This is a genomic window from Paenibacillus mangrovi (assembly GCF_022898935.1).
GTDB classification, from domain to species: Bacteria; Bacillota; Bacilli; order Paenibacillales; family Paenibacillaceae; genus Paenibacillus_AQ; species Paenibacillus_AQ mangrovi.
This window is the reverse complement of the sequence record NZ_JALIRP010000008.1, coordinates 1-57,671: the sequence shown is the minus strand read 5'-3', so window position 1 is coordinate 57,671 and position 57,671 is coordinate 1. Positions and strand designations below refer to the sequence as shown.

Below are 57,671 nucleotides of genomic sequence, written 5' to 3'. Positions count from 1 at the left end.
ATCCAAGCTTTCCATGTCGTATTTCGACAAGGTACATCGCGGAAGCTTGGTAACGAATGTGTCCAGCGACACGGAGACCATCAGTCAATTTTTTACCCAGGTGTTTTTAAGCTTGATCCGTGACGGAATGACGCTTGTACTCATCATTTATTTTATGTTCCGTCTGGATACGACGCTCGCATGGTACTCTCTGACCATTTTGCCGGTGATCGGTCTGGTGGCTTTCATGTTCCGTCGCTATTTGCGCCAGGCTTACCAGGTAACCCGGAGCCGTCTGTCGCGTCTGATCGGTTTTATTGCGGAGAATCTTTCCGGCATGGGACTCATTCAAGCCTTCCGCCAGGAGGAAGAACAGACTCGTCGCTTCAACGAGCATAACCAGAGCTATTGGGAAGGGAATATGCGTGAGGTGCGGGCCAATGTATTGTTTAACCGGACCTTTGACATTTTGGGCAACCTAGCCCTGGTACTTGTTGTATGGCTTGGCGGGATGGCCGTATTCCATCATACGATGGAGGTAGGCGTTCTGTACGCTTTTACCAGCTACATCCGGCAGTTTTTCCAACCAATCAACCAGATCACGATGCAGTGGAACACATTTCAATCGACGACGGTCTCGATGGACCGGATTTGGAAAATACTCAGCACCGAACCGGATGTGAAAGACCCGCTGCCGGATCACCAAACTGTCCTGAAGGCAGACGAAGCCCACGGCAAAGTGGATTTCGATCATATTTCGTTCGGATATTCGCCGGCGAATCCGGTTATCCCGGATCTAGATCTTCATCTGGATGCCGGGGAAATGGTAGGGATCGTCGGTACGACGGGGGCTGGCAAAAGCACGCTGATCAGCCTGCTGAATCGTTTTTATGATGTGAACCGGGGAAGCATCCGGATTGACGATATCGACATTCGCGACATTCCGCAGCAGCAGCTCCACCGCTTGGTGGGTCTGATTCAGCAGGATCCTTTTCTATTTACAGGTAGCGTGCTGGACAATGTCAGACTTTTTCAAACCGACATTTCCCGGGAAAAGGTGACAGAGGCCTGTCGGTATGTCGGAGTGCACGACATGATCATACGGATGCCTCAGGGCTATGACTCTCTCCTGTCTGAAAGAGGCAGCGGATTGTCTGCAGGGGAACGCCAGTTGATCTCTTTTGCACGCATCATGGTGTTCGAGCCGCGTATTCTGATCCTCGACGAAGCCACGGCGCATCTGGATTCACAGACCGAGCAGCTTGTGCAAAATGCCCTGCAAACGGTCTCTAAGGGACGTACAACGCTTATCATCGCCCACCGTCTGTCCACGGTAATGCATGCCGATCGTATCCTTGTGATGAAGGAAGGAAGAGCGGTCGAGGAGGGGACACATGATGAGCTGATCGCGATGCACGGGTACTATGAGCAGTTGTATAATCACGCAAGGCAGGCGACGGAGGAGGAGTAAGAGGGAGGAAGCGCACTCCAGGCTGTGAATATTTTTGTGGGTAAACGCTGCGAGTACGAAACATTCCTCCGATCGCGTGTTGCCCCTGAAATTCCTCGATTATAAGTTAGAAAGGTAGAATTTCAGGAGCAAAGGCGACCGCTTCCGCTTCTCCGGAATTGTTTCGTCCTCTCCGCTGCTTCGAAGCTAATAATGTAAACGACCAGCCATCGCAAAGGCATAGTTCTCTCCGCATTGCGAAGAGGAGAGAATAGCATCAGCCACTATATAATTGGTGGCTGATGCTTGATTATTGGTTTAAGCCACTGACCTATCTGAAGAGAAACTTTTGATAAATCCCAAAGGTTACAGCCCTAACAGGCTGACTGCGAAACGAATCGAATGCTAACGAAGCGAATGCTCCGACGAACCCTAAAGGGTTCTCATCCCTCTGAGGAAAGCAAAAAGCCACTCCGAAGAGTGGCTTTTTATACGTCCCAGGAGGGATTCGAACCCCCGACCGACGGCTTAGAAGGCCGTTGCTCTATCCAGCTGAGCTACTGGGACATGGAAAATTTCAAGCAAGAAATATCATATCACATGAATTAGAAATTTACAACAATAATTTAATATAATTAAATAAAAATCGTACGAAGCCATAAAAAAGCAAAATACTGTTTCAAAAGATTCATTCATTATTAATGCTCTTTGTGCCGCTTTTTACCCGGGTGACATTATATCAATATTCATAAGAGACTTGTACATATGCAAGCCGTTTTTTTCAACTGCCAAGCGGGTATGCTATAATCAACAATTAATTGACCATATCCGGACAGAAAGGAGGAACCCCCTATTAAAGATTCCAATTCCCCAGCAAAAGACAACTTAGTCCTCTTTCCAAAGACACTCGACTTCTATCAGATTCAGCTGACAGTCATGCTGGAAAACGAACGGTACGGGGAGGCAATGGATCTTCTGCGTTTTTTGCTGCAGTGCCAAGGCCAGGATGAGCGGCATTATGACGAATGGCAGGCGCTGTTAGAATGGCTGGAAGCGGCGTTTCCGGAGCACAACCGCAGCGGTACAGATGGCGAGTACACCAGGGACACAGAAGAGGATGAGCCCAGCGAAGATGAAATGAAACGTCGGAATGTCCAGGCCAAGCTGGCCGAAGATCGTTTCTATGCGGACAAGCTGCTGCAGACGGCCATGCAGGAACCGTTTAGTGAACACAATATTCTCGCTCTTGAACAGCTTTCGTTTTTTGAAGGGGCTGCTATCGACGAGTCGCTCGTACAGTGGCTGCAAAGCCGTTCACTTCATCCGCTGCTGCAATTCCGGGTGCTTCAGACGCTGCGCAAACGCGGAATGCAGGGGAGCATCGAACTGATTCGGGGTCAAGAACGGGCCAGAGTCGATGTGGAGACGGTGCCGCTGAGCCCGGATGAATTTCCACCTCAGGTCGGATTGATTACTGAACGTGTGGCAGGGCAGACAGAAGTCCAGGAACCAACGCTTTTTTACTTTGCACAGGAGCTCTGGACGCAGTTTATCATGGCCATTTACGGTACTGAGGATTATTATTCCATTATTGATGAAAACGATGAGACGATCGACATTTGGGCCGCTTCGCTGCACCAGATTGTTTCCGAGAGTCTGACGGGCAGCAGGAATGAGGAAGAAATCAGACACATGTACGGTGTGACAGACACGATGCGCTTTTGCTTTGAGCAGGCTTACCGCACCATGAAACAGTTTGTTACCGCAGGTACGAATGTTTAGAAAGAACAGGGAGTTCTTCTTGAACACTTGCTTAAGGTATGCCCTTGAAAAAGGGACTGATCTTGTTTATACTATAGTGGTTATTCTGTGCGTGTTAAACTCATGACCATGTGAAATATTTTTGGAGGGGAAAGCATAAAATGAAAGCAACCTGGGAAAAAATAGAGAAGAACCTTGGCGTTCTTGAAGTTGAAGTAGAGGCGGATCGTGTAACTGATGCGCTCGACAAGGCCTTTAATAAAGTAGTTAAAAAAGCGAGTGTACCTGGATTCCGTAAAGGTAAAGTACCTCGGCCGATCTTTGAGGCTCGTTACGGAGTAGAAGCTCTGTACCAAGACGCCATTGATATTTTGCTTCCAGAAGTATATACAGAAGCTGTTAACGAAACAGACATCTTTCCTGTAGACCGTCCTGAAGTTGAAATCGATCAATTTGCAAAAGGACAAGCCTTTAAATTCAAAGCAAAAGTAACTGTTAAACCAGAAGTTACTCTTGGCGAATACAAAGGCGTTGAAGTGACTGCACAGAAGGTAGAAGTATCTGAAGAAGAAGTAAACGAAGAACTGAATCGTCTGCAAGAGCGTCATGCTGAACTCGTTGTGATCGAAGAAGGCGCAGCTCAAGACGGCGACATCGCTGTGATTGACTTTGACGGCTCTGTAGACGGCGTACCTTTCGAAGGCGGAAAAGCAGAGCGTTATTCTCTGGAACTTGGAAGCGGCACATTCATTCCTGGATTCGAAGAGCAGGTTGTAGGCCTTGCTACAGGCGACTTCAAGGATGTTGAAGTGACATTCCCTGAAACATACCATGCTGAAGAACTGGCTGGCAAACAAGCTGTCTTCAAAGTGAAAGTTCACGAAATCAAACGCAAACAGCTGCCTGAGCTGGATGACGAATTCGCAAAAGACGTAAGTGAATTTGAAACGCTGGCCGAGTACAAAGAAGATCTGAAAAAAGAACTTCTGGCTCGCAAGGAACAAGAAGCAAAAGGCAAAAAAGAAGCCGCAGTCGTAGACAAGGTTTCCGAAAATGCTGAAGTGGAAATTCCGCAAGCTATGATCGACAGCGAAATTCAAAACATGATGCGTGATTTTGACAACCGTCTGCGCGGCCAAGGCATGAACCTTGAAATGTTCCTGAGCTTCTCCGGACAAACAACAGCTGATCTGCAAGAGCAAATGAAAGACGATGCTGAAAAGCGCGTTCGTAACAACCTTGTTCTTGAGCAAATCGCTAAAGAAGCAAACATCGAGGTTACCGAAGAAGACATCAACAAGGAACTCGAAACTATGGCTGAAGCATACAAACGTTCCGCTGACGAAATCCGCAACATTTTGACAGCTAACGGATCGCTTGCAAGCCTGCGTGACGAAATTTCCCTTCGCAAAACCGTGGAACTCCTCGTTGAAAACAGCAAGGAAGTTGAAGGTAGCGAAGAAGCTGCTGAAGAAACAGCAGAATAATAACCGGAAGATTTTTGAGAATTCAAATCCAGGTGTGACGAAAGTGATGCCTGTCATATGAATCTATAGAGAGATAAGGCACGTATATTCCATTGCGTGCCTTATTTTTAACTGGGATTATCCATTTTATTCCTAATTAAAGTATGAAATGGATAAAATTATCTCTCCCATACATAAGAAAACGTTTATCGACTTAAACTTTCTGATATCTTAAGAAAAACGTCTATCGACGTACCGGATTCATACACTTTATTGCGGGGTATGAAGTGAAAAATGACATCATGCTTTGAACATGTTAGAATAATGCTGTAAGCCTGATGGATACACGCATTACATCTTTAATTGGAAAAGAGGTTGGACACATGAGTCTGATACCTATGGTTGTAGAGCAAACAAGTCGGGGTGAAAGATCATACGATATTTACTCCAGATTGCTGAAAGATCGCATTATTTTTCTCAGCAGTGCGATCGACGATGATGTCGCCAATCTCGTCATAGCACAGTTATTGTTCCTTGCAGCGGAAGATCCAGAGAAAGATATCCATTTATATATCAATTCTCCGGGTGGTTCTGTTACCGCAGGGATGGGTATATATGATACAATGCAATTCATTAAACCGGATGTATCTACGATCTGTGTAGGCATGGCAGCAAGCATGGGCTCACTCCTGCTCACAGCCGGCGCTCCGGGTAAACGATTTGCGCTATCCAATAGTGAAGTGATGATTCATCAACCGCTGGGCGGAGTTCAGGGGCAGGCAGCCGACATCCAGATCCATGCGAGCTGGATCTTGAAGACACGAGAAAAGCTCAATCAAATATATGTGGAACGCACAGGTCAGCCCCTTGAAAAAATTGAACGCGACACGGATCGTGACTTTTTCATGAGCGCGGAAGAAGCGAAGGCATACGGCATTATCGACCAAGTTCTCACTTCACCGATTAAATCTTAAAGGGGTGTTTACATGTTTAAATTCAACGATGAAAAAGGGCAGCTGAAATGCTCTTTTTGCGGGAAATCCCAGGAACAAGTGCGTAAGCTTGTTGCTGGTCCCGGAGTTTATATATGCGACGAATGCATTGAACTCTGCACGGAGATTGTAGAGGAAGAGCTCGGTCACGATGAAGAGCTGGATCTCAAGGATATTCCGAAGCCAAAGGAAATCTGCGATATTCTGGATCAATACGTGATCGGTCAGGAGCAGGCAAAGAAATCGCTGTCCGTTGCCGTCTATAACCACTACAAACGGATTAACACCGGCAGCAAAATTGAAGATGTAGAGCTGCAGAAGAGTAATATTCTCCTGCTTGGTCCTACCGGTTCCGGTAAGACATTGCTCGCTCAAACCATGGCTAAAATTCTGAACGTGCCATTTGCGATTGCGGATGCGACTTCTTTGACGGAAGCCGGCTATGTCGGTGAAGACGTAGAGAATATTTTGCTGAAGCTGATCCAGGCCGCAGATTATGACGTGGAAAAAGCCGAACGCGGCATTATTTATATTGATGAGATTGATAAAGTAGCACGTAAATCCGAGAATCCGTCGATTACACGCGATGTTTCCGGTGAAGGTGTGCAGCAGGCCCTCCTCAAAATTCTTGAAGGAACGGTTGCTTCGGTTCCACCGCAAGGCGGACGCAAACATCCTCATCAGGAATTCATCCAAATCGATACGACGAATATTTTGTTCATTTGCGGTGGTGCCTTTGACGGACTGGAGCAAATGATCAAGCGCCGGATTGGTAAAAAGGTTATCGGATTTAACGCCATTGGTGAAAACCAAAAGGATCTTAAACCAGGCGAATACCTTGGTTTGGTGCTTCCGGAAGACCTGCTCAAGTTTGGTCTGATTCCGGAATTCGTGGGACGTCTTCCTGTCATCTCTACACTGGAGCCACTCGATGAGAAGACGCTTGTACGTATCCTTTCTGAACCGAAAAATGCGCTGACGAAGCAGTATCAAAAGCTGTTGGAAATGGATAACGTCACGCTTAAATTCGAGCCGGGAGCCCTTGAAGCCATCGCAAGAGAAGCAATTAAGCGCAATACCGGCGCCCGCGGTCTCAGAGCGATCATCGAAGGCATCATGCTTGATGTGATGTACGAAGTTCCTTCCCGCGATGATATCAAAGACTGCGTCATTACCGAGCAAGTCGTGAAGGAAAAGATCGTGCCTGAACTGATCAGCAAGAAAGAGAATAAACAGGAAGAAAGTGCCTAATCCTTCCCTGGAAGGTAAGGCTGCTTTCGGAAATTCATTGCCTTTTCTCCACTTCCTTCTCTCTGGCTTTATGCCTTCTTAGAGAGCAGGGGTGGAGTCTTGGCGTTATGGGAGAGAAAAAAATCATGTTTTTGAGAAAAGACACAAGACCTGTTAAAGTCGGTAATTTGACGATCGGCGGAAGCAATGAAGTCATCATTCAAAGCATGTGTACGACGAAAACCGCAGATGTGGAGGCAACTGTTGCTGAGATCCACCGCTTGGAGGAGGCCGGTTGTCAGCTGGTCCGCGTAACCGTCAACAACAAGGAAGCTGCCGAGGCGATTAAAGAGATCAAGAAACGCATTCATATCCCTCTGGTTGCGGATATTCATTTTAACTATCAGCTCGCTCTCAAGGCGATTGAAAATGGCATCGATAAAGTCCGTATCAATCCGGGAAACATCGGCAGCCGTGATAAAGTTGAAGCCGTTGTTAAAGCATGTAAAGAGCGGGGCATTCCGATCCGTATTGGTGTTAACGCGGGCTCTCTGGAAAACCACCTGCTAGAGAAATACGGTTATCCAACACCGGAGGCGATGGTGGAAAGCGCGCTGTTCCATATTAATATCCTGGAGGAGCTTGATTTCCACGATATTATCGTTTCACTCAAAGCATCCGATGTGCCTATGGCGATCGAAGCTTATCGTCAAGCGGCTGAAGTTATCCCTTATCCGCTTCACCTCGGGATTACTGAATCCGGAACGTTGTTCTCGGGAACGATCAAAAGCTCGGCAGGCATCGGTGCGCTGCTGTCTATGGGGATCGGCAGTACACTTCGGATTTCACTGAGTGCGGATCCGGTGGAAGAGATTAAAGTAGCGCGTGAGCTGCTGAAGACCTTCGGTCTCATCTCGAATGCAGCGACGCTGGTATCCTGTCCAACATGTGGACGTCTGGATATCGATCTGTTCTCGATTGCCAATGAGGTTGAGGAGTATATTTCGAAGCTGAAAGTGCCGATTAAAGTGTCGGTGCTGGGCTGTGCGGTAAACGGTCCGGGTGAAGCCCGTGAGGCGGATATCGGCATTGCCGGCGGTCGCGGTGAAGGTTTGCTGTTCCGCTACGGGGAGATGATCCGTAAAGTGCCGGAAGCAGAGATGGTGAATGAGCTCAAAAAAGAAATTGATTCGATCGTCAAAGTTTATGAAGAGACCGGTACGATTCCGGGACGCAAGCATTAATCAAGCGAAAAAATCAAGCTGTATTGCCTTTCAAATTGAAAGGTATGCAGCTTTTTTTGTTAGATTTCGAAAAACCTGCCCATAAATCCTGCTTAAGGCGTTTACCTGTGTGTTAAACGGCTATACTACCATGTATTAGGCCAACCTCTGGTCACTCAAGAGAAACGGGAGGGTTTTGAAATGAATTTAAGCATGGTTATGATGTTGGTTCAATTTTTCTTTGCCGTCATCATCGGCGTTTATTTTTGGAATTTGCTTCGCGGACAAAAAACAAATCGAACCGCCGTGGACCGGGAGTCCCGCAAAGAAATGGATAAGCTGCGGAAATTGCGTTCCATTTCGTTAACAAAGCCGCTGGCGGAGAAAACGAGGCCGCAGTCTATTCAGGACATTGTCGGCCAAAAGGACGGCCTGCGAGCGTTAAAGGCTGCGCTGTGCAGCGGCAACCCGCAGCATGTCATTATTTATGGACCGCCGGGAGTCGGAAAAACCGCTGCTGCACGCGTCGTTATGGAAGAAGCGAAACGAAATCCTGCATCTCCTTTTAAAGCCGATGCCAAGTTCACGGAAATTGATGCCACAACAGCGCGTTTTGACGAGCGCGGCATCGCCGATCCGCTGATCGGCTCCGTACATGATCCGATTTACCAAGGCGCTGGCTCCATGGGGGTTGCGGGTATTCCGCAGCCTAAACCAGGAGCGGTCACGAAAGCGCATGGCGGAATATTGTTTGTCGATGAAATCGGGGAATTGCATCCAATTCAGATGAATAAGTTGTTAAAAGTATTGGAAGACCGTAAAGTTCTGCTCGAAAGTGCATACTACAATTCAGAGGACAGCAATACGCCTGCGTATGTCCATGATATTTTCCAAAATGGTTTGCCGGCGGATTTCCGTCTCGTCGGTGCGACTACACGCTCGCCGCAGGAATTGCCGCCAGCGCTGCGCTCCCGCTGCATGGAGATCTATTTCCGGCCGCTTCTGCCGGATGAGATCGGACGAATTGCCGAGGACGCGATTCAGAAAATCGGGCTTAAGCCATGCCCTGAGGCCGTCGAGGTCGTAAAGCAGTATGCAACTAATGGACGTGAAGCTGTCAACATCATTCAGCTGGCAGCCGGACTTGCTCTCACCGAGAAAAGAGATTCTTTGGCCGCATCCGACGTCGAGTGGGTGGCGAGCAGCAGCCAGCTCCAGCCGCGTCCGGACCGGAAGATCCCAGATCGACCGCAGGTAGGGCTTGTGAATGGATTGGCTGTATATGGCCCGAACATGGGAACTCTACTGGAAATCGAAGTTACAGCGGTGCCTGTTGGTGACGGTCAAGGTAAATACAATATTACAGGCGTAGTAGAGGAAGAGGAAATTGGTGGAAGCTCCAGGACGCTGCGGCGTAAAAGTATGGCTAAAGGGTCGGTGGAAAACGTATTGACCGTACTCCGTTCCCTGGGGTTAAAACCTGGAGATTATGATCTACACATCAACTTCCCTGGTGGAACGCCAATCGACGGACCATCGGCAGGAATTGCCATGGCTACTGCGATCATGTCGGCAATCCGGGGCTTACAGGTAGACAACCAAATTGCCATGACCGGAGAAATTAGCATCCATGGCCGGGTGAAGCCAATTGGCGGCGTTATTGCCAAGGTTGAAGCGGCTTTCCAGGCTGGTGCGACCACAGTGATCATTCCGAAGGAGAACTGGCAGACGCTGTTTGAGAATCTGGATGGCCTTCGTGTAATTCCGGTAGACAACATACAGGAGGTTTTCGTTCATGTCTTCGGCATCGAACTGAAGCCGATGGTGGATGTGCAGGTACCGGAAGAAGTAAACGATGCTGTGGAGAAAAGCGCTGCACCGGAGATCTTCCCGCAAGCCCCTGCGGCTTCATTCCTGCAGGCAAAACCAGGCCGTTCCGGGCAAATTACCGATGCGGGAACATGTTAAAGTCGCTTAATAATTGGTGTTTTCTGTGAACATTTGCTAAAATAAAACCGGATGTTTATAACTTGAGAACGGCTGGAGGTACAAAAGCGATGGGGCTAAGTAAAGCGAAAGGCCGCCGTTTTCCGTTATTGCCTTTGCGAGGCCTTCTAGTCTACCCGAGCATGGTACTGCATCTCGATGTAGGCCGGGAGAAATCGGTCAAGGCTCTGGAAAAAGCGATGGTGGAAGATAATCTGATTCTCCTTTGTTCTCAATCTGAGGTGAACATAGAGGAACCAACCCAAGAAGATATTTTCCGTATTGGCACAGTAGCCAATGTAAGGCAAATGCTTAAGCTTCCAAACGGCACCATCCGTGTTCTGGTGGAAGGGATGGAACGCGCCGAAATTATACAGTATACGGACAACGAGGAGTACTACGAAGTCCTCGCCCGGGAGCTGCATGAAGAGGAAAGCGACAATCCCGAAGTGGATGCGCTGATGCGTACTGTGCTGAGTCAGTTTGAGCATTATATTAATTTATCGAAAAAGGTGACTCCGGAGACGCTTGCCGCGGTATCCGATATTGAGGAGCCAGGCCGTCTTGCAGATGTCATTACCAGTCATCTATCGCTCAAGATCAAGGATAAGCAGGAAATTCTGGAGACCATCGATGTTGGCAAACGTCTGGAGAAGCTGCTGGATATCCTCAACAACGAACGCGAAGTGCTGGAGCTGGAGCGAAAGATTAACCAGCGCGTCAAGAAGCAGATGGAGAAGACCCAAAAGGAATATTATCTGCGTGAGCAGATGAAGGCGATCCAGAAAGAGCTGGGCGAGAAAGAGGGTCGCGCGGGAGAAGTGGAAGAACTGCGCGATCTGATGGCGAATCAGGAACTTCCTGAGAAAGTGAAGGAAAAGGTCGAGAAGGAAATTGACCGCCTGGAGAAAATGCCTGCAAGCTCCGCGGAAGGCGGCGTAATCCGCAACTATCTCGACTGGCTGCTTGCTCTTCCTTGGAGCAATAAGACCGAGGATGACCTGGATATCCACAAAGCCGAACAAGTGCTGAACGAGGATCATTACAGTCTGGATAAACCAAAAGAGCGGGTTCTGGAATATTTGGCTGTGCAGAAGCTCGTCAAAAAGATGAAGGGTCCTATTCTTTGCCTAGTTGGACCTCCGGGTGTGGGTAAAACCTCGCTTGCTCGTTCTATTGCCAGATCGCTGAATCGCAAGTTCGTCCGCATCTCGCTTGGAGGCGTCCGTGATGAAGCCGAAATCCGCGGTCACCGCCGTACCTATGTTGGGGCCATGCCAGGACGGATTATCCAGGGGATGAAAAATGCAGGGGCGCTCAATCCTGTATTTTTGCTGGATGAGATTGATAAAATGGCTTCGGATTTTCGGGGTGACCCCTCTTCCGCATTGCTGGAAGTGCTGGATCCTGAACAAAACAACACATTCAGCGATCATTTTATTGAGATTCCATTTGATCTATCTCAGGTCATGTTTATCACAACGGCCAACACCATTCACAATATACCGCGGCCTTTGCTGGACCGTATGGAAGTGCTCAATATTCCAGGATACACTGAGCTCGAGAAGCTGCAGATTGCGATGCGCTACCTTCTGCCGAAGCAGAAAAGGGAACATGGCCTGCAGGAAGAGCAGCTTCATATTGGAGAAGAAGCGCTGCTTAAAGTGGTTCGTGAATATACGCGTGAATCCGGCGTCCGTAATTTGGAGCAGCAGGTAGCGGCGCTCTGCCGTAAAGCTACGAAGAAAATTGTTTCAGGCGAAGCGGAGTCCATCACGATTGAACCGGATGATATCAAGGAATATTTGGGCGCTGCCAAATTTCGTCATGGCGTGGCTGATCTCGAAGACCAGATTGGAGCTGTTACAGGTCTTGCCTGGACTGAGGTAGGCGGCGAAACGCTAATGATCGAGGTGACGGTTGTGCCGGGTACCGGCAAGCTGACGCTCACAGGTAAACTCGGCGATGTGATGAAGGAATCGGCGCAGGCTGCATTCAGTTATACGCGGAGCAAGGCGGCAGATCTCGGCATCGACACCGATTTCCATGAAAAAAACGATATTCACATCCACATTCCTGAGGGCGCTATTCCGAAAGACGGTCCATCGGCCGGTATTACGATCGCAACAGCTCTTATATCGGCTCTTACTAAAAAGCATGTTTCCAAGCATGTGGCAATGACCGGGGAAATTACGCTGCGCGGACGGGTGCTCCCGATTGGCGGCCTGAAGGAAAAATCACTGGCAGCGCACCGTGCTGGCTACAAAAAAATACTGCTCCCCAAAGACAATGAACGGGATCTACGCGACATTCCCGACAGTGTCAAAGATGAAGTGGAGTTTGTTCCGGTGTCCCATATGGATCAAGTGCTGAAACATGCGCTTGTGGAGCAGGCGGGAGTGCATTAGAGAGGAATCATTGACATGAAAGTAACCCAAGCGGAATTTGTAATCAGTGCCGTAGGCCCTGACCAATATCCTGAGGACGCCTTGCCGGAGATTGGTCTGGCAGGGCGTTCCAATGTAGGCAAGTCGTCACTCATCAATCGAATGATCAACCGCAAAAATCTGGCCAGAACCAGTTCTACGCCAGGCAAAACCCAACATCTCAACTATTACCGGATTAATGAGGAACTGTATTTCGTCGATTTTCCGGGATATGGCTATGCGAAGGTCTCCAAGACTCAGCGGCAGGTGTGGGGCAAAATGATCGAGAAATACCTGCTTGAGAGGGAACCGCTCAAACTGGTGCTGCTGATCGTGGATCTTCGTCATCCCCCAACCAAAGATGATGAGATGATGTACGACTGGCTTAAGCATTATGACATTCCAATCTGCGTGGTAGCTACCAAGGCGGACAAAATTCCGAAGAGCCGCTGGCAGAAGCACGTAAAGCAAATGAAAGAATGTTTGGCTTTGCGCAAAACGGATGCCTTCGTCATGTATTCATCCGAAACCGGATTGGGTAAAGAAGAATTATGGGCGCATATCGAATCCATTGCCGGACTTCAGCAAGCTGATACGATTCAGCCTGATTCTGAGCAAACCGCTGAATAATTGAGAAAAGCCGAGCTCTATCATTTGATGTTTTCGGCGTATTGCGTAGGGATTCAGACTTTAACCAGCAGGAAAGTGAGCATCTCGTAAAAAGTTTACTCAAAAATCCGGTTTAATCCGTTTTTTTATGAAATATGAAGAAAATTCATGGTTTCGTCCGCAAGCATTCGTTTTGAGTTGTGCTGTATAATAATACTAAGGATCGTTAAGAAATCCGCCCTTAGCGGAAATTTTTCTTACAGATTATAGAATGATTCAGCTCCGCTGAAAACATTTGCATTCTATAGTCATTACAAAGAATTGAGGAGATTTTTATGGCTCAGCGGTTAGCCACAGAGTATGTTAAAGCCACTTTACAAATGACGGAGCTTCAATTGAACCAGTTTATGCATTCGGCTGAATGCTGTCACATGCACGTAATCGTTAAGGTGCTGGATAGCGGAGGACAAGAGATTGTGCTGGAAGACGAAAGCGGTGAGGAGGTTCATTTCCCTCTGGAACGTAAGAATGGCCTGTACTTCTGTGAGTTGTCATGCCGCTTGGTGAACCCTCGTTTGACGAATTTGGTGCGCAAGCTGTTTGCGGCCTGCAAGGGCGAAGGCGTTGTTAACCGGATTTATCAAGGCTTCACAATGATGTATTATTATGAGAATGGCTCAGTTCGAAAAATTGCGGAAGTTACCCCATCTCACAGCAAGCTGGTGTATGAATACAAGCATACCGTAGGCGAGCTGCAGAGGATTTATCAGCTCGATGATGTGGAACAGGAGATTTCGCGGCTTTACCAGGACATCAACTACTGGCTTGATGAACGAAATAAAGCAACAACCCGTGAACAAATCGCCCTTATCGACGATAAGCTGCGGCAGGGTACCGCGAAATGGTTTGCATTAGAGGCATGATCATATACATGAATAAAAGGGAACTTCTCCGCTGTGGAGGGGTTCTTTTTTTCTGAAAAGATGAAAATGGAAGGCGCTATGTAAAAATGTATATAACATAAATGTAGCCACATTTTGGCTGGGACAAATATGAATAAATAAAACGCCCGGGATTTCGAAAAAAGTATTGCAATTCGCCCTGATAGATGTTATTTTTAATCTCGTTGAAAAGAATATATTAGGAACCAGGATTCACTCAGAACATTGAATGTTGCGAGAGATTATTCCCTCGGGAAGTGAATGACGTAGGTCCTAGCGGATGAAATTTTCAAACATTTTATTCCTAGGAAGGGGGAAACCGGAAGATGGAATATTCAACTTTCGGAAGACACGTTGCTGTTGATACTTGGGGAGTCGACTTCGATATGCTGAACGACGCGGAATTTTTGCAGGCTCATATGGTTGAAGCTGCTGAAGCATGCGGTGCAACAGTGATGTCAGTACAATCCAAGCAGTTTGAACCTCAAGGAGCGACAGTGCTTGTTTTACTGTCAGAAAGTCACCTCTCGATTCATACGTACCCCGAGAGAGGATTTGCTGCGATTGATTGCTACACCTGTGGCGAAACAGTCGATCCACAACTAGCAATTGATTACCTGGTATCCGTTTTGAAGCCAGAAAAAACGTATGCGAAAAAGCTTGTACGCGGTTTGGGCGAGTTGAAGGTGGAAACACCGGAAATGAAACAGGTCGAGCTGGTATAAAGGCTGGGCGCACTTAATACTGATAATGAATCATAACCATGGAGATCCGTCTCCATGGTTATTTGTTTTATGGAGGTCCCATATACTGTAGGTATGGAACAAGCTCGTGAACGAAGCTTTGGGGGGCCAAGATGATCGATGAGAAGACGTAAATCAAGAGATATCCTATTTTTATGCCTGATTGCGCTGCTATTTGCGATTCTTGTGTACCAGGGGTACCGGATGATGCTACCGCAGAAGGGACATGCGGATGCGGAGCAAATGCTGTATGAGGTGTCTCTTTTTCAGATGCAGGTGCTGAATACCTCACTGATGGATGCGGCACACAGTGGCAATACCAGTGATCTCAATGCGCTGAAGCTGGCGGCTTATTCGGCTGCGTATACCCATGACCGGCTGGTGAATTCAGTAGGCGGTGATAAGCTGTACCCGTTTCCGGCGATTGGGGGTCTAGTAGATGTCATCACGTCTTGGCAGATCGGAGGGAACCGTCCGCTCAGCGAATCAGAGAAGGAGCTTCTCGGTTCATACAGCGAACTCTTTTCCGGAGCGGTTCAGTCTTACCAGCAGTTGCTTAGTGAGAGCGGGCATGTGATATCCTCCCAAAATGATGAGCTTGAAAAAACAGGCAAGCAGCTTGCCGCACTGATGAAAGGGAAATAGATTTATAAGTATAAAGTTTTGAAGTTTATGGCAGGATAATAAAATACTCCTGAGGGAGTGTATGTCTCCTTTTGTCCAATCGGTGTATTTTCAAAAACATTTCATAAAATGATTCAGAGAGGCTGGACAACTGTGATATAATTAACATAGTGAAAATGAATATTATCTCAAGCCAAAAAAGATATCCTGAATTGGATCTTTTTTTTTGAAATGAACCTTAGGCAGGTGAACATATAAATGCACATCGTCGTTGTCGGTTTGAACTATCGTACAGCGCCTGTAGAAGTAAGGGAACGGTTTACGTTTGAACAAAATGAACTGCCGGAAGCGCTCAGCCAGCTCATGCAAACGAAAAGCGTGATGGAAGGCGTCATTGTGGCAACATGCAATCGTACGGAGATTTATGTTGTGGTGGACCATCTGCATATGTGCGGATATTTTATCCGCAGCTTTATGGAGAAGTGGTTTGACATTCCCCGCGAGGAATTTACCCAGCATTTATATATATATGAAGATGAGCAGGCGATCTCACACTTGTTTCGCGTTGCCTGCGGCCTGGATTCCATGGTGATTGGAGAAACGCAAATTCTGGGCCAGGTTCGTACCGCATTTTTGCAAAGCCAGCAGGAAAAGGCGACCGGAACATGGTTCAATATGCTGTTTAAGCAAGCGGTTACGCTTGGCAAGAGAGCGCACTCTGAAACATCGATTGGTGAAAGTGCCGTTTCCGTCAGCTATGCAGCCGTGGAGCTGGGCAAACGGATTTTTGGCATGTTTGATGACAAGAAGGTGCTGATTCTCGGTGCCGGGAAAATGAGTGAGCTTACTGTGAAACACTTGTATGCGAACGGCGCGGAAGAGGTGATCGTGGCCAACCGTACGCTCGCACGCGCGGAAGAATTGGCAAGTAAATTCCAGGGGACATCTTGTACCATGGATCAAGCCATGGAGCGTCTGCATGAAGTGGATATTTTGATCAGCTCCACCGGGGCCAAGGATTACGTATTGAACCGTACCCAGGTTAGCGAAAATATGAAGAAGCGCCAATCAAGACCTCTGTTTATAATCGATATTGCCGTTCCGCGTGATATTGATCCGAGTATCGCCGAATTGAACAATGTCTTCTTGTATGATATTGATGATCTAGAAGGAATTGTGGAGAGTAATCTGGAGATGCGCAGAGCCGAGGCGGCCAAAATCGAAGTGATGATTCAGGAAGAGATGGATGAGTTCCGCCTTTGGCTGAGAACGCTGGGTGTCAGACCCGCTATTCGCGCACTGCAGGAAAAGTCCTCGCACATTCATGAAGAAACGCTGCAAAGCTTGTTCAACAAGCTGCCGGAGCTGGACGAGCATCAGCGAAAAGTAATCCGCCGCCTGACCAAGAGCATTGTGAACCAGATGATGCACGACCCAATCAACCAGATCAAAGAGCTTTCGGCAGGCAAAAACGGAAACGAGGCGCTGGAGTATTTCACGCAGATTTTTGCACTCGAAAAAGATTTGAATGAAGCCGGGCAGGACAAAAGCAAAGTGAAATCGTCCGGTTCAGCCCAAAAAGAACTCAGCAGAGAGAAGCATGAAAACAAACCGTTCGCCATTAAAGGTTCGCTGACACCAGCAGGCCTATAAGGCTGTTTAGGGGGAGTGGACATGCTCACTGGAATTTATGATGCCGGTATTTATATCTATGCCCTGAGCCTTCTGTTTTTTATCTCGGATTGCATTCGACGCAATCGGGGCGCGAAGCGGATGGGTACAGGGCTTCTTGCTTTAGTCGGTGTTTTACAGGCAGGCGCCCTAATTATTAGGGCTGTGGAAGAACAGACGCTTCCGATCTTTACGACTTTTGATTTTCTGCTATTGCTATCATTCAGTCTTGTGGTTGCATCGCTCATTATCAATTTGCTACAGCGGGCTGAATTTGCTGTTTTGCTGCTGGGTATTATCGGATTTTGCGTTATGGTATTAAACAGGATATGGTTTACTCCGGGAATCAATCCGCTTAAACACTGGGAGACGGTCCACGGTCTGCTTGTTCTGCATATCACACTCGCTAACCTCAGCTTTGTCATCTATACGGTTGCCGCGGTGTTCGCGGTCATGTATCTTTTCCTTCACCGAAAATTGAAAGGAAAGAAGTGGACGGACACGGTAAGACGGCTGCCAAGCCTGGAAATGCTGGATAGTTATGCTTATTCGCTTGCTTTGATCGGAACGCCGATACTGACCGTATCCTTTATTGTGGCGGCTTTGTCCGTCATTTCAGAAGGAAGGCTGAATCTGCTGCTGGATTTGAAGGTTCTGGCCACGTTCGCAGGACTCGGCTTTTATTATTTTTATCTGTTCAAAAAGCGCTCGCATCAGTATTCCGGGTCGTTTATGGCCAAATGGATTTTGGCTGGCTACGTTTTTAACATTATTATTTTTGTGCTGAATACGTGGTCTGATTTTCACCATTGGAGCGGGGAGTGACGACTTGATGCCTACCTATGTGCCTATCATGTTGGATTGTGAGAATAGAGTCTGTGTGATGATTGGCGGGGGGCAGGTGGCTGAGAGAAAGGTTAAGGAGCTGCTTGCCGGATCGCCGCTCGTGACCGTCATTAGCCCAACAGCAACACCGGCTCTCCGGCAATACCACGAACAGGGCAAGCTGAAATGGGTGCCCCGCGAATACGCTGAAGGGGATCTTGAAGGAGCGTTTATGGTTCACGCTGCCGCTAACGACCCTGAGGTGAACAAGTCCGTGTCGGCAGAAGCCAAGGCAAGGGGGATACTTGCCAATGTGGCGGATCATCCGGATCTCGGTAGTTTTATACATCCCAGCGTTCTCCGGCGGGGGCGGCTGCTGATAGCCGTCTCTACCTCGGGAGCAGGTCCTCTCGCTGCGAGAACGATTCGAAAGAAGCTGGAAAATGATTTTGGAACGGAATATGAGGAATATCTCGATGCTTTATACTTCATGCGAAAAATGATCCAGGAACAGGTTAGCAACTCGGCAGCCCGGCAAAAATTGTTAAGGAAGGCAAGCAGTCCGGGAGTGCTGGAACCGCCGAGCCAGGGGGAGTTCAGACCCTGGAGTCCGGAGGAAATCAAGCAATGGATCAACGACAATCAGGAGGAATAAGAATGCGGACAATTGTAGTTGGCAGCAGACAAAGTGCGCTGGCATTGACTCAGACGGGTCAGGTCATTGACGACTTGAAAAGGCTTTGCAAGGAGCATGATTTTGATTTTGATTTCGAAGTGAAGAAAATCGTCACAAAAGGCGACCGTATATTGGATGTGACGCTCTCCAAAGTAGGTGGCAAGGGATTATTCGTCAAAGAAATTGAGCAGGCCATGATGGACGGCGAGATTGATATGGCGGTACATAGCATGAAGGACATGCCGTCCGTACTACCTGATGGTTTGGTGAACGGAGCAGTGCCACGCCGCGTGGATCCTCGCGATTGCCTGATTACACTTGAAGGGAAAAGCATTGATGATTTGCCGCAGGGAGCCAAGGTGGGAACAAGCAGTCTCCGCCGTTCCAGCCAGCTGAAGGCTTACCGTCCTGACCTTACGCTTGAGCCAGTTCGCGGCAATATCGATTCCCGTCTGAAGAAGCTGGAAACGGAAGGGTATCAAGCGATTCTGCTGGCTGCGGCAGGACTTTACCGGATGGGCTGGGAAGATAAAATTACTGCCTATATTCCGGTTGAAACCTGCCTTCCTGCAGTAGGTCAAGGAGCGCTCGGGATCGAATGCCGCGAAGACGACGCCGAACTTCTAAAGCTATTATCTTTATATAATGATAAGGAGTCTGAGTTGACAGTTGCTGCGGAACGCAAATTCCTGGGAGTTCTGAACGGCGGCTGCCAGGTTCCAATCGGAGCGCATGCCGTCCTGATTGAGGCGCCGGAGGGATATTCCCTTGCCGGGCAAAAGGTTATACAATTAACAGGAATGGTTGGTTCTCCGGAAGGGGATGTCATCCTTAAGGAAACGCTACTCGGTACGGATCCGGTTAAGCTCGGGGAAGAAGTCGCCCGGAAGCTGATCGAACGGGGAGCGGAGAAGATTCTCGAACAAGTCAGAGAATAAGGGGATGTGGAGATGGCGGGAAAAGTATATCTGGTTGGTGCAGGCCCAGGCCACGCCAAGTTAATTACTGTGAAAGGTCTGGAATGTCTGCAAAAAGCGGATGTGGTTGTCTATGATCGTCTGGCCGCTCCTCAGCTTCTTGGGGCAGTAAAGCCGGGTACCCGAAAAATATATGTTGGCAAGCTGCCGGATCGTCACACGATGAAGCAGGAAGAGATCAATCAGCTTCTCGTCGACCTGGCTCTGGAAGGCCATACGGTTGTACGTTTAAAAGGCGGCGATCCTACCATTTTCGGGCGGGTTGGAGAAGAAGCCGGATTGCTTAGAAGAAATGGGATTGCTTACGAGATTGTCCCCGGAGTAACGGCCGCCATCAGCGTTCCGGCGTATGCTGGCATTCCTGTCACCCATCGGGAAATTGCTTCGTCCCTGTCGATTATTACAGGGCATGAAAGCCCAGACAAGCTAGACCACATGATTGATTGGGAGAGAGTTACGAATGCAACGGGTACGCTTATTTTTATGATGGGTGTATCCAAAATCGGATATATTGCGGATCAGCTTATGCAGCATGGTCGTCCAGACCATACGCCGGTCGCCCTTGTGCGCTGGGGAACGCGCGCTGAGCAGGACACATTAACGGGGACCCTGGCGGATATTGAGCAGCGTGTACTTGCTGCAAACTTCCAGCCTCCTGCTGTCATTGTTGTCGGTAATGTGGTGCTCCAGCGGGAGCAGCTGAAGTGGGCGGAGTCTCTCCCTCTCTTCGGTCAACGGATTCTGGTTACCCGCACCAGGACGCAGGCCTCTGAGCTGGTCAACCGCATCGATGAGCTGGGCGGTGAGTCGTATGAATTTCCGGTCATTGAAACGGTGTATCCGCAGGATAAGGATGACCTGAAGCGGATTCAAGAATCTTTGGACCGGCTGGAAATCTATGACTGGGTGTTCTTTACCAGCGTCAATGGAGTCGAATATTTTTACCGGCATCTGGCCGAGCAAGGCCAGGATATCCGGCGTTTGAACCGGGCTAAGATTGCCGCTGTCGGACCGGCAACGGCTGAAGCTCTGAAGTTGCGGGGTATTGTTCCGGTCGAACTTCCTGGCCGCTTTCAGGCTGAAGGGCTGATAGAAACACTGGAGAGTCAGCTGGAGCCTGGCCAAAAAGTGCTGCTGCCGCGTGGTGACCTGGCACGTACCTGGCTGCCTGAAAAGCTGGAGGAAATGGGCCTCGAAGTCACGGCTGTAGATACCTATCAGACGGTGATAAGCCAGGAGGAAGATCACGAGCTGATCAGGCTGCTTGAGGAAGGTGCCATTCATGTTATTACCTTTACGAGTTCCTCAACGGTAACGCATTTGATCGAGAAGCTGAAGCGGATGGGTGTACACGATCCGGTGCAGCTGCTCAGTAGAACAGAGGCTGCATGCATCGGGGAAGTGACGGCTAAGACCGCACGCGAAGCCGGACTGCATGTGAGTGTGGTTGCTGAACAGTCCACGATCGAAGGGCTGATGGATTCGCTTTGTTCTTATATAAATCATCAACATCGACAAGTGAAATAAAGATAACATCATTTCGAAATGAAGCAGCACAGGAGGTTATAAATATGAGTTTTCCAATTGTAAGACATCGCCGTTTGCGCCAGTCCGCAGGCATGCGCAATATGGTGCGTGAAACCGTACTTAACGTAAATGATTTGATTATGCCGATTTTTGTAACCTATGGACAAGGCGTCAAAAATGAAATTTCCTCGATGCCGGGGATCTATCATTTTTCGCTTGATACCCTAAAAGCTGAAGTGGACGAAATCGTGGCACTCGGCATCCCGGCCGTGCTGCTCTTCGGTATTCCCGAAACGAAAGACAGCGTGGGTACGTCCGCTTTTGTGGAAGGCGGTATCGTTCAGGAAGCAACCCGCCTGATCAAGGGCTGGTACCCTGATCTGCTCGTTGTGGCCGACACCTGCCTCTGCGAATTTACCGACCACGGCCATTGCGGCATGGTTCATACCTTCGAAGTAGACGGCCACATTCACGGCGATGTCATGAATGACGAATCGCTCGAACTGCTCACCAAAACAGCTGTATCCCAGGCCAAGGCGGGAGCGGATATTATTGCGCCTTCCAATATGATGGACGGATTCGTACAGGCGATCCGTACGGGCCTCGATGAAGCTGGATTTGCGCATGTGCCGATCATGTCCTATTCGGTTAAATATGCTTCTGCGTTCTACGGTCCGTTCCGTGAAGCAGCGGATTCGGCACCGCAGTTTGGCGACCGCAAAACCTATCAAATGGATCCTGCGAATGCGCGCGAAGCGCTGCGTGAGGCGGAAAGCGACGTCCTTGAAGGCGCGGATATGCTGATGGTCAAACCGGCTCTAGCGTATATGGACATTATTCGGACCCTGAAGGATCAATTTGATCTACCGCTGGTTGCTTATAACGTAAGTGGTGAATATTCCATGGTGAAGGCTGCTGCGATGCAGGGCTGGATCAGCGAGAAGGCGATTGTACAGGAAATGCTGACCGGCATGAAACGCGCCGGAGCGGACATCATCATCACGTATTTTGCTAAAGACGTCGCCCGCTGGATGCAGGAGCGCTAAAATAAATGAAACGGAAGTGACTTTCATGAGTATGTCTGGAAAGCGTAAAGAAGAGGTTTCCCGCAGTGCGTTTGAAGAAGCCAAGCATTATCTTCCCGGTGGGGTGAACAGCCCTGTACGGGCTTTTAAATCGGTTGGCCTGACGCCGATTTATGTAGATCATGCCAAGGGCTCGCGGATTTATGATATTGACGGCAACAGCTTCATCGATTATATCGGCTCCTGGGGTCCTCTCATCATGGGGCATGCCCATCCGGAAGTCATCTCGGCCATTCAGGAAACCGCAGCAAGAGGCACGAGCTTCGGCGCTCCGACGTTGATCGAAACGGAAATGGCCAAGCTGGTTTGTGAACGGGTTCCTTCAATCGATGTGGTTCGGATGGTAAACTCCGGTACGGAAGCCACGATGAGTGCGATCCGTCTCGCGCGCGGGTACACGGGCCGGGACAAAATTTTGAAATTTGAAGGCTCCTATCACGGACATGGGGACAGCCTGCTGATCAAAGCGGGTTCAGGCGTAGCCACGCTGGGTCTGCCTGACAGCCCTGGTGTACCGGAGAGTGTTGCGTCGAATACCATTACCGTGGCATACAACGATCTGGAATCAGTCAAGGTGGCCTTTGATCGTTTCGGCGAGGAGATTGCCTGCGTTATTGTTGAACCTATTGCCGGCAATATGGGCGTAGTTCCTCCGCTTCCAGGCTTCCTGCAGGGACTGCGTGATATTACCACACGTTACGGCAGTCTGCTCATTTTTGACGAGGTTATGACAGGCTTCCGTGTTAACATCAACTGTGCACAGGGTCTTTTCGGTATTACACCTGACCTGACCTGCCTGGGCAAAGTTATTGGAGGCGGGCTTCCTGTCGGTGCCTACGGCGGCAAACGCGAAATTATGGAGCAGGTGGCTCCATCCGGACCGATCTACCAGGCCGGAACGCTCAGTGGTAACCCGCTGGCCATGGTTGCCGGTTATACGACGCTTAAACTGCTGACGCCTGCGGTGTACGAGCAGCTCGAAGAGCGTGCTTCGCGCCTGGCTGCCGGCTTTGAGAAAAACGCCAAAGAGCTGGGTGTACCCGTAACCTTGAACCGTGTCGGCTCCATGGTTTGCCCTTTCTTCACGGAAGGACCTGTAGTGAACTATGATACGGCCAGAGCAAGCGATATTCAGCGCTTTATCAAATATTTTGCGAATCTGTTGGAAGAGGGCGTCAGCGTGGCTCCTTCCCAGTTCGAAGGGATGTTCGTGTCGGCTGCGCACAGTGTCGAGGATATTGACGCTACCATCGAAGCCAACTACAACGCCCTGAAAAACCTGTGAGAACCTGGACGCGCCGCGGCCAGTGGCTGGAACTGACTCCGGGGAAAAGCTTAAGCCTAGCTGAGGACCGGGATCAGGCGGCAGCAGCATGGCTGCTGGAGTCACTGGGCATGCCGGAAAAGCTCCTGAAACAGCTGCAGTCCAAAAAAGGAATGGAATGGAAAGGGGACCGGCTGCGGCTGGCCCTCTTTCCTGTTCAACAGCCGGGAATCGAACCGATGTGGCGGGAGCTGGAAATTTTGTACGAGGATGATTTTTGCCTGGTTGTGCATAAGCCAGCTGGCATGAACATCCATCCTGACGGGCGGAAAGGCGAAACGCAACCTACCCTTGATCATGCGGTCGCTGCGCATTTTCAGATGCAGGGAGAAGAAATTGCCGTACGTCATATCCACAGGCTGGATCAACATACGTCCGGACCTGTTCTTTATGCCAAAAATGACTGGGCTCAATTGAAGCTGGATGAAGATATGCGGCACAAACGCATTGCCCGCAGCTACGTCGCTTTTGTGCAGGGTAGGGTCTCAGCCGAGCTAAAGGTCATTGATCTGCCGATTGGCAAAGACCGCCATCACAAGCAGCGCAGACGCGTATCTACTACCGGACAGCACGCTGTTACGCATGTGCGTGTCGGTGAGGTGTATAAAAACGCCTCTCTGGTGCATTTGGAGCTGGAAACGGGCCGTACGCATCAGATCCGCGTCCATCTCAGTCATTTGGGTCATCCGCTGCTGGGGGATTCGCTTTACGGCGGCAGCATGTCTTTGATTGGAAGGCAGGCGCTGCATGGCGAAAGGCTGGATTTTTCCCATCCTTTCACGGGAGAGCGGATTGAAGTAGTTGATCCATGGCCCAGCGATCTGCAGGAGCTTCATAACAAGCTGAGCAAGAGAGAATAATATGTATAAAATATCGGCGCAAACCGCCGGATAGGTGCAAAACTGGAATGCCCTTATATTTGGAGCATATAGATAAAATGAGTAACGCTTTTTGGGGCTCATGCCGTGAGCAGACTCATGGTTAGAAATATGCCGAAAGGAGGACATTTCTGTGTTTGACCAGTCCTACGGTTTGCGCTTTGATATTTATGAACGGATTCATTTATCGGAAGATGTGTCCGGAATTGCCGAACTGGAAGAAATCGAGCTGCTGCCTCATATTCAGGTCATCAGCCAGGGGGAGCAGGTTGCGCTTCGTGGTCATCTAATGCTCAGCGGCTTGTACAGAAGCGACGGGGAGGAGGACGGTATACAGCGTCTCGAGCATTTTATTCCCGTAGAAATTACCGTGCCTACGAACCGTGTGTCTTCGCTTGACGAGATTGCCGTTGAAATTGAAAATTTCGACGTAGACCTTTTATCCAAGCGCAGCTTGAATATCACGGGTGTGCTCTCGCTTCGGGGAATCGAAACAGCGGTGAGCGACTCGGCTGCCGCCTGGAATGCTGATGAATTTACGGTTGTACATGCGTCAGACGATCCGGCGAATGATCCTGTGTTGACCGCTTTTTTGGAAGAGGAGGAGGGCCGTGCGGATGAGGCAGAGATCAGGGAAACGAGTGATGCGGCGTTTGCAGCGGGTAACGAGACGCCGGCATATGCATCGGAAGCCGTTTTCGTCCCTGAAAGCATTGAAGCCTCCGGCTTTTCGAATTTTCCGCCGCAGTTCGAATCGGCTCCAGAGCAGCGGACGAATGACGAGACGTCTGCAGCTGAAAAAGAAATTTCTCCCGGCGCGTTACATACGGACAAGGAATCCGCGGAACGCAGCGGGAACAAGGCGAACTCGAATGTATGGCATTTCGAACACGAAGACGAGTCGGAGCTGCTGCACCCGGAACAAACGGCCATTCAGGCGGACGAGGATCAGGCGACGGATATTTACCTGACTTCTGCTCAGCAGGAACCGGTCCACGAGCCAGTCTTTCCGTTCAGTGCTTTTCAGCAGGAATCCGTTCAACAGGAGGAAGCGGCGGATGACCGGGAAATGCGGGTCGCTCTTGGCAGCAAAAAAGAAGCGCAGGTTGATGAGAAGGAAGCCATCGGATTCTCCTCACTTCTGGCTTCGAGTCGTTCCCTGAAAGAGCAGGAACAGCAGGCTTTGTCGGAAGAGCCTAAGAAGGAGGAAGCGGGACGAGAAGTAGGCGGAAGCGATGAGATCCAGTGGCAAAATTTATTTCTCGGAAGCAGCACGGAGAAAACTCAATTCCGTAAAGTACGCTTATGCATTGTTCAGCGGGAAGAAACACTCGAGACGATCGCAAACCGGTACCAGCTCAGTGCCCGTGAAATTTTACTGCATAACCGGCTGGCTGATCAAACCGTTGAGGAAGGACAGATCCTTTACATTCCTTAAAATTGATATTTTGATAAACACAAGGAGCGCCCGGTGCGCGAAAAAGATCCGGGTGCTTTTTTGTGTTTGGCCCGAACCCCTGTTTAAGAATCATACATATGATAATAATAAATGCCAACAGGATACCGACTTAGATAGTCAAAACCCAAGTTATGTTGACTTAAGGCAACAACCAAGTTATGATAAGCATATATTTTGTCAAGAACGATGATCGGGAATAGTAGGTTGACATGCCCTTCAGAGAGTGGAATTGCTGCGCTGTGAGATTCCGCAGGATGCTATTTCATCCGAAGTCGCCCGGGAGTTGTCTGCTTGAGCCCGTTACTTGGGTTAGAGTATGACCGGCTGCAGCCGTTATCTGCATGAAGTGTCGCGTACATGAAAGCAGCTGCATTAAGGCTGCGAAAATGCCTATGATGTCTTTGCACAGGCATACGCGAAACAAAGGTGGTACCGCGAAAGAACAGCCTTTCGTCCTTTGAGGACGAAGGGCTTTTTTGTTTTTCCAAACAAAAAGATTGAGCTTGTGATGGAGGAATGCAAATATGGCAGAGCAGGACAACAAATTAACGACGGAGATGCCGACGACATACGATCCGAAGGCAGCCGAAGAAAAATGGTACAAATACTGGATTGAAGGCGAGTTTTTCAAAGCAGGGCAGCGCCAAGACGCCAAGCCTTATACGATTGTCATTCCGCCTCCTAACGTTACGGGGATGCTGCACATCGGGCACGCGCTCGACTTTACACTGCAGGATATCCTGATCCGAACCAAGCGCATGCAGGGTTATGACGCGCTTTGGCTTCCGGGCTCGGACCATGCGGGCATCGCCACTCAGACGAAGGTGGAGCAAAAACTGCGTGAGGAAGGCGTTACACGCTATGACCTGGGACGGGAGAAGTTCCTAGAAAAGGTATGGGAGTGGAAAGACAAATATGCGGAGACCATCCACGAGCAGTGGGCGAAAATGGGCTTCTCCTTGGATTACTCCAGAGAACGTTTTACACTGGATGAAGGTCTGTCCAAAGCCGTGCGCGAGGTATTTGTTAAGCTGCATGAAAAAGAGCTCATTTATCGCGGCAAACGCATCATCAACTGGGATCCGGCTGCCCGTACGGCGCTTTCGGATATTGAGGTTGAATATAAAGAGGTTCAAGGACACTTATATCACCTTTCCTATCCTCTTAAGGACGGCAGCGGGCATATTACGGTCGCAACGACACGTCCGGAAACCATGCTCGGGGATTCGGCTGTAGCCGTTCATCCGAAGGATGAGCGCTATAAGGACATGATCGGAAAAATGCTCGTTCTGCCGATTGTCGGCCGTGAAATTCCGATTATTGCCGATGAGTATGTTGACAAGGAATTCGGAAGCGGAGCTGTAAAAATTACACCTTCCCATGATCCGAACGACTTCGAAGTAGGTTTGCGTCATGACCTGCCGCAAATTACGGTGATGGATGAGACCGGCACAATGAATGAACTTGCCGGTAAATACCAGGGAATGGACCGCAGCGACTGCCGCAAGCAGATCGTTCAGGACCTCAAAGATCAAGGCGTCCTGATCAGAATCGAAGACCACCTTCACCAAGTTGGCCATAGTGAGCGTACAGGTGCTGTCGTAGAGCCTTACCTGTCCACGCAGTGGTTCGTTAAAATGCAGCCGCTCGCCGAAGCCGCCATTGAAGCGCAGAAATCTGGCAAAGGTGTAAACTTTGTGCCGGACCGTTTTGAAAAAACGTATCTCAACTGGATCGAAAACGTACGTGACTGGTGTATTTCCCGTCAGCTCTGGTGGGGACACCGTATCCCGGCCTGGTACTGCGAATCCTGCGGCGAGATTCATGTTGCCCATGAAGACGTAACGAAGTGCTCCAAGTGCGGCTCTACCTCGCTTCGTCAGGATGAGGACGTACTGGATACCTGGTTCAGCTCGGCGCTGTGGCCATTCTCGACTCTTGGCTGGCCTGACCAGACTGAAGATCTCAAGCGTTACTATCCAACAGATGTTCTGGTGACCGGATACGATATCATTTATTTCTGGGTAGCCCGCATGATCTTTACGGCACTTGAGTTTACCGGCGAGATTCCATTTAAGGACGTGCTAATGCATGGTCTGGTACGCGATCCGGAAGGCAAGAAGATGTCCAAGTCGCTTGGCAATGGCGTGGATCCGCTGGACGTTATTGAAAAATACGGTGCGGATGCCATGCGCTACATGATCTCGACCAGCAGCACGCCGGGACAGGATTTGCGTTTCCGCTGGGAACGCGTAGAGCAGGCCCGGAACTTTGCCAACAAGATCTGGAATGCATCGCGTTTTGCTTTGATGAATCTCCAGGGATTCACTTATGACGACATTGACATAAGCGGCGAACTCAGCACGGCTGACCGCTGGATTCTTCACCGTCTGAACGAAACTTCCCGCGACATTACGCGTCTAATAGATGCCTATGAATTTGGTGAGACCGGCCGCCTGCTGTACAACTTCATCTGGGATGACCTCTGCGACTGGTATATCGAATTCTCCAAACTGTCCCTTTACGGGGATGACGAAGCGGCAAAACATACGACGAAATCTGTGCTCTCCTACGTGCTTGACCGCACGCTGCGCATGATGCATCCGTTTATGCCGTTCATCTCCGAAGAGATCTGGCAACATCTTCCGCATCAAGGCGAGTCGATTACACTGGCCGCTTGGCCTGAGTATGACCCCGCTCTTGAGAATGCCGAGGCTGCGCGTGAGATGTCCCTGCTGATGGATGTCATCCGTGCCGTACGGAATATCCGTGCCGAAGTCAATGTACCGATGAGCAAAAAAATAGAGCTCATTCTGAAAGCCGGGGATGAGCAAATGCTTCAAATCGTGAACCGCAATGAGATTTATGTTCAGCGCTTCTGCAACACATCCAGCTTTGAAGCCGGTCTCGGGCTTGAGACTCCGGACAAAGCCATGACCGCGGTTGTGACTGGTGCCGAGCTGTATCTGCCGCTTGCGGGCCTGATCGATATCGACCAGGAAATCGCACGTCTTGAAAAAGAGCTGCAGAACCTAAGCAGCGAAGTCGAGCGCGTGGAGAAGAAGCTCAGCAACCAGGGTTTTGTATCCAAGGCACCGGCGAAGGTCATCGAAGAGGAGAAAGCGAAGATGGCTGACTACTCTGACAAGCGCAGCAAGGTCATTGCACGGATCGAGGAACTGAAGGGCTGATTGGCTGATTTACGGGGAACCGATTGACTGGGAGCATGGCGCTGCAATGCTTCCTGGATTAAATATATCTCAGAAGGTGAAATGGTAAATGGGAGATCAATTTGAAGCCTCTGCGTACCTGAACACATATACAGAAGCTGTAGACTGGATTAACGGGCTGATTCCTTTTGGAATCCGCCCGGGCATGTCAAGAATTGAGAAGATGATGGAGATACTCCAGAATCCTCATCGGCGCCTGAAGTTCATTCATATCGCGGGCACGAATGGCAAAGGCTCGACCTGCGCATTTTTGACCCGGGTTCTCTTGCAAAGCGGCTATACGGTGGGGACGTTCACGTCCCCTTACATCACCAAATTTACAAACCGGTTTCAGTATAATGGTGAGGATATCCCTGAGGAATCACTGTTGGCGCTTGCCAACAGACTGTATCCAATCGTACAAGAAATCGCCTCCACCGAGCTGGGATCGCCTACCATGTTTGAGGTTTCGACGGCGCTCGCCATTTTGTATTATGCAGAGGAGTGTGTGCCGGATATTGTCGTATGGGAGACTGGACTTGGGGGAAGGCTGGATGTTACCAATATTGTATTCCCGGTGGTGTCGATCATTACCAACGTCGGCATGGACCATACCGATGTTCTCGGTGATACCGTGGAGCAGATTGCTTTTGAAAAAGCGGGCATCATCAAATCAGGTGTGCCTGTCGTCAGCTGTGTGCAGCAGCCGGAAGCGACTCAGGTTCTGCGAAAAAAAGCGATGGAATGTAAGGCAACACTGTATTTGGCAGGCGAAAAATTCAAGTATGAGTATACGGGCGAGCATGGTCCGTACCAGTCCTTCCATTTCTCGGGGCCTTTCCGCGAGTATGATATTGAGATCGGTATGAAGGGCGAGCATCAGATTGCCAATGCGGCCGGGGCGCTGATGGCACTGGAAGTGCTTCGCCAATACATGGCTTTTGTCATGGATGAAGAAGATATTTTAAAAGGATTCCGCGATACGGTCTGGGCAGGACGCATGGAGGAAGTATCCTCTGCGCCGCGCATCGTGCTCGATGGAGCACATAATCCGGAGGGTGCCGAATCTTTGCGGAAAAGCATTGAGCGGCACTACCCGCATGAACGTTTAAATTTGATGATGGGAATGCTGTCGAATAAGCATCATGAAACCTATTTGAAGCATATACTTCCTATAGTGGATACGCTTATCCTGACCGAGCCGGACTTCCGGAAAAAAATGGACGCTGAAGCGCTGCATGAATTAGCAGAGGGGCTGAAGCATTCCTACGGCAAACCAGGTTTGCAGATCATCGTAGAACCGGATTGGAAAAACGCGCTAGAACTACTTAAGTCACGGACAGAAGCGGAGGATTTAGCGGTGGTATCTGGCACGCTTTACTTGATATCGGATGTGCGGGCCGCTCTGCTGGGTCAGACCGATTCTGAAAAAGGTTGGTGAAAATCTGTTGAATTCAGAACATGTTCATTTTATCGGTATTGGTGGCTACGGGATGAGCGCCATTGCACGAGTTATGCTGGAAATGGGATACAAGGTCACAGGTTCGGATGTGGCTTCTCAGGAATTAACGGAAAAGTTGGCTGCCAAGGGCGCTAAAATTTATATTGGACATACGGCGGAGCAGGTACATGGAGCCGATCTTGTCGTGTATTCGACGGCTTTGTCCAAAGACAATGTGGAACGGGTAGAGGCGGAACAGCTTAATATTCCGATCCTTCACCGTTCACAAATGCTTGCAAGACTGCTGAATGAGCGTAAAGGCGTAGCGGTTGCCGGTGCGCATGGGAAAACAACGACTTCCTCTATGATTGCTTTGGTCATGGAAGAATGCGGCGTCGATCCGACCTACATTATCGGCGGGGAAATCATGAACGTAGGTACGAACGCGAAGGCCGGAAAAGGGGATTTCGTTGTCGCTGAAGCAGATGAAAGCGATGGTTCGTTTCTACAGTATCATCCATGGCTTGGCATTGTGACCAACATTGAGGCCGATCACCTGGAAAACTATGACGGAGACTTCAATAAGCTGAAAGGCGCTTATGTCCAGTTTCTGAATCAGATCCGTGAAGACGGCACCGCCGTGGTTTGTGGAGATGATGCCAACATTCAGGCGATCATTCCGGGAATCCGCTGCCAGGTAGCCACATATGGCATTGATACGGATGCGGAATATACGGCAACCGATCTGGTGCTTGGTGACCGTCAAGTGTCTTTTACGATGAATCACAAGGGTACTCCGCTCGGAACGGTGGAATTGTCGGTGCCTGGACGCCATAACGTGTACAATGCGATGGCAACGGTAATTTCGTGCCTTAAAGCGGGGATCCCGTTTGAACAAATTGCCAAAGGCATCTCCAAGTTCCATGGTGCCAAGCGCCGCTTCCAGGTGTTGGGCGAAAAAAATGATATCCTGATCATCGACGATTACGCCCATCATCCAACGGAGATTGAAGCGACGATCAGCGCGGCCAAAGCGACAGGCAAACGGATTATCGCCGTATTCCAGCCGCAGCGCTATACCCGTACGTTCTTCCTGCTGGATGCCTTTAGCCGAGCTTTCGGCGAAGCCGACGAGGTCATCATCACGGATATTTATTCGCCTGCCGGAGAGAAGCAGATTGAAGGCGTACACTCCTCCAAGCTGGTTGAGCTGATCAAGCAGAACAGCAATGCCAGCGCAAGATATCTTCCAACCAAAGAAGATGTGCTGTCTGATCTGAAGCAAAGAATTCAGCCGGGTACGCTCGTCATCACGATGGGTGCTGGGGATATTTGGAAGGTTGGCTATCAGTTGGCGAAGGAGCTATAGGCCTGTAAGGCCCGTTGCTTACATAGGCTTGTGTCTGATTGTAGGGACTGTTTCAAACCGCGTATGCGGAATGGGACAGTCCTTTTTGTGTATTTTGCCTAATATCATTGGTTAGTTTCCTTCCATACCAGCATAACTTCGGACAATCTGTCATATATACTTTGTAATGAGACAAGGGTGAGGTGTATGACCGTGAACAAAGCGAGAATGACTTTCCGGTTCAATGAGGAAAGCTCCCATCAGCTTGAAGTTGTACAGGAAGAACAGAAAGCCGCCCCGCAAGCGCAAAAAGAGATCATCAGAAAGGATTTTCTAGGACTGGAGCATCTGGACAGCAGCAATGCTCCTCGTCATGAACATATAGAGGAAACCGTTAAAAAGAACCGTGATCATCTGACCGTCATTCCGGGCCCGATGCAGGGCTGGTCCGATCCATTTAATAAAGACGATCCTTGGAGTGAAATACTGCCCGGACTGCAGCCATATCAGGAAGACGATGACATCCGGAATGATAGATATGAATATGATCTTGATCCCTATGACTCCGGTACTGGATTTATAGATCATTCAGAGGACTTCCGGAATCTTGCAGATTCGGTTTATCCTGAGCTGGGAGATTCGTCCTATCGCCCGCGGCGTCCCGCCTCATTGTGGAAGGTCATCGGTACCGTTACTGGAGCCATTGTGACCGGGGCTCTTTTTGGATTTGTCGTGCTTTCCTTTTTCAAGGATGGTTCCGGCGGTTCGGTGACGCCTGTGAATCCAGCGGCCCAAGGCGTGACTCAGGCACCAGTGGAGTTTAGCAAAACAGCTTCCGTGGCTGTACAGGTCCAGGGACAATCGTATTACATGCTTCAATACGGCGTGTTCAGCAGTAAAGAACGTGCGGAACTGGCCCGAAAAGAGCTGCAGCAATATGGCATTGCCGCAGGTCAGGACCCGGATCAGGAGAACAGGGTATATGCCGGCATGTCGACAGACCTTGAGCAGGCCAAGTTTCTAAGCAGCCAATTGAAGGCCCAGGGGCTTGAACTGTATGTCAGGGAGGTTATGCTGCCTGCGGCCAGCGAGATGAAATTTGGCGGGGAAGCAGGGACTATAAATGAATATTTTGCCGTGAGCTCCGAGCTTGTATCGAAGCTGAGCCAGCTATCTGCGGAGCTGCTCGGACAAGAAAATCCAGCGGGTCTGAGTACCGAAGACACCTCAGCTATAACTGATCTTCACAGCCGCTGGATGGAGGCGATGAAGTCGCTTCAGACTGGTCTTGGGCCTAGTGAGGAAGAGATGGGAACCCAAATGGAACAGACGATGAACAGCGCGGTATCCGCCATCACGGAATACAACCGGAATCACTCCAAAGGGCATTTGTGGGAAGTGCAATCCAGCATGATGCAGTACATCAAGCAGCAGAAGGAAATGATATCCAAATTGGAAAAAGTATAGATTGCTCATACCATCCGGTAAGGAACTGGTAATAGTTCCCCATACCGGATTTGTGTTTGTATTGGTGTCCAAATAACCGTATAATAATGTGGGTGTCAAATTATGGCGAGGGAAGAGAAGGATGAAAAAGAACGTAGGAATACTGCTCTTGTTTATACTGCTTGGTTGGCTGGCGGGTGCCTGGATCGCAAAGGCCCTGGAACCTGTACAAGCCCTTTCTTTTCTGACTGCATCAACACCGATCAAGTGGTCACCGCAAGCTAATTTGGACATAATCAGCTACGACATCACCATTCAAATGAAAATGAGCCTGCTAAGTTTGATCGGCATCATCGTCTCCGTGTGGCTGTATCGCAGGCTGTAACTACCGGGAAAAGGAGATCCTTTCATTGAAATCAAACCATTCACGCCGGATCGTACTGGCATCTACCTCACCCAGAAGGCAGGAGCTGATAGCTTCTCTACATATACCGTACGAGATCCATCCCAGCCATGCAGACGAACATACTCCGGACGACTGGACTCCACAGCAGATTGTCGAAGGCTTGGCGCATCGTAAAGCGCAGGCCGTGTATTCTCTAATTGCGGATCCGACGGAAAATGCGGTAATTGTCGGCAGCGACACGATCGTTGTCCTGAATCATCAGGTTCTTGGCAAGCCCGAGGATGACGCAGACGCTTTCCGCATGTTGAAATCCCTGCAAGGGAACACGCATCACGTATATACGGGAGTGGCATGTATTGATGCGGCAAGCGGCCAATCGCTCGTACGCCATCAATCGACGAAGGTGATGATGAAGGAGCTTTCGGATAAACAAATAGATGCTTACGTAAAAAGCGGCGAGCCCAGCGACAAAGCGGGCGCATACGGCATTCAAGGCCTTGGCGCCACTTTAGTGGAACGGATTGAGGGCTGTTATTTTACCGTCGTGGGACTTCCTGTTTCGCTTTTGTCCGACATGCTGTCGGAATTTGGAATAGACGTCCTGTAAGTGTGGATGAGATTTGAGTGAAGGGAAAGTAGGGGAACTTATGGAGCCGCAAACATATATGTTGCGCGACATCCCCCATCAGGAACGACCCAGAGAACGTATGCTGCAGTATGGGGCCGGCGCATTAAGCCATGCAGAGCTGCTGGCTATTTTACTTCGGACGGGAACGCGGAAGGAGTCCGCAATCCATCTGGCACAGCGCATATTGAAGCAAGTCGGCAGCATGCGCCGACTTGTGGATATGAGCATTCAGGAACTTATGGCCATCAAGGGAATCGGCAGCGCCAAAGCAGTCCAGCTAAAGGCAGGAATCGAGCTTGGACAGAGGCTGGCCCGCTCCCGGTTTGAAGATCCGGTAGTCATCCGCAGCCCGCGCGATGCTGCCGAGGTCCTTATGGAACAGCTGCGTTATCTGCAGAAAGAACATTTCGTTTGTTTATTTCTAAATACCAAAAATCACATTATTGCTCAAGAGACGCTTTCGATCGGCAGTCTGAACGCCTCCATAGTCCATCCGCGCGAGGTGTTTCGTGCAGCCATGAAGTGTAGCAGTGCATCTCTGGTCTGCGCGCATAACCATCCGAGCGGAGATCCAACTCCCAGCCCTGAAGATATTTCCTTGACTTCACGACTCAAAGAAGCGGGAGAAATCGTAGGGATTGAAGTGCTGGATCACCTGATTATCGGTGACGGGGAATTCGTCAGTTTGAAGGAGCAAGGCTTGATGTAATATAATAGTTAAGATTGACGAAGAAAGGGAGATTACAGCATGTTAGGAAGCTTCACGAAAGACTTGGGAATTGATTTGGGGACAGCGAATACGCTCGTTTATGTCCGTGGAAAAGGAATTGTTGTAAGAGAACCTTCTGTTGTTGCGATCCGTACGGATACGAAAAGCATTGAAGCTGTCGGTGAGTCTGCGAAGAAAATGATCGGACGCACGCCTGGCAACATCCGTGCCATACGTCCAATGAAAGACGGCGTTATCGCTGACTTCGACACGACGGCAACAATGATTAAATATTTTATCCGTCAGGCTCAAAAGCAGCGCTCGATGTTCCAGCGCCATCCGAATGTTATGGTTTGCGTGCCTTCCGGCATTACAGCCGTTGAACAGCGTGCGGTTGAAGATGCAACCAAGCAGGCCGGTGCTCGCGAAGCGTATACGATTGAAGAGCCGTTTGCAGCAGCAATTGGTGCTGATCTGCCGGTTTGGGAGCCTACGGGCAGCATGGTGGTAGACATCGGCGGAGGTACAACGGAAGTTGCCGTCATTTCTCTTGGCGGGATCGTAACCAGCCGCTCTGTACGTGTTGCCGGTGATGAAATGGATGAATCGATCATTCAGTACATCAAACGTCAGTATAATCTGATGATTGGGGAAAGAACATCGGAACAGCTTAAAATGGAGATCGGCTCTGCACTGCCGCTCGAGCAGGTGGAAACGAGTGAAATCCGTGGCCGTGACCTCGTTACAGGTCTTCCCAAAACCATTACCATTACTTCCGATGAGATCAGCGAAGCACTTTCTGATACCGTGACTGCAATTGTTGAAGCAGTGAAAGTCACGCTGGAGAAATGTCCTCCGGAGCTTGCTGCCGACATCATGGACCGTGGAATCGTGCTGACAGGCGGCGGAGCATTGCTGCGCAATCTGGACAAGCTGCTTGCCGAAGAGACAGGCATGCCTGTTATTGTTGCCGAGAACCCGCTAGACTGTGTTGCGATCGGTACGGGAAAGGCGCTTGAGAACATTCATCTTTTTAAATCCCGCAGCAGCTCGGCCGTGCGCTCCAAGCGCTAAGTCTGAACGTTTTGTGGGTCAACCCCTGATAATGGGAGAGAGAAATCAGTAGAGTTAGAGGGTGTTGAAACTGTTTAAGCTGCTTGGCAACAAACGCTTATTTGTGATTTTAATTGCCCTTGTCATGTTTATCGCGCTGATGGGTTTCACGCTCGGTCCGAGAGCCAATCTTTCCTGGCCCGAGAAGTTTCTCAGAGATACTGTCGGTTTCGTACAAAATATATTTTATAAGCCCGCTGGCTATGTAGCGGGCTTGTTTAAAGATATCGGCAACATGCGAGATATATACAAGGAGAACGAGCAATTGAAAATTGCGCTTGCCCAGTATACGCGGGAGAAGGCCAATTATAATTTCATGGAAGAGCAGAATAAGGATCTCCAAGAAGCGCTACATTTTACAGAGGCTCAGAAAGAAAAATATAATTATTCCTATCATATCGCTCAAGTGATCAGTGTAAATTCTGATCCCGTTAACCGCTCTTTGGTGATTGATCTGGGAGCACGCGATGGGGTTAAGGTAGGTCAATCCGTCATTTCCGTTAAGGGCATGGTCGGGGTGGTCAGCCATGTCAGCAACTTTACATCGACCGTAAAACTGATTACGTCCATGGATGCGAAAGACCCGAATTCCAACGGAATTGCCGTTACCGCCATGAACAACCATCAAACCTTCGGCATCGTTGAAAGCTATGATGAGGCGACACAGATGCTCATTATGACCCAGATTAAACAGGGTGACCCGATTAAAAAAGGTGACACCATTGTGTCTCTGGGAGATACAGATAAGTACCCTCGCGGCTTGATCATCGGTACGGTGGAAAGCGTTCAAGAGAGCCAATTCGGTAAGACATGGACGGCCATGATTAAGCCTGCAGCCGAATTCCAGGATTGGAAGCAGCTGTTTGTTGTCTTTACTCCGGAGGAACAGAAGTAATGATGATGCGCAAGCAAGTCCTACTTCTGCTGCTGTTTCTGTTGTTCATTCTGGAAGGAACGATCGTTCCATGGTTATTGCCCGGTTCTTGGCAAAATATCCTGACGCCCAATTTGGTATTTATCGTTTTGTTATTTGTATCGATATATCATAACCGTCATACGGCACTAGTCCTCGGCATTATTTTCGGCATGCTTCATGACGTGGTATTTTACGGCGACATGATCGGCGTTTATTCACTGGTCATGGGATTTACAACGTATATTATGGGATTTATTTTTCGTATTCCTCGTGCCCCTATGCCGCTCATGATGACGGTGGTCATTTTGGGCAGTCTGCTTTTTGACAGCATGTTGTATGCTATTTACCGTGTATTTTCGCTCACGCAGGTTTCCTATGACTGGAATCTGCTGCATCACATTCTACCTGATCTCGTTGTTCATTTTGTGTTCGGGCTCATTATTTATGTTCCTCTCCGGAAGCAGCTTGAGAAAATTGCAAGACGGGGGAAAAAAGAGAAGGCGGCGTAATCCTCACCGCCATTTTTCTTTTCCGGCAGGAACTTCGCCATCCGAAGTCGAAGTGTAATGAGATAGGGGGGACAGGCATGGCAGTTAAATCGAATCATGTCACGATCAAGGGCATCAAAGATGGCCTGGTATTCCTGCTTGACGATGAATGTGAGTACGATGAACTGTTGAGTGAGCTCCGGTACAAGCTGGAGCACAGCCATCAAAATATTTTAACCGGTCCGATCATACATGTGGATGTAAAGATGGGTTCAAGGCGGATTACGGAAGATCAAAAGCAAAGCATGCTCGACATTTTAAAACAAAAAGGGAACTTGCTTATCCGCTCTGTCGAATTTCCTGAACCGGAGCCTGAGCAGGCTCCTGCTTATACGATTATGAGTGGTATGGTACGCTCCGGACAAGTGCTGCACCATCATGGGGATTTGCTTTTTTTGGGAGATGTGAATCCGGGAGGCAGCATTCTGTGCACGGGTGACATTTATATACTGGGAGCTCTGCGGGGAATGGCGCATGCAGGGTTTGAAGGCAATGAGGAAGCGATCATCGCTGCATCCCATTTTGCCCCGACACAGCTTCGGATTGCCGAGCAAATCAGCCGTCCACCGGATGAGTGGGAAACGCGTGAAACCAGTATGGAATTCGCATTTTTGCAGAATGGAGCCATGCAAATCGACAAGATTAGCAACATTGTACGGATACGGCGTGATTTTAACGTGTTTAAAGGGGTGTAACACATGGGAGAGGCTATTGTCATTACGTCCGGTAAAGGCGGTGTCGGGAAAACCACCACATCGGCGAATATCGGTACGGCGCTTGCGCTGCTGGGCAAAAAGGTCTGTTTGGTGGATACGGACATCGGCCTGCGCAATTTGGATGTGGTCATGGGTCTGGAAAACCGGATCATCTACGATTTATGTGATGTTGCGGAAGGACGCTGCCGTTTGAATCAGGCGCTTGTAAAAGACAAACGTTTCGATGAGCTGTATATGCTGCCGGCCGCCCAGACGAAGGATAAAAACGCCCTATCGCCAGAGCAGGTCAAAGACATTATACTTGAGCTGAAAAAAGAATATGAGTATGTCATTATCGACTGCCCGGCCGGGATCGAGCAAGGGTTCAAGAATGCGATTGCCGGAGCGGACAAGGCCATTGTCGTAACGACGCCGGAAAATGCGGCGGTACGCGACGCGGACCGGATTATTGGCCTTTTGGGAAGTTCCGAGATTGAATCTCCGAAGCTTGTAGTTAACCGCATCCGTCCAAATATGATGAAAACAGGAGATATGCTGGATATTGAAGATGTTCTCCAGGTGCTGAATATCGACTTGATCGGAATCGTACCTGATGACGAGTATGTCATCAAAGCCGCGAACAGCGGGGAACCGACAGTGATGAATCCCGAATCGCGCGCCGCAATCGCCTACCGCAATATTGCCCGCCGTATCTTAGGAGATACCGTGCCTTTGATGCATCTGGATCAGAAGAAGGGCATGTTCTCGAAATTTAAAAAGCTATTTGGCATAGGTTAATCCACAAGCCTGAAGCCGCTGCTCACGAGCAGCGGCTTTTTTAATTTCCGGGGCCCCCACAAAGTACCTGAATCAGCTTCGAAGCAAAGTCCCCACTTTGTGGGGTTATTTTTGTGCTTGAAATGTATAATTTGGCTTCGAATCAGGTTAAGTTACATCATAAGAAGGTTTGTCCGGCACAGTCCCGAAAAACGATTCAACTTAGGAAGCGACAAAGGAGGGACCGGAATGCTGGGAATACTCACATTCATTTTTATTATTCAAATTGTGTATGTTTCATTTTTTACCTTGCGTATGATTTTGACTCTTAAGGGCCAGAAATATTTGGCAGCGCTCCTCAGTATGTTTGAAATCACCATCTATGTGCTTGGTCTCAGCATCGTCCTGAAATATGTGAATCAACCGATCAGCTTGATTGTCTATGCCGTCGGTTATGGGCTCGGCGTTCTGGTCGGTTCATGGATTGAAGGCCGTATTGCGCTTGGATATATTACGATGAAGGTTATTCTGAATGATCCGCAAAGCGATATGGCCAATAAGCTGCGTGATAACGGATACGGGGTCACCTCATGGATCGGCAGCGGCCGGGATGGGCACCGTCTTGTGTTCGAGGTGTTGGCGAAGCGTAAAAACCAGAAGAAATTGTACGATATGATCATTGAACTTGACCCCAAGGCCTTTGTTGTTGTTACAGAGCCGATCCTGCTTCATGGAGGCTTCTGGACTCGGAGGACCAAGAAATAACCACTTCGAGTCATTCGATTACATGTTTCATTCCAACAATATCTTTTCTTCAGCAGTATTTTGGTTTCCCATGGATGATATGCCAAATGCTCCGCATAATATGAATAATGCTTGCAAAGGGGCGATTGAATGATAGTACTGGAGCATGTGAACAAGCTTTATGATAATGGCTTTCACGCTTTGAAAGACATTAATCTTGAATTCAAAAAAGGGGAAATTACCGTTCTGATCGGACCGAGCGGCTGCGGCAAGTCGACAACGATGAAGCTGATCAACGCGCTTAATACGCCTTCTTCGGGCAAGGTACTGATTGACGGTAAGGACATCTCGGGATTAAATCCGGTTGAACTGCGGCGCAACATCGGCTATGTCATTCAAAGCGTCGGCTTATTCCCTCATATGAATATCTCTAAGAACGTAGGTGTTGTTCCCCGTTTGAAAAAGTGGGACCAAGACAAAATAGAGCAAAAAGTCAATGAACTCTTGGATATGGTCGGATTGGACCACACCATTTACGGAAACCGCTATCCGTCAGAGCTCAGCGGCGGGCAGCAGCAGCGTGTCGGTGTCATACGTGCGCTTGCGGCTGATCCCGACATCATACTGATGGATGAACCGTTCTCCGCACTGGATCCTATCAGCCGTGAGTCGCTGCAGGATGAGCTGATCCGGCTTCAGCAGGATCTCCATAAAACGATTATTTTCGTCACGCATGACATGGATGAGGCAATAAAAATTGCGGACACCATCGTTTTGATGAAAGATGGCGTCGTCGTGCAAACGGGTAGACCGGATGCCATTCTACGCCATCCCGCTAATGAATTTGTCCGTAGCTTCATCGGTTCGAAACGTCTTCAGAACGAAAATGAAAGTACCTATGAAATCCCGCTTGTAGATGAAGTTATGATTACGAATCCGGTTACTACCTTCCCGAACAGAGGTCTGGCGGAGGCCATCAAAGTGATGGAGATGAAGCGGGTCGATTCGCTGCTGATTGTTGACCGTAACCGTCAGCTGCAGGGCGTGGTGTCTATTTACCGTGTACTTGACCAGTACGGTGAAGAAGGGAAAACTGTAGCAGACGTGATGCATCCGGTCCGTTATTCCGTTGCTTCCGGAAGCACGCTTCCGCAGGCAATCGAAATCATGGATAGCCACCAGCTCAGCAATCTCCCTGTCATAGATAGCAACAACCGGTTCCTCGGGCTCATTACAAGAGGCAGTGTGGTTAAGCATTTGGCCGAAGTATACCCAACGATTACCCATCCGCTGCGAAATGGAGAGGATGAGTGATATGAATGCATTCTGGAGCTTCATCACGGAGCGTTATCCAGATATTTTGAAGGCTTTGCAGGAGCATCTGGTTATGTCGTTTTCCGCAGTCATCCTAGGTACAATTATTGCTGTACCTATCGGCATTCTTCTGGTATACAACCGGGTGGGCTGGGTTAACAACATTGTTTTTTTCATTGCCAACCTGTTTCAAACGATTCCCAGTCTGGCGCTTTTGGCGATCCTAATTCCGCTGCTTGGTATTGGGATGAAGCCGGCGATTCTCGCGCTGCTGCTTTATTCCCTGATGCCGATTTTGCGGAATACCTATGACGGTTTTCAATCCGTTGACAAAGGCGTTCTCAATTCCGCCAAGGGCATGGGTTACAGCAACGCGCAAACGATTTTGAGAATTCAGCTTCCCTTATCTCTTCCTTACATCATGTCCGGTATCCGGATTACGACGGTCTATATTATCAGCTGGGCCACACTGGCTTCCTTGATTGGTGCCGGTGGTCTGGGCCAGTTAATCGTATCTGGACTTGGCGTCAATAAGCCGGAAATGATATTCGTCGGCGGCATCGGTGCCATTCTTCTGGCGCTTGCGGCTGACGGACTGCTTGGTCTCCTTGAAGGCTGGCTTAGCAGACACTATCATCAGGCCCGGGATGCTGCGATATGAGCCGCATGAGCCGAAACAACCGGGGCAGACTGAACAAGGGAGGCGTGATGAAACTGAATCAGCTCAAAAGGATATCGATGCTCTTCTTAATAAGCATTTTTGCCGGTCTTCTATCCTCCTGCGGTCTTCAAGCCCAGGTGACCATCGGGGCCCAGACATTTACCGAGACGAAAATATTAGCGGAAATGTATAAGGCTTTGATTGAAGATCGAACGAATTTAAGTGTAAATATTATTCCCGATCTGGCGTCGAGTCCTTTAGTGCTAAATGCGATAATAAGGAACGATGTTCAGATGGGAACCCTGTATTCCGGCGAAATTTTTAACAATCATTTTCCGATCAGCGGGTCGAAAGACCGTAAGGAGGTTTTAAAAGAGGCTCAGGAAGGTTTTCAGAAATACTACCAGCTGACATGGATGAATCCCCTCGGGTTTGAAAATACTTATGCATTTACGGTTCGGAAAGATCTTGCCGAGTCCAAAGGCTACACCAAAATTTCTGATGTTAAAAAAGATATGGCCAATATGAAGCTGGGTGTGGATACGACCTGGCTGGAAAGAAGCACGGACGGATATCCAGCCTTCTCCAAGGCTTACGGCATCAAGTTCGGCCAGGTATTTCCAATGGAAATCAGTCTGGTGTACAGTGCGGTTGCGAACAAGCAGGTGGATATCGTGCTGGCTTATTCAACGGATTCCCGGCTGAAGGCCTATAATCTGCAGACGCTGAAGGATGACAAGCATTTCTTCCCTCCTTATGATGCTAGCCCGGTAGTGCGTACCGATCTTCTGAAAAAGTATCCCGAAGTTCAGGATGCCATAGCGCCTTTGATCGGCCGTATGGATGTGGATACGATGATTTCTCTTAATTATCAAGTGGATATCGAGAAGAAAAGCGAGCGGGAGGTTGCGATCGCATACTTGAAACAGCAGGGCCTCTTAAAAAGCTAAAGGAGGGTAAGCATGGAGAACAATCATTTAACGTTTTCGGACTTTCTGTCCTATGTTTCCCGTAACAGCGGCATGCTGTGGGAATATTTCGTCCAGCATATTACGATGGTAGTGATCGGTCTTGGGCTAGCCGTCGTTGTTGGAGTGCCGCTTGGTATCCTGTGCTCCAAAAATAAATGGGCCGCTAAGGTGATTTTGTTCATTACGAACATTCTTCAGGTAGTTCCGAGCTTGGCCATGCTGGTCGTGCTGATGTTATGGCTGGGACTGGGTATGAAAACGGTCATGGTCGGACTCTTCCTGTATTCGCTGAATCCTATTACACGCAACACATATGTAGGGTTAAAGCAGGTGGATCCAAGCTATCTCGAATCCGGAAAAGGAATCGGCATGAGCCCCCTCCAGCTGCTCGTCAAAGTGCGGTTCCCGCTTTCCCTGACATACATCATGTCGGGTCTGCGTATTGCCGCTGTGATAGCCATTGGCGTCGTCACGATCGCTCCGCTTGTTGGCGGTGGCGGCCTCGGACGGGAGATATATGCGGGCCTGAATACCAACAACCCCTTGCGGATCTTCGCCGGCGCCATTCCAGCTGCCATGCTGGCCATCGTGGCGGATATTGTGCTGGGGATACTGCAGCGAAAGTTGGATCTGTCGAAACGCAAGTCCTCGGCCGCAGCGCAAGCGCCAGCTAAAATTCAAAATATCGGCTAAGCCTTTTATGGCGCTACATTCTGGATTATAAGGACTCCTTCTTAGGAAGGGGTTCCTTTTTTTGTTGTTCCAGATCGTTTCCCATCCGGCTGCTTCAAAGCCTAGCTTGTTCTAAAACAGGGACATCCCTTCATAAAATAGTGTAAAACAAGCCTCGAAAGGGGATCACACAATGGATACGAAAACCTCCATCAAGCAGCGTAGGGAAGAGAGAATTAGGGATCTTTTGCTCCGTGAGGACATCACCCAGCCGATACCGAAGCCCGTTCAGGAATCACCCAAGCTCTGGAACGATGGGAAATTGCCTGATTCGTATATGCCGGAGCCGGATCCGGAGAAAATGTGGAAAAAAGAGCAAGCTAAGGGCCGCGGCCCGTTTCATTCGAATACCCGCTTTATTTCAGGCTTTATGTGGCGGTTGTTTTTCAGCGTGATTATTTTTGCTCTAGTCTGGGGGATATTCAAATTTCCCCAGCCCTGGAGCATTAGGATGCAGGATTATGTGATGCAGTCGCTGAACCGGGAGATGGATTTTCAGGAGGTAGAGGTTTGGTACGAGTCCCATTTTGGCAAAGCACCGGTGTTTATCCCGATTTTCAAGCAAAACCAGACGTCTCCCATGAAAGTAAATGCCTCCAGATCCTTATATCCGCCCATCGAAGGGGAAATCGTTCAGGCTTTTGCCGTCAGCTTGAAAGGCATCGAAATTGCCCCGCGCAAGATTTCAAATGTCCCGGTTGAGGTAAAAAGTGTAGAAACAGGACGTGTCATCGATGTTTCAGGTAATAGCGAGACCGGTATAACCGTGACTATTCAGCATACAGGGAAGCTTGTGGCTTCTTACGGCCATTTGGCCGATACGCGTCTGCAAAAAAATGATTGGGTTGAAGGCGGGGATGCGGTCGGTCACCTGCAGGCAGCGGCGAAGGGAGAGACGCCAAGCCTGTCCTTTTCTATGAAAGTGAACGGGAATTACGTAGACCCGGCGGACGTGATCCCGATTGATTAACATCCGGGGTATCAAGCTGTCGCTGCATCCCTTTTTTGTTATCCTCATGCTGTTTTCGGTCATTACGGGGCATTTTTTAGAGTTGATCGTATTATTTTCGATTGTATTTATTCATGAGCTTGGACATCTGTCAGCTGCGCTGCTATGTGGTGTGCGGATCCGCTCGATACAGATGCTTCCGTTTGGCGGCGTCGTTGAAATGGAGGATCATGGGCAGCTGACCGCGTGGAAAGAAATCGGCATCGCTTTGGCCGGCCCACTTCAAAATGTGCTAATGATCGGTGCCGCACTGCTTATACGTGAGATGAATCCGGAGAACGGAGACTTCTTGAATTATGTAATGTTTGGAAATATAATGATCGCGTCATTCAACATGCTTCCAATTCTTCCACTTGATGGGGGCAAGATTCTTCAGGCTGTGGCCAGCTTATTTTTTCCCTATCATGATACCTTGCTATGGTCTTCGCGAATCAGCGTTGTAGCTAGTAGCGGCGTGGTTTTTTTCTCAATTTTGCCCCTCCTTCAGGGGGAAGGAGGGATACAGCTGAACCTGCTGCTTATCGGTATCTTTCTACTATACTCTAACTGGATTGACTACCGCCATGTACCTTACCGTTTTACCAGATTTCTCATGAACAGGGAAAAAAGATATAGGGACGCGACACAGGCCGGTGTTCTTGCGCATCCGATCATTGCCGATCAGGCGAAACATTTGGACAGTATTTTGCGTCTATTTAGAAGAGAGAAATATCATGTCATTTATGTAATGAACAAGCAAGGCAATCTTATTGCTATGCTTCCGGAGCAGCGCCTAATTTCGGCTTATTTCGCTGCCGATCGCTCGCTATTGTAAGAGGGGGGGCAGCGAAGCTCCTCATATAAAGATAAATGAAATGAGATCAATCATGAATACAAGCTATAAGCTAAAAAAGGGGATTTCATGGTAAAATGGAATGGGAATGTCTTCTAACAGGGGTGAAGCCATGAAACAAATGATTGTTCATTGTGAACCGAAGCAGACACAGATGGCCCTCTTGGAGGAAGGCAAGCTGGTGGAGTTTGCTGTTGAACGCAGCCATAATCATAGTCTGGTGGGGAGCTTTTATAAAGGACGCGTCGTCAATGTTCTCCCGGGAATGCAGGCGGCTTTTGTGGATATTGGTTATAAAAAGAACGCTTTTTTGTACGTAGACGATGTGCTTCATCCGCATCTGGACAAGCAGCCAAAAGAGAAACCGCTCATTGAGGACTTGCTCCGCGTAGGGCAGGAAATGATTGTGCAGGTGATGAAGGAGCCGCTTGGAAGCAAGGGCCCCCGTGTGACCACGCATTACTCACTGCCCGGACGCTGGGTTGTGTTTATGCCTAATGCCGATTATGTGGCGGTATCCAAAAAGGTCAGCAAAGAGCATGAACGCAGCCGCCTGAAGATGCTAGGTGAAGAAATCCGTCGTGAAGGCGAAGGTATCATAATGAGAACTGTTTCCGAGGAAGAGCATCCGGAAGCGATTGCGGGCGATCTGGCCCTCCTCCGCGATCAGTGGCGCTTGATTCAGAAGCGTGCCGATGCCAATAGTGCAACGCCTTCCCTTTTGCATCAGGATCTAAGCATCGTGCAGCGGTTTATCCGTGATGTGTTTGACCCGCAGCAGGATGAACTGCAGATTGACAGCGCCAAAGAGGTCAGGGAAGCGGAGATTTTCCTAGAGGAAATTGCGCACGGAAGCCACCTTCCGGTCAAAGTGTATCAGGGGCAGGAGCATATTTTCAAAAGCTTCGGCATTCAGGAGCAGATGGAGCGGGATTTTTCGCGTAAGGTCATTCTGGAGAGCGGAGGCTCGATCGTATGGGACCAAACGGAAGCACTGACGGTCGTCGACGTGAATACAGGCAAGTATACCGGCGGCGAGAGCCTGGAGGATACAGTTACGCGCACCAATCTACTAGCGGCCGAAGAGATTGCCCGGCTTATCAGACTCCGCGATGTTGGCGGCATTATTATTGTTGACTTCATAGATATGGAGCTGGATCAGCACCGCCAGCAAGTGGTGGACAGGCTGGAGGCTGGCATGAGCAAGGACCGCACAAAAAGCCATGTGGTCGGGTGGACCAAACTGGGATTGCTCGAATTGACGCGTAAAAAGGTACGGGACGATAAGGCCATGCTGTTTACGAAGCCGTGTGATGCTTGTGAAGGCACGGGCACAATAAACCTACTGGGAATTCATTGACTAGGGGTTCAGGTTATGTTAATATCTATGAGTATGTGTCCGGTATTTATGCTTGTCACATGCTGTAACCGCTCCGGTCGGGTTCAAAAGCGCATGCTTTAGGGCTGCCACCTGGATCAGGCGAGTCTGAGACATGAGGAGGTGCAAGCAAATGTACGCAATTATCGAAACTGGCGGTAAACAATACAAAGTTCAAGAGGGCGACGTATTGTACATCGAAAAATTGAATGCGGGCGACGGCGAAAGCGTGACTTTCGATCGTGTATTGGCCGTATCCAAAGATAACGGTTTGGTAGCAGGTACGCCAGTCGTTTCCGGCGCATCCGTAACCGCAAAAGTGGAGAGACATGGCAAAGGTGCTAAGGTTGTTGTATACAAATACAAACCTAAGAAGAACTACCACAAGAAACAAGGCCATCGTCAACCTTTCACTAAAGTAACCATCGAAAAAATCCAAGCGTAAGAAGGTGCGCGGATTTGATTAAAGTGCGCATACTACGTCAAAAGGATGGCAGCATCCATGGGTTTGAAGTGAAGGGACATGCGAACTATGCGAAACATGGCGAAGACATTGTGTGTGCCGGCGTATCGACGGTCACGGTCGGAACTGTGAATTCCTTGGAAGCATTAACCGGAACGATTATGGAGAGCAGAATGAATGACGGCTTTTTGAGTGCCTATCTTCCTGGTGACGGGAATGAAGATGCCGGAGGCCAAACGCAGCTGCTGCTCGAGTCCATGGTGATCATGCTGAATTCGATTGCAGAATCATACGGGAAGTATATTCAAATAAAAGAAGTTATTACTTAAAGAAGGAGGTAGACAACATGTTAAAGTTGAATCTTCAATTGTTCGCATCGAAAAAGGGTGTTGGTTCCACAAAGAACGGACGCGACAGCCAAGCGAAACGCCTCGGCGTTAAGCGTGCTGACGGACAAACCGTTACTGGCGGAAGCATCTTGGTTCGTCAACGCGGAACTAAAATTCATCCAGGAACGAACGTGGGCATCGGCAAAGACGATACTTTGTTTGCAAAAGTGGACGGCGTTGTGAAATTCGAGCGTTGGGGCCGCGACCGTAAAAAAGTGAGCGTCTACCCTGTTGAAGTCGCTCCGGTAGCGGCAGCAGTGGAAGCTTAAGTTATTTTCACGTAACGGGTTGGATTAACAAGAAGAGCCTTCGGCAGTGCTTGCCGGAGGCTTTTTTTAAATATCAGGGGTCTAGGTATTTTCTTGCAGCTGATGGATGATCTATCAACGATTGCTGTGTTATACTGGTAATTGATGTAAGAATGATCGGTGATCAGGAACGGGGAGAGGCTATTGAAATCCTGGAAGACCCTATTGGCAATAATCGCTTTAACTGTAGTAATACCTTTATATTTCGTGATACTGGACAAGTCTCTCATTTGGGGCATTGTGCTTGTGCTTTGGGTGGCGGCTGTATTGGCTGGAGGTTTTGTCGTCATTACGCGTCGCTGGGAGAAGCAGGAGCAGGCATTGCTGCGGAGCTTTGAGGAGACGGCCATTCGAACGCTGAATCATCATCGTCATGACTGGATGAACGACCTACAAATATTGTATGGTTATATTCAGCTCGGAAAAATTGATAAAGCCGTTCAATGTGTGGACAGAATAAAAGAGCGGATGAATCAGGAAAGCAAAATTTCAAAGCTTGGCATTCCGTCACTTGTTTTCTATCTGCAGTCGTTCCGGACGTCAAACAGCAATCTGGAGCTTGAAATTGCGGTAGACCAACATATGCAGCTGGAAAAGCTGAGTCCGCAGGACGGTGCCGAATTGGCTGCGGTCATCATGCAGACGATCCGTGCTTATCAATACAGTGGGAAAATTTCTTGGGGGGATACCCGTAAACTGCTCCTCAGTCTGAGGCAGGATGGACAGGAAATTATCGTAAGCTTTGAGGAGGATGGCTCCATTGGAAGCTCTGAGCTTCTCAAGGAGCAAATTTATAATGTGGTACAAGGCAAACGAATGAAAGCGGAGCAGATTCATCCCTCCCATGCTTCGTTTGAATTACGTGTGCCGTGTGAGTTATGAGGAAGGTGAAGTCATGTTTGTAGATAAAGCGAAAATTTACGTCAAAGGCGGCGACGGCGGTGACGGTCTCATCGCGTTCCGCAGGGAGAAGTATGTTCCTGAAGGTGGACCTGCCGGCGGCGATGGTGGAAAAGGCGGAGATGTTATTTTCCGCGTTGATGAAGGCCTGCGTACGCTGATGGATTTCCGTTACCAGCGGCATTTTAAGGCAGACCGCGGGATTAAGGGACGGAACAAGAGCCAGCATGGCGCCAATGCTGAGAATATGATCGTACGGATTCCGCCAGGGACCGTGTTGATTGATGATGATACTGGCGAAGTTCTGGCGGATATGGTCCGTCATGGCCAACAGGTTGTCGTGGCCCGAGGCGGGCGCGGCGGACGCGGTAACATCCGGTTTGCTACTCCGAATAATCCGGCTCCAGAGCTTGCCGAGAACGGTGAAGAAGGAGAAGAGCGCTACATTGTCATGGAGCTGAAGGTCATGGCCGATGTTGGGCTTGTTGGTTTCCCGAGTGTCGGCAAATCAACCCTGCTGTCTGTGGTCTCCGCTGCCCAACCGAAGATCGGCGCTTACCATTTTACAACGATCACACCGAATCTCGGGATGGTCGAAGTGGGAGACGGCCGGAGCTTTGTGATGGCCGATTTGCCTGGACTGATCGAAGGGGCTCACGAGGGTGTAGGTTTGGGTCATGAATTCCTGCGTCATGTGGAGCGTACGCGGATTATCATCCATGTCGTGGATATGGCAGGTTCCGAAGGCCGCGATCCGTTTGAGGATTGGGTGAAAATCAACGAGGAGCTCAAACTGTACAACGCCGGTCTCGCCGAGCGTCCACAGATTGTGGCTGCGAATAAGATGGATATGCCCGAAGCGGAAGAGAACCTGGCCATGTTCCGTAAGCAGGTTCAGAAGCTGAGACCGGATATCGAAATCATGCCGATCTCTTCCCTTACACGCCAAGGTGTTCAGGAGCTTCTCTACCGGGCGGCAGATGTTCTCGACTCGATTCCGCAGGAGGTTCACGTCGAGGAAGTGGTTGAGACGACAGAACGCAAAGTGTACAAGCTGGATAAGAAGGACGAGGACAACTCCTTTACCATTACGCGGGATAATGAAGCCTACGTCGTGCACAGCGTGAAGATCGAGCGAATGCTGAAGAGACTGCAGATGAATTCGCATGAGGCGATTATGAAGCTTGCGCGTACGATGCGCCACATGGGCATTGACGATGAGCTTCGCAAACGGGGAGCGGTTGAAGGAACAATCGTCCGCATTGCAGATTTCGAATTCGAGTTCGTGGAAAGCAGCAGCTTGTTTTAAAATATGAAGCCGTTTAAGGGGTGTTTGGTTCCCTGGACGGCTTTTTTTAAGATATCAGAAAGTATATACTTCAAGAAATACATCCTGATATCGCAAGAAAAACTTCCGCTAAACGCGGTCTGTCTTCTATGCAAGTACTTCGATAGACGTTTTTCTTTAGATTTTACATATCGTAAGCGCTTGCTTTTCATTTATGAGCATAAAAAGGCGTAAATCTATTGACCCAACAGGCACATTTCTTTATAATGTCCACTATATAAATACATCAGTCTTTGAGGAGAGGACGTTCGTGAAAGAACGCTATTATTTGGTCCGTGAGGATATTTTACCAGAAGCCGTGGTGAAAACCATGCAGGTAAAGCAGCTGCTTGCGGCCGGTGACGCGAAGACGGTGCATGAAGCTGTGGAGCAGGTTGGGATGAGCCGCAGCGCATTTTACAAATACAAGGACGGCATTCATCTGATCAACCAGCTGGAACGAGAGCGTATCGTTACGATCTCCATCGACATGGAGCACCGCTCCGGCATGCTGTCCAAAGTGTTAAGCCTGGTTGCCGGTTTTGGCGGGAACGTGCTTACGATACACCAGAGTATACCGCTGCAGGGAATTGCGAATGTCGTGATATCCGTTGAGGTATCCAGAATAACCGATGAGCTGGGAGATATGCTGGAAAGCTTGCGGGATTGTGCCGGCGTCAAACGTGCCAATCTTATTGGTCAAGGCTAGTCATAACAAGAGAATGTAAGATACGAAACAGGAGGTTGGGGAATGAAACCGGTAAAAGTAGGGTTGTTGGGGCTTGGCACCGTGGGTACGGGCGTCGTAAGAATTGTAGAAGGACATCAGGAGGATTTGAGCAGCCAGGTTGGTTCTCCCATCATCATTGAGAAAATCGCCGTGAAAAACAGCGACAAAACCCGCAGCATCAACGTGGACAAGGACAAGCTGACGGAAGATCCGTGGGAAGTGATCTGTGATCCAGAAATCGACGTGATCGTTGAGGTCATGGGCGGCATCGATCACACGAAGGAATACATTCTGGAAGCTTTGGAGCGCGGCAAGCATATCGTCACTGCCAACAAGGATTTAATGGCTCTGCATGGATCGGAAATTCTGGCCAAGGCTCAGGAAAAACAGTGCGATGTTTTCTATGAAGCTAGTGTTGCCGGTGGCATTCCTATTATTCGAACCTTGATCGAGGGATTCTCGTCAGACCGCATACTGAAAATTATGGGGATTGTGAACGGGACGACCAATTTTATTTTAACGAAAATGAGCCAGGAAGGCGCATCCTATGAGGCTGTGCTTGAAGAGGCCCAAAGACTTGGTTACGCGGAAGCGGATCCGACCTCTGATGTGGAAGGACTGGATGCTGCACGTAAAATGGCGATTCTCGGCACGCTTGGTTTCCGCACCAATGTGGAACTGAAGGATGTCAGCGTACGAGGCATTTCTCAAGTGTCCAAGGAAGACATCATGTACGCAAAGAACTTGGGATATGAAATGAAGCTGCTCGGCATAGCCGAACGCGAAGATGATCATGTCAGCATCGGCGTTCAGCCGACCATGGTGCGCAAAGGGCATCCAATTGCCTCTGTGAATGGCGTATTTAACGCCGTATATGTATATGGCGAAGCTGTTGGCGAGACGATGTTCTATGGTGCAGGTGCAGGCGAAATGCCTACGGCTACATCCGTTGTGGCGGATTTGGTTGCGGTCATCAAAAATCTGAAGCTGGGCGTCAACGGTCTAAAGGCCATCGTTCCTTATAAGGCGAAGAAGCTGAAGAGCGACGATCAAATTTCCTTTAAAAATTTCATTCTGCTGCATGTGGATGATAAGGCAGGCGTGCTTGCCCGGATCACCCAAGTGTTCGCGGAGTTTGACGTTAGCCTCGAATCGGTCGTGCAGCACCCGAATGAACTGAATCCAGAAGCGGAGATCATTATCGTGACGCATAATGCCACCAAAGCAAGCATGGACAAAGTGCTGCAGCATTTTGAGGGGCTTGAGGTCATCCGGAAAATCAAGAGCGTATACCGCGTGGAGGGATAAACCCTCCCTATATATAAGTGAAAAGGAGCCATACCCATGTCATACCAAGGACTAATTCAAACTTACAAATCGTACCTACCAGTGAATGAAAAGACGCCTTTGCTCACACTCAAGGAAGGGAACACTCCGCTCATCCGTGCGGAGAATCTTTCGGAGGAATTGGGACTTGATCTGTATTTCAAATATGAAGGGCTGAATCCTACGGGTTCCTTTAAGGACCGTGGCATGGTTATGGCCGTTGCCAAGGCAATTGAAGAGGGCAGCCGTACGATTATGTGTGCTTCCACCGGAAATACCTCTGCAGCTGCAGCGGCATACGCCGCTAGAGCCGGGCTGAACTGCATCGTACTTATTCCAAACAATAATATTGCGCTCGGCAAACTGGCTCAGGCGATGATCTATGGAGCGAAGGTTATTGCCATTGAAGGAAACTTTGACCGTGCTCTGGAAATTGTTCGCGAAATTACTGCGAAGCACCCGATTACGCTTGTGAACTCGGTTAACCCTTACCGTATTGAAGGGCAAAAGACCGCGGCGTTTGAAGTTGTCGATCAGCTGGGAAAAGCACCGGACGTACTGGCTATTCCTGTCGGGAATGCCGGCAATATCTCGGCTTATTGGAAAGGCTTTAAGGAATATCATGAAGCGGGTAAAGCTTCTTCTCTGCCGAAAATGGTAGGTTTTGAGGCCGAAGGCGCCATGGCGATTGTCAAAGGTGAGCCTATTCTGGAGCCTGAAACCATTGCTACAGCGATCCGGATCGGCAACCCGGCAAGCTGGAAAACAGCGGTTGCTGCTGCCGAGGAATCGGGCGGACAGATCAATTATGTAACGGATGATGAGATTCTGACTGCATACCGTATGATTGCTTCCCGTGAGGGCGTTTTTGCTGAGCCAGCATCCGCCGCTTCCGTAGCGGGTGTACTGAAGCTGAAGCGTGAAGGTTATTTCAAAGGCGGAGAATCAGTGGTATGCGTTCTGACAGGAAATGGATTGAAGGACCCGAATGTCGCTTTAAAAACGGTCAATGCTGATCCTCTCATCGTTCCGGATACAGAAGCAGCCGTGATGGAGGCCATCGGTAAGTTGGAAGAGGCAGGAGTATGATGCAACCGGAAGGCGTATTGGTACGGATTCCTGCGAGCACGGCGAATCTAGGTCCTGGGTTTGACACGCTGGGGATGGCCTTGTCGCTGTACTCCTGGATCGGGATGAAGGAAGCCCGGCAAACGGTCATCCGCCTTTACGGCAGTGAAATGGAAGGGATCCCTACGGATAAAAGCAACCTGGTGTACAAGATAGCCCAAATGGTTTTCTGTGAAGCGGGTGTCCAGGTGCCTGAGCTTGAGATATCCATGTACTCCGACATTCCACTGACGCGGGGCCTTGGCAGCAGCGCTTCCGCGATCGTCGGAGCATTGTTTGCGGCCAATGCCTTAATCGGTTCACCGCTTACGGAGGCGAAGCTTTTTGATATGGCGACAGCCATTGAAGATCATCCGGATAATGTCGGAGCGTCTTTATTCGGAGGTCTCGTTACAGCGGTGTGGGATGGCTTACATGCCGACTATATCCGCATGGAACCGCATGAAGATCTGGAAGTGCTGGTCGTCATTCCCGAATTCCAGCTGTCGACCTCTGAGGCGAGAAAGGTACTGCCTGTACAAATCAGCCGTAAAGACGCGGTGTACAATATCAGCAGATCTTCTTTGCTGGTTGCCGCTCTGGCCCAGGGTAGACTGGATCTGATCAGCAGGGCGATGTCTGACCGTTTACATCAGCCTTACCGGGCCAAGCTCGTTCCTGGAATGGCGGAAATTTTGGAGAAGGCTGTTCAGCATGGAGCTTTGGGCATTGCGCTCAGCGGTGCGGGGCCAACGCTTCTTGCGCTGGTTGACCGCCACTCCGACCGGAAAAAGGAACTGGAGGCTTATCTTCTGAATACGATGAAAGCCGAGGGCATTCGCGCATCTGCATGCTGGCTGAACCCGTCGTCTGAAGGGGCTCAGCTGCTCGGCAGCATGTCGTCTGGCTCATTCTTGGAACTCATAAAAGGGGAAGTAAAAGCATGAAACGAATTGCATTATTGCCTGAAGGGTCGGTGTCGCACGAGGCTGTTGTACAATTGCTCGGAGATGAACCGGTAGAGCTGGTGTACCACAAGCTGATCTCTGACGTGTTTTTGTCAACGGTACACGGAAAAACGGATTACAGTGTCATTCCAATTGAGAATACCATTGAAGGCTCCGTGAGTCTTCACATGGATTGGCTCGTTAACGAAGTGGATATTCCGATGCAGATTGAATGGGTCTATCCTTCCATTCAACATTTGATCGGAGACCGAGAGGAGTTTATTGCTGAATCCGGCGGCGTGGATTTCACCCGGATTCAGAAAATACTATCCCACCCGGTTGCTATGGCTCAGTGCCAGCAGTTTATCCGCAAGTATGCTCCGGAAGCGGAGCTTGTGAATGCTGGAAGTACCACGGAAGCGGTAGGGATTGTAAAGAATAGCCCGGGGGAAGGACTCGCGGCCATCGGTACTACGCTTGGTGCGGCCACGCATAAGCTGGATGTGCTGGCGGAGCGGGTAACGGATCATGACAACAATTACACCCGGTTTATTTTGATCGGGAAGGAAGCCTTGTCCAAAGTACCAAAGCCTGTTAAGCAGATGAAAACGAGTATTCTCGTTACGCTCCCGGAGGATTTTGCAGGAGCGCTGCATCAGGTGCTCTCGGCTTTTGCATGGAGACGATTGAACCTCTCCCGCATCGAATCACGTCCGACGAAGAAAAAGCTGGGCAGCTATTATTTCTATATTGATGTGCTGGAATCGGCAGAATCTGTACTTCTGACCGCGGCGATTGAAGAAATCGAGGCACTTGGCTGCCAGGTGCGCATTTTGGGATCCTACCCGAGCTATACTTATCAGGAATTAATTTCGGAGGTGCTGTAGTTCGGATATAAAGTGTGGGAATCGTAAGAAATTCGCCCGGTTCACGCGTTCAGGTTCCCAAGAAATCCTTTCATGACAAGCTCATGAAAGGATTTTTTTGTCATAAGGGATGTCATCCGCCTATCCTGTGCATAAGATGTAGTAACGAAGGCGGACGATTTATGCGCCTATAAGAAGTTTAGGAGGTATTTGCCGCGTGAAGATACACATCGTAAAAAGTGGCGACACTTTATATGAGCTTTCCCAAAAGTATAATATTCCTCTGCAAAAAATCATCGACGCTAATCCGCAAATTTCCGACCACAACCAACTGCAGATCGGACAAAAGGTGAAAATTCCCGCTGACCCGGTACAAGTGCCAAGCCAAGATCAAATTATCCATAAGCATGTCGTCAAGCAGGGGGATAGTCTCTGGAAGCTGTCGAAAGCATGGGGCGTTTCTTTGAAAGAGATGATCGATGCCAATCCACAGCTTAAAAATCCGAATGCGCTGCTGGTTGGAGAAGTTGTCAACATTCCCAAAACTAAACCCAATCCGAATCCGAACACCAATGACTATACCAACGTCAATCCTAATGCCAATGAGAATGTACATCATGACAAAGTACTTCCTGGAGGGAAGGCTTACACCGGTCCGAAAGAAGAAATGACCGCTCCGATCAATGTACAGCCTCAACAGCTTGAAATCCCTAACCTTCCAATTCCTAATGTAATGCCCAATGTGCTGCCGAGCGTCCCTAATATTATGCCCGAAATGACGGTGCCGAATGTAAAGCCTAACGTTCCGAATGTTATGCCTGAAATGATGATGCCGAATGTAAAGCCTAACGTTCCGAATGTTATGCCTGAAATGATAATGCCGAATGTTATGCCCAACGTTCCGAATGTTATGCCTGAAATGATAATGCCAAACGTCATGCCAAACGTCATGCCAAACGTCATGCCAAACGTCATGCCAAACGTCATGCCAAACGTCATGCCTGAGATGGTCAAACCCAATATCATGCCAAACATTATGCCTATCTCAGAAAATAAGCCGAATAAGCCTATGGCCATCATGCCTATAGCTGAGGAGCCTTGTGGCTGCGATGACAACTATTTTATCGGGGAAGCGTATCATCCTTTTATGCAGTATCCAACTCCTGTGCAGGAGGTAGGTTCTTTCTATAATATGCCATGTGATGATCATGTTCAGGCTATGTATACTTACGGAAATATGCCATATCCAGGGAAAACATCTCATTATCCAGGTATCGTAGAAAGTGCTGAAGATGTAGACTATATGCCTAATCCGTCTTGGGTAAGTCCTTACGCTCATGTACCTGGGGGAGGACCCTGGGGAGGGCACCATTGGGAGAACCACCAGTCACCAATCGCATATGAACCCAATATGCAATCGCCGGTAAGCAATCAGCCTAATCAGCCGTACCAACAGGCCAATGTTTCTCCGATGTATTATGAGCCTGTTCAAACGCATCATCTTCCTTATAACCCTTGCGGCTGTTCAGATGTATCTCCTGTCTACCATGCGCAGGAACCGGCTTATGTCGAACCGATGTATCATCATCCAGGAGGATATCCGCAGTTCATGGATCCGGCTTGGTGTTATCCACATCCAGTTCCAATGGCAGGACCTTATGCAGCGGTACCGAACTCACAGCTGGGCGCGTACAGCCATAACCCTAATATGCCTTTTCATGATCCAAGTATGCCATATCCGGGCTGGGGAGGCATGGGGTATCCGGTGTGGGACCGAACTCAACCATACGAATATCCTCCTCAACCAGCTCAACAACCTGGTAACAACTGGGATTATGCTAACGTAAACTCTGTGGCTCAAACTCAAAGTACGTCTATTGAAACAACAGAAACGGTTGAAGAGCCTCAAGCAGAGGATGTTAATAAAGTAAAAACATTAAGCAGTACCAAAAATAACTCCAAAGCTTCAAGTGAAAAAGCAGTTCCTAAAAAGTCAAAGAAACATGATGTTTCTTCAAAACGCAAGAATCCTTGGATTAAAGGATAGGTTGAGAATATGGGTAGGTAAGGAGCAGGCATACCATGTATGTCTGCTCCTTTTGTAGTCCTTCCCGAATTTTTTTGTAAAATATGCTTGTCAAAACACTTTTCCTTGTGGTATATTATTATTCCGGCCAAGAAATCTACTAAATGCCGGATGAAATTGAGAGAAAAAAAGATTTTAAAAAAAGCTTGCATCTCTCAAAAGAACATGATATTATATAAGAGTTGCTGCTGAGCTAAACGAGCGGCAACGAAAACGAAAGAATTTGATCTTTGAAAACTGAACAACGAGTGAGATACAGGCTTTGCTTGCAAAGCCGACAGCGAAGTGAATTGGTTCAAGCCTTCTGGCTGAATGATTCACAGAGCTAAAAATGAGATTTAAATCTCGTCAGATTCAAAATGAGCTACAAACTTTCTTGGAGAGTTTGATCCTGGCTCAGGACGAACGCTGGCGGCGTGCCTAATACATGCAAGTCGAGCGGACTTGATGAGGAGCTTGCTCCTCTGATGGTTAGCGGCGGACGGGTGAGTAA

General features: G+C 49.1%; 52 protein-coding genes, 1 tRNA gene, 1 rRNA gene and 2 other annotated features (1 of these 56 running past the window's edge). Of the genes, 53 read left to right on the top strand and 1 reads right to left on the bottom strand.

What is annotated here, in order from left to right:
• Positions 1-1,450, top strand: partial view of an ABC transporter ATP-binding protein gene (locus MUG84_RS19050; protein ID WP_244727732.1) — the 3' portion only. Its footprint begins 368 nt before the window's first position; the window shows 1,450 of its 1,818 coding nt (coding positions 369-1,818); its start codon lies off the left edge, out of view; it ends in the stop codon at positions 1,448-1,450.
• Between the two features lie 472 nt (positions 1,451-1,922).
• Here the strand turns inward: MUG84_RS19050 and MUG84_RS19045 are convergent.
• Positions 1,923-1,996, bottom strand: a tRNA-Arg gene (locus tag MUG84_RS19045).
• Between the two features lie 369 nt (positions 1,997-2,365).
• Between MUG84_RS19045 and MUG84_RS19040 the strand changes: the two genes are divergently transcribed.
• The 52 genes from MUG84_RS19040 to MUG84_RS18785 form a co-directional block, all read left to right on the top strand.
• A complete protein-coding gene (locus tag MUG84_RS19040; RefSeq protein ID WP_244727730.1) occupies positions 2,366-3,211 on the top strand; it encodes a hypothetical protein in 846 nt (281 codons plus the stop codon).
• Positions 3,212-3,351: 140 nt separating this feature from the next.
• Positions 3,352-4,677, top strand: a complete 1,326-nt coding sequence (gene tig / locus MUG84_RS19035; RefSeq protein ID WP_244727727.1) for a trigger factor — start codon at positions 3,352-3,354, stop codon at positions 4,675-4,677.
• Positions 4,678-5,039: 362 nt separating this feature from the next.
• Positions 5,040-5,630: an ATP-dependent Clp endopeptidase proteolytic subunit ClpP gene (clpP, locus tag MUG84_RS19030; protein ID WP_244727725.1), complete on the top strand. Its 591-nt coding sequence runs from the start codon at positions 5,040-5,042 to the stop codon at positions 5,628-5,630.
• A gap of 12 nt (positions 5,631-5,642) precedes the next feature.
• Positions 5,643-6,899, top strand: a complete 1,257-nt coding sequence (clpX, locus tag MUG84_RS19025; RefSeq protein WP_244727722.1) for an ATP-dependent protease ATP-binding subunit ClpX — start codon at positions 5,643-5,645, stop codon at positions 6,897-6,899.
• A 125-nt stretch (positions 6,900-7,024) separates the two neighbouring features.
• Entirely contained in the window at positions 7,025-8,122 is a 1,098-nt protein-coding gene (ispG, locus tag MUG84_RS19020) for a flavodoxin-dependent (E)-4-hydroxy-3-methylbut-2-enyl-diphosphate synthase (RefSeq protein ID WP_244727720.1), read from the top strand.
• A 180-nt stretch (positions 8,123-8,302) separates the two neighbouring features.
• A complete protein-coding gene (lonB, locus tag MUG84_RS19015) occupies positions 8,303-10,069 on the top strand; it encodes an ATP-dependent protease LonB (RefSeq protein ID WP_244727718.1) in 1,767 nt (588 codons plus the stop codon).
• Positions 10,070-10,158: 89 nt separating this feature from the next.
• Positions 10,159-12,495 (top strand): endopeptidase La, encoded by a 2,337-nt coding sequence (gene lon / locus MUG84_RS19010; RefSeq protein WP_244727715.1) that lies wholly within the window; start codon positions 10,159-10,161, stop codon positions 12,493-12,495.
• Between the two features lie 15 nt (positions 12,496-12,510).
• Positions 12,511-13,143: a ribosome biogenesis GTP-binding protein YihA/YsxC gene (yihA, locus tag MUG84_RS19005; protein WP_244727713.1), complete on the top strand. Its 633-nt coding sequence runs from the start codon at positions 12,511-12,513 to the stop codon at positions 13,141-13,143.
• Positions 13,144-13,457: 314 nt separating this feature from the next.
• Entirely contained in the window at positions 13,458-14,045 is a 588-nt protein-coding gene (locus tag MUG84_RS19000; RefSeq protein ID WP_244727711.1) for a non-ribosomal peptide synthetase module, read from the top strand.
• 344 nt (positions 14,046-14,389) lie between these two features.
• Complete coding sequence (gene speD, locus MUG84_RS18995) at positions 14,390-14,788, top strand: adenosylmethionine decarboxylase (RefSeq protein WP_244727709.1); 399 nt, start codon at positions 14,390-14,392, stop codon at positions 14,786-14,788.
• Positions 14,789-14,926: 138 nt separating this feature from the next.
• Positions 14,927-15,451 (top strand): hypothetical protein, encoded by a 525-nt coding sequence (locus tag MUG84_RS18990; protein ID WP_244727707.1) that lies wholly within the window; start codon positions 14,927-14,929, stop codon positions 15,449-15,451.
• 237 nt (positions 15,452-15,688) lie between these two features.
• Complete coding sequence (gene hemA / locus MUG84_RS18985) at positions 15,689-17,083, top strand: glutamyl-tRNA reductase (RefSeq protein WP_244727705.1); 1,395 nt, start codon at positions 15,689-15,691, stop codon at positions 17,081-17,083.
• 21 nt (positions 17,084-17,104) lie between these two features.
• A complete protein-coding gene (gene ccsA / locus MUG84_RS18980; RefSeq protein WP_244727703.1) occupies positions 17,105-17,926 on the top strand; it encodes a cytochrome c biogenesis protein CcsA in 822 nt (273 codons plus the stop codon).
• A gap of 7 nt (positions 17,927-17,933) precedes the next feature.
• Positions 17,934-18,581, top strand: a complete 648-nt coding sequence (locus tag MUG84_RS18975) for a precorrin-2 dehydrogenase/sirohydrochlorin ferrochelatase family protein (protein WP_280521419.1) — start codon at positions 17,934-17,936, stop codon at positions 18,579-18,581.
• Positions 18,582-18,583: 2 nt separating this feature from the next.
• On the top strand, positions 18,584-19,540 hold the full coding sequence (hemC, locus tag MUG84_RS18970; RefSeq protein ID WP_244727698.1) for a hydroxymethylbilane synthase: 957 nt from the start codon (positions 18,584-18,586) through the stop codon (positions 19,538-19,540).
• A gap of 12 nt (positions 19,541-19,552) precedes the next feature.
• Positions 19,553-21,106: a uroporphyrinogen-III C-methyltransferase gene (gene cobA, locus MUG84_RS18965; protein WP_244727696.1), complete on the top strand. Its 1,554-nt coding sequence runs from the start codon at positions 19,553-19,555 to the stop codon at positions 21,104-21,106.
• Positions 21,107-21,150: 44 nt separating this feature from the next.
• Positions 21,151-22,152 (top strand): porphobilinogen synthase, encoded by a 1,002-nt coding sequence (hemB, locus tag MUG84_RS18960; RefSeq protein ID WP_244727693.1) that lies wholly within the window; start codon positions 21,151-21,153, stop codon positions 22,150-22,152.
• A gap of 25 nt (positions 22,153-22,177) precedes the next feature.
• Positions 22,178-23,476 (top strand): glutamate-1-semialdehyde 2,1-aminomutase, encoded by a 1,299-nt coding sequence (gene hemL / locus MUG84_RS18955; protein WP_280521409.1) that lies wholly within the window; start codon positions 22,178-22,180, stop codon positions 23,474-23,476.
• Positions 23,473-24,375 (top strand): RluA family pseudouridine synthase, encoded by a 903-nt coding sequence (locus MUG84_RS18950; protein WP_244727691.1) that lies wholly within the window; start codon positions 23,473-23,475, stop codon positions 24,373-24,375. Before hemL ends, MUG84_RS18950 begins: the two co-directional genes overlap by 4 nt.
• A gap of 151 nt (positions 24,376-24,526) precedes the next feature.
• Complete coding sequence (locus MUG84_RS18945) at positions 24,527-25,831, top strand: LysM peptidoglycan-binding domain-containing protein (RefSeq protein ID WP_244727689.1); 1,305 nt, start codon at positions 24,527-24,529, stop codon at positions 25,829-25,831.
• A gap of 198 nt (positions 25,832-26,029) precedes the next feature.
• Positions 26,030-26,313 (top strand) — a binding site (T-box leader).
• 63 nt (positions 26,314-26,376) lie between these two features.
• A complete protein-coding gene (locus tag MUG84_RS18940) occupies positions 26,377-29,043 on the top strand; it encodes a valine--tRNA ligase (protein WP_244727686.1) in 2,667 nt (888 codons plus the stop codon).
• A gap of 88 nt (positions 29,044-29,131) precedes the next feature.
• Positions 29,132-30,502 carry a bifunctional folylpolyglutamate synthase/dihydrofolate synthase gene (locus tag MUG84_RS18935; RefSeq protein ID WP_244727684.1) on the top strand — a complete coding sequence of 457 codons (1,371 nt, stop codon included), beginning with the start codon at positions 29,132-29,134 and terminating at the stop codon, positions 30,500-30,502.
• A gap of 4 nt (positions 30,503-30,506) precedes the next feature.
• Positions 30,507-31,871: a UDP-N-acetylmuramate--L-alanine ligase gene (gene murC / locus MUG84_RS18930; RefSeq protein ID WP_244728226.1), complete on the top strand. Its 1,365-nt coding sequence runs from the start codon at positions 30,507-30,509 to the stop codon at positions 31,869-31,871.
• Positions 31,872-32,063: 192 nt separating this feature from the next.
• Entirely contained in the window at positions 32,064-33,317 is a 1,254-nt protein-coding gene (locus MUG84_RS27530; RefSeq protein ID WP_244727681.1) for an SPOR domain-containing protein, read from the top strand.
• Between the two features lie 121 nt (positions 33,318-33,438).
• Positions 33,439-33,681, top strand: a complete 243-nt coding sequence (locus MUG84_RS18920) for a DUF4321 domain-containing protein (RefSeq protein WP_244727679.1) — start codon at positions 33,439-33,441, stop codon at positions 33,679-33,681.
• 25 nt (positions 33,682-33,706) lie between these two features.
• The gene (locus MUG84_RS18915; protein WP_244727677.1) at positions 33,707-34,309 is read left to right on the top strand and encodes a Maf family protein; all 603 of its coding nucleotides are present in this window, start codon (positions 33,707-33,709) and stop codon (positions 34,307-34,309) included.
• Positions 34,310-34,349: 40 nt separating this feature from the next.
• Positions 34,350-35,039, top strand: a complete 690-nt coding sequence (gene radC / locus MUG84_RS18910; protein WP_244727675.1) for a RadC family protein — start codon at positions 34,350-34,352, stop codon at positions 35,037-35,039.
• Between the two features lie 39 nt (positions 35,040-35,078).
• Positions 35,079-36,113 (top strand): rod shape-determining protein, encoded by a 1,035-nt coding sequence (locus MUG84_RS18905; RefSeq protein ID WP_244727672.1) that lies wholly within the window; start codon positions 35,079-35,081, stop codon positions 36,111-36,113.
• A 61-nt stretch (positions 36,114-36,174) separates the two neighbouring features.
• Complete coding sequence (gene mreC, locus MUG84_RS18900; RefSeq protein ID WP_244727670.1) at positions 36,175-37,047, top strand: rod shape-determining protein MreC; 873 nt, start codon at positions 36,175-36,177, stop codon at positions 37,045-37,047.
• Positions 37,047-37,577 carry a rod shape-determining protein MreD gene (gene mreD, locus MUG84_RS18895; protein ID WP_244727668.1) on the top strand — a complete coding sequence of 177 codons (531 nt, stop codon included), beginning with the start codon at positions 37,047-37,049 and terminating at the stop codon, positions 37,575-37,577. The genes mreC and mreD overlap by 1 nt, the downstream gene beginning before the upstream one ends.
• Positions 37,578-37,654: 77 nt before the next feature.
• Positions 37,655-38,311, top strand: coding sequence for a septum site-determining protein MinC (minC, locus tag MUG84_RS18890; RefSeq protein ID WP_244727666.1), 657 nt, complete (start codon positions 37,655-37,657; stop codon positions 38,309-38,311).
• Between the two features lie 3 nt (positions 38,312-38,314).
• Positions 38,315-39,109 (top strand): septum site-determining protein MinD, encoded by a 795-nt coding sequence (minD, locus tag MUG84_RS18885; protein WP_244727664.1) that lies wholly within the window; start codon positions 38,315-38,317, stop codon positions 39,107-39,109.
• A gap of 228 nt (positions 39,110-39,337) precedes the next feature.
• On the top strand, positions 39,338-39,853 hold the full coding sequence (locus MUG84_RS18880) for a DUF2179 domain-containing protein (protein WP_244727661.1): 516 nt from the start codon (positions 39,338-39,340) through the stop codon (positions 39,851-39,853).
• A gap of 129 nt (positions 39,854-39,982) precedes the next feature.
• On the top strand, positions 39,983-41,146 hold the full coding sequence (locus MUG84_RS18875) for an ABC transporter ATP-binding protein (protein WP_244727659.1): 1,164 nt from the start codon (positions 39,983-39,985) through the stop codon (positions 41,144-41,146).
• 1 nt (position 41,147) lies between these two features.
• Positions 41,148-41,807, top strand: a complete 660-nt coding sequence (locus tag MUG84_RS18870) for an ABC transporter permease (protein ID WP_244727656.1) — start codon at positions 41,148-41,150, stop codon at positions 41,805-41,807.
• Positions 41,808-41,854: 47 nt separating this feature from the next.
• Positions 41,855-42,757: an osmoprotectant ABC transporter substrate-binding protein gene (locus tag MUG84_RS18865; RefSeq protein WP_425313243.1), complete on the top strand. Its 903-nt coding sequence runs from the start codon at positions 41,855-41,857 to the stop codon at positions 42,755-42,757.
• A 12-nt stretch (positions 42,758-42,769) separates the two neighbouring features.
• A complete protein-coding gene (locus MUG84_RS18860; protein WP_244727652.1) occupies positions 42,770-43,471 on the top strand; it encodes an ABC transporter permease in 702 nt (233 codons plus the stop codon).
• Positions 43,472-43,643: 172 nt separating this feature from the next.
• Complete coding sequence (locus MUG84_RS18855) at positions 43,644-44,480, top strand: M23 family metallopeptidase (RefSeq protein ID WP_244727650.1); 837 nt, start codon at positions 43,644-43,646, stop codon at positions 44,478-44,480.
• On the top strand, positions 44,473-45,333 hold the full coding sequence (locus tag MUG84_RS18850) for a M50 family metallopeptidase (RefSeq protein ID WP_244727648.1): 861 nt from the start codon (positions 44,473-44,475) through the stop codon (positions 45,331-45,333). Before MUG84_RS18855 ends, MUG84_RS18850 begins: the two co-directional genes overlap by 8 nt.
• 130 nt (positions 45,334-45,463) lie before the next feature.
• Complete coding sequence (locus MUG84_RS18845; protein ID WP_244727646.1) at positions 45,464-46,711, top strand: Rne/Rng family ribonuclease; 1,248 nt, start codon at positions 45,464-45,466, stop codon at positions 46,709-46,711.
• Positions 46,712-46,767: 56 nt separating this feature from the next.
• Positions 46,768-46,849: a sequence feature (ribosomal protein L21 leader region), on the top strand.
• A 13-nt stretch (positions 46,850-46,862) separates the two neighbouring features.
• Complete coding sequence (gene rplU, locus MUG84_RS18840; RefSeq protein ID WP_244727644.1) at positions 46,863-47,174, top strand: 50S ribosomal protein L21; 312 nt, start codon at positions 46,863-46,865, stop codon at positions 47,172-47,174.
• A 14-nt stretch (positions 47,175-47,188) separates the two neighbouring features.
• Positions 47,189-47,521: a ribosomal-processing cysteine protease Prp gene (locus MUG84_RS18835; protein ID WP_244727641.1), complete on the top strand. Its 333-nt coding sequence runs from the start codon at positions 47,189-47,191 to the stop codon at positions 47,519-47,521.
• 17 nt (positions 47,522-47,538) lie between these two features.
• Positions 47,539-47,850, top strand: coding sequence for a 50S ribosomal protein L27 (gene rpmA, locus MUG84_RS18830; RefSeq protein WP_244727639.1), 312 nt, complete (start codon positions 47,539-47,541; stop codon positions 47,848-47,850).
• Between the two features lie 183 nt (positions 47,851-48,033).
• Positions 48,034-48,771 carry a Spo0B domain-containing protein gene (locus MUG84_RS18825; RefSeq protein WP_244727637.1) on the top strand — a complete coding sequence of 246 codons (738 nt, stop codon included), beginning with the start codon at positions 48,034-48,036 and terminating at the stop codon, positions 48,769-48,771.
• 13 nt (positions 48,772-48,784) lie between these two features.
• Complete coding sequence (gene obgE / locus MUG84_RS18820) at positions 48,785-50,098, top strand: GTPase ObgE (RefSeq protein WP_244727635.1); 1,314 nt, start codon at positions 48,785-48,787, stop codon at positions 50,096-50,098.
• A gap of 289 nt (positions 50,099-50,387) precedes the next feature.
• Positions 50,388-50,825, top strand: coding sequence for an ACT domain-containing protein (locus MUG84_RS18815; protein WP_244727632.1), 438 nt, complete (start codon positions 50,388-50,390; stop codon positions 50,823-50,825).
• Between the two features lie 42 nt (positions 50,826-50,867).
• Complete coding sequence (locus MUG84_RS18810; protein ID WP_244727630.1) at positions 50,868-52,154, top strand: homoserine dehydrogenase; 1,287 nt, start codon at positions 50,868-50,870, stop codon at positions 52,152-52,154.
• A 36-nt stretch (positions 52,155-52,190) separates the two neighbouring features.
• The gene (thrC, locus tag MUG84_RS18805; protein ID WP_244727628.1) at positions 52,191-53,261 is read left to right on the top strand and encodes a threonine synthase; all 1,071 of its coding nucleotides are present in this window, start codon (positions 52,191-52,193) and stop codon (positions 53,259-53,261) included.
• On the top strand, positions 53,258-54,226 hold the full coding sequence (gene thrB, locus MUG84_RS18800; protein ID WP_244727626.1) for a homoserine kinase: 969 nt from the start codon (positions 53,258-53,260) through the stop codon (positions 54,224-54,226). Before thrC ends, thrB begins: the two co-directional genes overlap by 4 nt.
• Positions 54,223-55,113, top strand: coding sequence for a prephenate dehydratase (gene pheA, locus MUG84_RS18795; RefSeq protein ID WP_244727624.1), 891 nt, complete (start codon positions 54,223-54,225; stop codon positions 55,111-55,113). The genes thrB and pheA overlap by 4 nt, the downstream gene beginning before the upstream one ends.
• A gap of 196 nt (positions 55,114-55,309) precedes the next feature.
• A complete protein-coding gene (locus MUG84_RS18790; RefSeq protein ID WP_244727622.1) occupies positions 55,310-57,139 on the top strand; it encodes a LysM peptidoglycan-binding domain-containing protein in 1,830 nt (609 codons plus the stop codon).
• Positions 57,140-57,551: 412 nt separating this feature from the next.
• Positions 57,552-57,671: ribosomal RNA gene (locus tag MUG84_RS18785) — 16S ribosomal RNA — on the top strand; the annotation flags it as partial.

What these genes read in the sequence shown, in the direction of transcription:
- MUG84_RS19040 (WP_244727730.1), top strand. Translation starts at nt 2,366, where the DNA reads ATGCTGGAAAACGAACGGTACGGGGAGGCAATGGATCTTCTGCGTTTT.
- tig (WP_244727727.1), top strand. Translation starts at nt 3,352, where the DNA reads ATGAAAGCAACCTGGGAAAAAATAGAGAAGAACCTTGGCGTTCTTGAA.
- clpP (WP_244727725.1), top strand. Translation starts at nt 5,040, where the DNA reads ATGAGTCTGATACCTATGGTTGTAGAGCAAACAAGTCGGGGTGAAAGA.
- clpX (WP_244727722.1), top strand. Translation starts at nt 5,643, where the DNA reads ATGTTTAAATTCAACGATGAAAAAGGGCAGCTGAAATGCTCTTTTTGC.
- ispG (WP_244727720.1), top strand. Translation starts at nt 7,025, where the DNA reads ATGTTTTTGAGAAAAGACACAAGACCTGTTAAAGTCGGTAATTTGACG.
- lonB (WP_244727718.1), top strand. Translation starts at nt 8,303, where the DNA reads ATGAATTTAAGCATGGTTATGATGTTGGTTCAATTTTTCTTTGCCGTC.
- lon (WP_244727715.1), top strand. Translation starts at nt 10,159, where the DNA reads ATGGGGCTAAGTAAAGCGAAAGGCCGCCGTTTTCCGTTATTGCCTTTG.
- yihA (WP_244727713.1), top strand. Translation starts at nt 12,511, where the DNA reads ATGAAAGTAACCCAAGCGGAATTTGTAATCAGTGCCGTAGGCCCTGAC.
- MUG84_RS19000 (WP_244727711.1), top strand. Translation starts at nt 13,458, where the DNA reads ATGGCTCAGCGGTTAGCCACAGAGTATGTTAAAGCCACTTTACAAATG.
- speD (WP_244727709.1), top strand. Translation starts at nt 14,390, where the DNA reads ATGGAATATTCAACTTTCGGAAGACACGTTGCTGTTGATACTTGGGGA.
- MUG84_RS18990 (WP_244727707.1), top strand. Translation starts at nt 14,927, where the DNA reads ATGAGAAGACGTAAATCAAGAGATATCCTATTTTTATGCCTGATTGCG.
- hemA (WP_244727705.1), top strand. Translation starts at nt 15,689, where the DNA reads ATGCACATCGTCGTTGTCGGTTTGAACTATCGTACAGCGCCTGTAGAA.
- ccsA (WP_244727703.1), top strand. Translation starts at nt 17,105, where the DNA reads ATGCTCACTGGAATTTATGATGCCGGTATTTATATCTATGCCCTGAGC.
- MUG84_RS18975 (WP_280521419.1), top strand. Translation starts at nt 17,934, where the DNA reads ATGCCTACCTATGTGCCTATCATGTTGGATTGTGAGAATAGAGTCTGT.
- hemC (WP_244727698.1), top strand. Translation starts at nt 18,584, where the DNA reads ATGCGGACAATTGTAGTTGGCAGCAGACAAAGTGCGCTGGCATTGACT.
- cobA (WP_244727696.1), top strand. Translation starts at nt 19,553, where the DNA reads ATGGCGGGAAAAGTATATCTGGTTGGTGCAGGCCCAGGCCACGCCAAG.
- hemB (WP_244727693.1), top strand. Translation starts at nt 21,151, where the DNA reads ATGAGTTTTCCAATTGTAAGACATCGCCGTTTGCGCCAGTCCGCAGGC.
- hemL (WP_280521409.1), top strand. Translation starts at nt 22,178, where the DNA reads ATGAGTATGTCTGGAAAGCGTAAAGAAGAGGTTTCCCGCAGTGCGTTT.
- MUG84_RS18940 (WP_244727686.1), top strand. Translation starts at nt 26,377, where the DNA reads ATGGCAGAGCAGGACAACAAATTAACGACGGAGATGCCGACGACATAC.
- MUG84_RS18935 (WP_244727684.1), top strand. Translation starts at nt 29,132, where the DNA reads ATGGGAGATCAATTTGAAGCCTCTGCGTACCTGAACACATATACAGAA.
- MUG84_RS18920 (WP_244727679.1), top strand. Translation starts at nt 33,439, where the DNA reads ATGAAAAAGAACGTAGGAATACTGCTCTTGTTTATACTGCTTGGTTGG.
- radC (WP_244727675.1), top strand. Translation starts at nt 34,350, where the DNA reads ATGGAGCCGCAAACATATATGTTGCGCGACATCCCCCATCAGGAACGA.
- MUG84_RS18905 (WP_244727672.1), top strand. Translation starts at nt 35,079, where the DNA reads ATGTTAGGAAGCTTCACGAAAGACTTGGGAATTGATTTGGGGACAGCG.
- mreD (WP_244727668.1), top strand. Translation starts at nt 37,047, where the DNA reads ATGATGATGCGCAAGCAAGTCCTACTTCTGCTGCTGTTTCTGTTGTTC.
- minC (WP_244727666.1), top strand. Translation starts at nt 37,655, where the DNA reads ATGGCAGTTAAATCGAATCATGTCACGATCAAGGGCATCAAAGATGGC.
- minD (WP_244727664.1), top strand. Translation starts at nt 38,315, where the DNA reads ATGGGAGAGGCTATTGTCATTACGTCCGGTAAAGGCGGTGTCGGGAAA.
- MUG84_RS18880 (WP_244727661.1), top strand. Translation starts at nt 39,338, where the DNA reads ATGCTGGGAATACTCACATTCATTTTTATTATTCAAATTGTGTATGTT.
- MUG84_RS18875 (WP_244727659.1), top strand. Translation starts at nt 39,983, where the DNA reads ATGATAGTACTGGAGCATGTGAACAAGCTTTATGATAATGGCTTTCAC.
- MUG84_RS18870 (WP_244727656.1), top strand. Translation starts at nt 41,148, where the DNA reads ATGAATGCATTCTGGAGCTTCATCACGGAGCGTTATCCAGATATTTTG.
- MUG84_RS18865 (WP_425313243.1), top strand. Translation starts at nt 41,855, where the DNA reads ATGAAACTGAATCAGCTCAAAAGGATATCGATGCTCTTCTTAATAAGC.
- MUG84_RS18860 (WP_244727652.1), top strand. Translation starts at nt 42,770, where the DNA reads ATGGAGAACAATCATTTAACGTTTTCGGACTTTCTGTCCTATGTTTCC.
- MUG84_RS18855 (WP_244727650.1), top strand. Translation starts at nt 43,644, where the DNA reads ATGGATACGAAAACCTCCATCAAGCAGCGTAGGGAAGAGAGAATTAGG.
- MUG84_RS18845 (WP_244727646.1), top strand. Translation starts at nt 45,464, where the DNA reads ATGAAACAAATGATTGTTCATTGTGAACCGAAGCAGACACAGATGGCC.
- rplU (WP_244727644.1), top strand. Translation starts at nt 46,863, where the DNA reads ATGTACGCAATTATCGAAACTGGCGGTAAACAATACAAAGTTCAAGAG.
- rpmA (WP_244727639.1), top strand. Translation starts at nt 47,539, where the DNA reads ATGTTAAAGTTGAATCTTCAATTGTTCGCATCGAAAAAGGGTGTTGGT.
- obgE (WP_244727635.1), top strand. Translation starts at nt 48,785, where the DNA reads ATGTTTGTAGATAAAGCGAAAATTTACGTCAAAGGCGGCGACGGCGGT.
- MUG84_RS18810 (WP_244727630.1), top strand. Translation starts at nt 50,868, where the DNA reads ATGAAACCGGTAAAAGTAGGGTTGTTGGGGCTTGGCACCGTGGGTACG.
- thrC (WP_244727628.1), top strand. Translation starts at nt 52,191, where the DNA reads ATGTCATACCAAGGACTAATTCAAACTTACAAATCGTACCTACCAGTG.
- thrB (WP_244727626.1), top strand. Translation starts at nt 53,258, where the DNA reads ATGATGCAACCGGAAGGCGTATTGGTACGGATTCCTGCGAGCACGGCG.
- pheA (WP_244727624.1), top strand. Translation starts at nt 54,223, where the DNA reads ATGAAACGAATTGCATTATTGCCTGAAGGGTCGGTGTCGCACGAGGCT.